Annotated in this window: 50 protein-coding genes and 2 pseudogenes (2 of these 52 running past the window's edge); 23 read left to right on the forward strand and 29 right to left on the reverse strand. The window is 71.0% G+C overall.

The window, feature by feature from the left end:
* The 3 genes from ACWCRD_RS16865 to ACWCRD_RS16875 form a co-directional block, all read right to left on the reverse strand.
* Window positions 1-1,184: the 5' portion of a wax ester/triacylglycerol synthase family O-acyltransferase gene (locus ACWCRD_RS16865; protein ID WP_450966563.1), read on the reverse strand. 151 nt of this gene lie to the left of the window's left edge; 1,184 of the gene's 1,335 nt are visible here — the first part of the coding sequence; it begins with the start codon at window positions 1,182-1,184; the stop codon falls past the left edge of the window.
* Between the two features lie 143 nt (window positions 1,185-1,327).
* Entirely contained in the window at window positions 1,328-3,658 is a 2,331-nt protein-coding gene (locus ACWCRD_RS16870; protein WP_450966564.1) for a GH92 family glycosyl hydrolase, read from the reverse strand.
* Between the two features lie 19 nt (window positions 3,659-3,677).
* Complete coding sequence (locus tag ACWCRD_RS16875) at window positions 3,678-6,290, reverse strand: PA14 domain-containing protein (protein WP_450966565.1); 2,613 nt, start codon at window positions 6,288-6,290, stop codon at window positions 3,678-3,680.
* A gap of 160 nt (window positions 6,291-6,450) precedes the next feature.
* On the opposite strand from ACWCRD_RS16875, the gene ACWCRD_RS16880 reads away from it, so the two are divergent.
* Window positions 6,451-6,837: a hypothetical protein gene (locus ACWCRD_RS16880; RefSeq protein WP_450966566.1), complete on the forward strand. Its 387-nt coding sequence runs from the start codon at window positions 6,451-6,453 to the stop codon at window positions 6,835-6,837.
* A gap of 12 nt (window positions 6,838-6,849) precedes the next feature.
* Here ACWCRD_RS16880 and glgC read toward each other — a convergent pair whose 3' ends face one another.
* The 3 genes from glgC to ACWCRD_RS16895 form a co-directional block, all read right to left on the reverse strand.
* Entirely contained in the window at window positions 6,850-8,070 is a 1,221-nt protein-coding gene (glgC, locus tag ACWCRD_RS16885) for a glucose-1-phosphate adenylyltransferase (RefSeq protein ID WP_450966567.1), read from the reverse strand.
* Window positions 8,071-8,149: 79 nt separating this feature from the next.
* Window positions 8,150-9,301: a glycogen synthase gene (glgA, locus tag ACWCRD_RS16890; protein ID WP_450966644.1), complete on the reverse strand. Its 1,152-nt coding sequence runs from the start codon at window positions 9,299-9,301 to the stop codon at window positions 8,150-8,152.
* 38 nt (window positions 9,302-9,339) lie between these two features.
* Window positions 9,340-10,095: a (2Fe-2S)-binding protein gene (locus tag ACWCRD_RS16895; RefSeq protein ID WP_450966568.1), complete on the reverse strand. Its 756-nt coding sequence runs from the start codon at window positions 10,093-10,095 to the stop codon at window positions 9,340-9,342.
* 210 nt (window positions 10,096-10,305) lie between these two features.
* Here ACWCRD_RS16895 and ACWCRD_RS16900 point away from each other — a divergent pair, with 210 nt between their 5' ends.
* Window positions 10,306-11,409: a DMT family transporter gene (locus tag ACWCRD_RS16900; RefSeq protein WP_450966569.1), complete on the forward strand. Its 1,104-nt coding sequence runs from the start codon at window positions 10,306-10,308 to the stop codon at window positions 11,407-11,409.
* On the opposite strand, the gene ACWCRD_RS16905 is transcribed toward ACWCRD_RS16900, so the two are convergent.
* On the reverse strand, window positions 11,399-12,532 hold the full coding sequence (locus ACWCRD_RS16905; protein WP_450966570.1) for a transglycosylase family protein: 1,134 nt from the start codon (window positions 12,530-12,532) through the stop codon (window positions 11,399-11,401). The genes ACWCRD_RS16900 and ACWCRD_RS16905 overlap by 11 nt on opposite strands.
* 278 nt (window positions 12,533-12,810) lie before the next feature.
* On the opposite strand from ACWCRD_RS16905, the gene gndA reads away from it, so the two are divergent.
* Window positions 12,811-14,250 (forward strand): NADP-dependent phosphogluconate dehydrogenase, encoded by a 1,440-nt coding sequence (gene gndA / locus ACWCRD_RS16910; protein ID WP_450966571.1) that lies wholly within the window; start codon window positions 12,811-12,813, stop codon window positions 14,248-14,250.
* Between the two features lie 467 nt (window positions 14,251-14,717).
* Here the strand turns inward: gndA and ACWCRD_RS16915 are convergent, their stop codons facing one another.
* Genes ACWCRD_RS16915 through panD form a run of 3 tightly spaced genes read right to left on the reverse strand, consistent with a single transcriptional unit; the run spans window position 14,718 to window position 16,198 of the window.
* Window positions 14,718-15,350 carry an aspartate/glutamate racemase family protein gene (locus tag ACWCRD_RS16915; RefSeq protein WP_450966572.1) on the reverse strand — a complete coding sequence of 211 codons (633 nt, stop codon included), beginning with the start codon at window positions 15,348-15,350 and terminating at the stop codon, window positions 14,718-14,720.
* A gap of 39 nt (window positions 15,351-15,389) precedes the next feature.
* Complete coding sequence (locus tag ACWCRD_RS16920) at window positions 15,390-15,743, reverse strand: GNAT family N-acetyltransferase (RefSeq protein WP_450966573.1); 354 nt, start codon at window positions 15,741-15,743, stop codon at window positions 15,390-15,392.
* Between the two features lie 35 nt (window positions 15,744-15,778).
* Window positions 15,779-16,198, reverse strand: coding sequence for an aspartate 1-decarboxylase (gene panD, locus ACWCRD_RS16925; protein ID WP_099932992.1), 420 nt, complete (start codon window positions 16,196-16,198; stop codon window positions 15,779-15,781).
* Window positions 16,199-16,578: 380 nt separating this feature from the next.
* Between panD and ACWCRD_RS16930 the strand changes: the two are divergent.
* Window positions 16,579-16,905: pseudogene (locus ACWCRD_RS16930) on the forward strand (metallophosphoesterase); the annotation flags it as partial.
* Between the two features lie 191 nt (window positions 16,906-17,096).
* On the opposite strand, the gene ACWCRD_RS16935 reads toward ACWCRD_RS16930, so the two are convergent.
* Entirely contained in the window at window positions 17,097-18,314 is a 1,218-nt protein-coding gene (locus tag ACWCRD_RS16935) for an acyl-CoA dehydrogenase family protein (protein WP_450966574.1), read from the reverse strand.
* Between the two features lie 119 nt (window positions 18,315-18,433).
* On the opposite strand from ACWCRD_RS16935, the gene ACWCRD_RS16940 reads away from it, so the two are divergent.
* The 6 genes from ACWCRD_RS16940 to ACWCRD_RS16965 all read left to right on the forward strand — a co-directional run bounded on the left by ACWCRD_RS16940 (window position 18,434) and on the right by ACWCRD_RS16965 (window position 25,265).
* Window positions 18,434-19,222 carry an enoyl-CoA hydratase/isomerase family protein gene (locus tag ACWCRD_RS16940; RefSeq protein WP_450966575.1) on the forward strand — a complete coding sequence of 263 codons (789 nt, stop codon included), beginning with the start codon at window positions 18,434-18,436 and terminating at the stop codon, window positions 19,220-19,222.
* A gap of 71 nt (window positions 19,223-19,293) precedes the next feature.
* Window positions 19,294-19,929 carry a hypothetical protein gene (locus ACWCRD_RS16945; RefSeq protein ID WP_450966576.1) on the forward strand — a complete coding sequence of 212 codons (636 nt, stop codon included), beginning with the start codon at window positions 19,294-19,296 and terminating at the stop codon, window positions 19,927-19,929.
* The gene (locus ACWCRD_RS16950) at window positions 19,926-22,529 is read left to right on the forward strand and encodes a putative PEP-binding protein (protein WP_450966577.1); all 2,604 of its coding nucleotides are present in this window, start codon (window positions 19,926-19,928) and stop codon (window positions 22,527-22,529) included. The genes ACWCRD_RS16945 and ACWCRD_RS16950 overlap by 4 nt, the downstream gene beginning before the upstream one ends.
* Window positions 22,526-23,650 carry an acyl-CoA dehydrogenase family protein gene (locus ACWCRD_RS16955; protein ID WP_450966578.1) on the forward strand — a complete coding sequence of 375 codons (1,125 nt, stop codon included), beginning with the start codon at window positions 22,526-22,528 and terminating at the stop codon, window positions 23,648-23,650. The genes ACWCRD_RS16950 and ACWCRD_RS16955 overlap by 4 nt, the downstream gene beginning before the upstream one ends.
* 20 nt (window positions 23,651-23,670) lie before the next feature.
* Window positions 23,671-24,114 (forward strand): Zn-ribbon domain-containing OB-fold protein, encoded by a 444-nt coding sequence (locus tag ACWCRD_RS16960; protein WP_450966579.1) that lies wholly within the window; start codon window positions 23,671-23,673, stop codon window positions 24,112-24,114.
* Entirely contained in the window at window positions 24,111-25,265 is a 1,155-nt protein-coding gene (locus tag ACWCRD_RS16965; RefSeq protein ID WP_450966580.1) for a thiolase family protein, read from the forward strand. The genes ACWCRD_RS16960 and ACWCRD_RS16965 overlap by 4 nt, the downstream gene beginning before the upstream one ends.
* A gap of 170 nt (window positions 25,266-25,435) precedes the next feature.
* Here the strand turns inward: ACWCRD_RS16965 and ACWCRD_RS16970 are convergent, their stop codons facing one another.
* A complete protein-coding gene (locus ACWCRD_RS16970; RefSeq protein ID WP_450966581.1) occupies window positions 25,436-26,116 on the reverse strand; it encodes a TetR/AcrR family transcriptional regulator in 681 nt (226 codons plus the stop codon).
* Window positions 26,117-26,258: 142 nt separating this feature from the next.
* On the opposite strand from ACWCRD_RS16970, the gene ACWCRD_RS16975 reads away from it, so the two are divergent.
* Window positions 26,259-26,864 carry a TetR/AcrR family transcriptional regulator gene (locus ACWCRD_RS16975; RefSeq protein WP_450966582.1) on the forward strand — a complete coding sequence of 202 codons (606 nt, stop codon included), beginning with the start codon at window positions 26,259-26,261 and terminating at the stop codon, window positions 26,862-26,864.
* Window positions 26,865-26,872: 8 nt separating this feature from the next.
* On the opposite strand, the gene ACWCRD_RS16980 is transcribed toward ACWCRD_RS16975, so the two are convergent.
* From ACWCRD_RS16980 to ACWCRD_RS16995, 4 genes are all read right to left on the reverse strand, one after another.
* Window positions 26,873-28,273 (reverse strand): 2-oxo acid dehydrogenase subunit E2, encoded by a 1,401-nt coding sequence (locus ACWCRD_RS16980; protein ID WP_450966583.1) that lies wholly within the window; start codon window positions 28,271-28,273, stop codon window positions 26,873-26,875.
* 5 nt (window positions 28,274-28,278) lie between these two features.
* On the reverse strand, window positions 28,279-29,292 hold the full coding sequence (locus ACWCRD_RS16985; protein ID WP_450966584.1) for an alpha-ketoacid dehydrogenase subunit beta: 1,014 nt from the start codon (window positions 29,290-29,292) through the stop codon (window positions 28,279-28,281).
* A 5-nt stretch (window positions 29,293-29,297) separates the two neighbouring features.
* The gene (locus ACWCRD_RS16990) at window positions 29,298-30,302 is read right to left on the reverse strand and encodes a thiamine pyrophosphate-dependent dehydrogenase E1 component subunit alpha (RefSeq protein WP_450966585.1); all 1,005 of its coding nucleotides are present in this window, start codon (window positions 30,300-30,302) and stop codon (window positions 29,298-29,300) included.
* 97 nt (window positions 30,303-30,399) lie between these two features.
* Window positions 30,400-30,861, reverse strand: coding sequence for a VOC family protein (locus tag ACWCRD_RS16995; protein WP_450966586.1), 462 nt, complete (start codon window positions 30,859-30,861; stop codon window positions 30,400-30,402).
* Window positions 30,862-31,010: 149 nt separating this feature from the next.
* Between ACWCRD_RS16995 and ACWCRD_RS17000 the strand changes: the two genes are divergently transcribed.
* The 4 genes from ACWCRD_RS17000 (at window position 31,011) to ACWCRD_RS17015 (ending at window position 35,270) form a co-directional block, all read left to right on the forward strand.
* Window positions 31,011-32,294 carry an aromatic ring-hydroxylating oxygenase subunit alpha gene (locus ACWCRD_RS17000; protein ID WP_450966587.1) on the forward strand — a complete coding sequence of 428 codons (1,284 nt, stop codon included), beginning with the start codon at window positions 31,011-31,013 and terminating at the stop codon, window positions 32,292-32,294.
* Window positions 32,295-32,323: 29 nt separating this feature from the next.
* Entirely contained in the window at window positions 32,324-33,115 is a 792-nt protein-coding gene (locus tag ACWCRD_RS17005) for an SDR family NAD(P)-dependent oxidoreductase (RefSeq protein ID WP_450966588.1), read from the forward strand.
* Window positions 33,116-33,146: 31 nt separating this feature from the next.
* Window positions 33,147-34,883, forward strand: a complete 1,737-nt coding sequence (locus ACWCRD_RS17010) for a PEP-utilizing enzyme (RefSeq protein ID WP_450966589.1) — start codon at window positions 33,147-33,149, stop codon at window positions 34,881-34,883.
* 72 nt (window positions 34,884-34,955) lie between these two features.
* Window positions 34,956-35,270 (forward strand): putative quinol monooxygenase, encoded by a 315-nt coding sequence (locus ACWCRD_RS17015; protein ID WP_450966590.1) that lies wholly within the window; start codon window positions 34,956-34,958, stop codon window positions 35,268-35,270.
* A gap of 48 nt (window positions 35,271-35,318) precedes the next feature.
* On the opposite strand, the gene ACWCRD_RS17020 is transcribed toward ACWCRD_RS17015, so the two are convergent.
* From ACWCRD_RS17020 to ACWCRD_RS17035, 4 genes are read right to left on the reverse strand one after another with little or no spacing between them, the layout of a single operon-like run.
* Window positions 35,319-36,344 (reverse strand): NADP-dependent oxidoreductase, encoded by a 1,026-nt coding sequence (locus ACWCRD_RS17020; RefSeq protein ID WP_450966591.1) that lies wholly within the window; start codon window positions 36,342-36,344, stop codon window positions 35,319-35,321.
* A 4-nt stretch (window positions 36,345-36,348) separates the two neighbouring features.
* The gene (locus ACWCRD_RS17025; protein WP_450966592.1) at window positions 36,349-36,564 is read right to left on the reverse strand and encodes a transposase; all 216 of its coding nucleotides are present in this window, start codon (window positions 36,562-36,564) and stop codon (window positions 36,349-36,351) included.
* A gap of 7 nt (window positions 36,565-36,571) precedes the next feature.
* Window positions 36,572-36,898 (reverse strand): 2Fe-2S iron-sulfur cluster-binding protein, encoded by a 327-nt coding sequence (locus ACWCRD_RS17030; protein ID WP_450966593.1) that lies wholly within the window; start codon window positions 36,896-36,898, stop codon window positions 36,572-36,574.
* Entirely contained in the window at window positions 36,883-38,289 is a 1,407-nt protein-coding gene (locus ACWCRD_RS17035) for an aromatic ring-hydroxylating oxygenase subunit alpha (RefSeq protein ID WP_450966594.1), read from the reverse strand. Before ACWCRD_RS17035 ends, ACWCRD_RS17030 begins: the two co-directional genes overlap by 16 nt.
* Before the next feature lie 288 nt (window positions 38,290-38,577).
* Between ACWCRD_RS17035 and ACWCRD_RS17040 the strand changes: the two genes are divergently transcribed.
* Entirely contained in the window at window positions 38,578-39,621 is a 1,044-nt protein-coding gene (locus tag ACWCRD_RS17040; RefSeq protein ID WP_450966595.1) for an NAD(P)-dependent alcohol dehydrogenase, read from the forward strand.
* A gap of 35 nt (window positions 39,622-39,656) precedes the next feature.
* Here the strand turns inward: ACWCRD_RS17040 and ACWCRD_RS17045 are convergent, their stop codons facing one another.
* Genes ACWCRD_RS17045 through ACWCRD_RS17055 form a run of 3 tightly spaced genes read right to left on the reverse strand, consistent with a single transcriptional unit; the run spans window position 39,657 to window position 42,503 of the window.
* Complete coding sequence (locus tag ACWCRD_RS17045) at window positions 39,657-40,454, reverse strand: ThuA domain-containing protein (protein WP_450966596.1); 798 nt, start codon at window positions 40,452-40,454, stop codon at window positions 39,657-39,659.
* Between the two features lie 3 nt (window positions 40,455-40,457).
* Window positions 40,458-41,222 carry an SDR family NAD(P)-dependent oxidoreductase gene (locus ACWCRD_RS17050; RefSeq protein WP_450966597.1) on the reverse strand — a complete coding sequence of 255 codons (765 nt, stop codon included), beginning with the start codon at window positions 41,220-41,222 and terminating at the stop codon, window positions 40,458-40,460.
* Window positions 41,223-41,264: 42 nt separating this feature from the next.
* Window positions 41,265-42,503: an acyl-CoA dehydrogenase family protein gene (locus ACWCRD_RS17055; protein WP_450966598.1), complete on the reverse strand. Its 1,239-nt coding sequence runs from the start codon at window positions 42,501-42,503 to the stop codon at window positions 41,265-41,267.
* 193 nt (window positions 42,504-42,696) lie between these two features.
* Between ACWCRD_RS17055 and ACWCRD_RS17060 the strand changes: the two genes are divergently transcribed.
* The 6 genes from ACWCRD_RS17060 to ACWCRD_RS17085 all read left to right on the forward strand — a co-directional run bounded on the left by ACWCRD_RS17060 (window position 42,697) and on the right by ACWCRD_RS17085 (window position 48,443).
* Window positions 42,697-44,232, forward strand: coding sequence for an AMP-binding protein (locus ACWCRD_RS17060; protein WP_450966599.1), 1,536 nt, complete (start codon window positions 42,697-42,699; stop codon window positions 44,230-44,232).
* Between the two features lie 59 nt (window positions 44,233-44,291).
* Window positions 44,292-44,903: a histidine phosphatase family protein gene (locus ACWCRD_RS17065; protein ID WP_450966600.1), complete on the forward strand. Its 612-nt coding sequence runs from the start codon at window positions 44,292-44,294 to the stop codon at window positions 44,901-44,903.
* Window positions 44,904-44,933: 30 nt separating this feature from the next.
* Window positions 44,934-46,136, forward strand: a complete 1,203-nt coding sequence (locus ACWCRD_RS17070; RefSeq protein WP_450966601.1) for an acetyl-CoA C-acyltransferase — start codon at window positions 44,934-44,936, stop codon at window positions 46,134-46,136.
* A 6-nt stretch (window positions 46,137-46,142) separates the two neighbouring features.
* Window positions 46,143-47,114, forward strand: coding sequence for a PDR/VanB family oxidoreductase (locus ACWCRD_RS17075; protein WP_450966602.1), 972 nt, complete (start codon window positions 46,143-46,145; stop codon window positions 47,112-47,114).
* A 47-nt stretch (window positions 47,115-47,161) separates the two neighbouring features.
* Window positions 47,162-48,022 (forward strand): 3-hydroxybutyryl-CoA dehydrogenase, encoded by an 861-nt coding sequence (locus ACWCRD_RS17080; protein WP_450966603.1) that lies wholly within the window; start codon window positions 47,162-47,164, stop codon window positions 48,020-48,022.
* 214 nt (window positions 48,023-48,236) lie between these two features.
* Window positions 48,237-48,443 carry a hypothetical protein gene (locus ACWCRD_RS17085; protein WP_450966604.1) on the forward strand — a complete coding sequence of 69 codons (207 nt, stop codon included), beginning with the start codon at window positions 48,237-48,239 and terminating at the stop codon, window positions 48,441-48,443.
* A gap of 32 nt (window positions 48,444-48,475) precedes the next feature.
* Here the strand turns inward: ACWCRD_RS17085 and ACWCRD_RS17090 are convergent, their stop codons facing one another.
* The 4 genes and pseudogenes from ACWCRD_RS17090 to ACWCRD_RS17105 form a co-directional block, all read right to left on the reverse strand.
* The gene (locus tag ACWCRD_RS17090) at window positions 48,476-49,243 is read right to left on the reverse strand and encodes an N-acetyltransferase (RefSeq protein ID WP_450966605.1); all 768 of its coding nucleotides are present in this window, start codon (window positions 49,241-49,243) and stop codon (window positions 48,476-48,478) included.
* Between the two features lie 100 nt (window positions 49,244-49,343).
* Window positions 49,344-49,589, reverse strand: coding sequence for a DUF7919 family protein (locus ACWCRD_RS17095; RefSeq protein ID WP_450966606.1), 246 nt, complete (start codon window positions 49,587-49,589; stop codon window positions 49,344-49,346).
* A 217-nt stretch (window positions 49,590-49,806) separates the two neighbouring features.
* Window positions 49,807-50,667 carry a hypothetical protein gene (locus ACWCRD_RS17100; protein ID WP_450966607.1) on the reverse strand — a complete coding sequence of 287 codons (861 nt, stop codon included), beginning with the start codon at window positions 50,665-50,667 and terminating at the stop codon, window positions 49,807-49,809.
* 256 nt (window positions 50,668-50,923) lie between these two features.
* Window positions 50,924-51,874: pseudogene (locus ACWCRD_RS17105) on the reverse strand (glycoside hydrolase family 16 protein); the annotation flags it as partial.
* A gap of 476 nt (window positions 51,875-52,350) precedes the next feature.
* Here ACWCRD_RS17105 and ACWCRD_RS17110 point away from each other — a divergent pair.
* Window positions 52,351-53,778: a Tat pathway signal sequence domain protein gene (locus tag ACWCRD_RS17110; RefSeq protein ID WP_450966608.1), complete on the forward strand. Its 1,428-nt coding sequence runs from the start codon at window positions 52,351-52,353 to the stop codon at window positions 53,776-53,778.
* Between the two features lie 806 nt (window positions 53,779-54,584).
* On the opposite strand, the gene ACWCRD_RS17115 is transcribed toward ACWCRD_RS17110, so the two are convergent.
* Window positions 54,585-55,634: a LacI family DNA-binding transcriptional regulator gene (locus tag ACWCRD_RS17115; protein ID WP_450966609.1), complete on the reverse strand. Its 1,050-nt coding sequence runs from the start codon at window positions 55,632-55,634 to the stop codon at window positions 54,585-54,587.
* 156 nt (window positions 55,635-55,790) lie between these two features.
* Window positions 55,791-56,365: the 3' portion of a GH1 family beta-glucosidase gene (locus ACWCRD_RS17120; protein ID WP_450966610.1), read on the reverse strand. 829 nt of this gene lie beyond the right edge of the window; the window shows 575 of its 1,404 coding nt (coding positions 830-1,404); the start codon falls outside the window, past its right edge; its stop codon occupies window positions 55,791-55,793.

Here is a 56,365-nt window from a genome sequence, read left to right on the forward strand (position 1 = left end):
CGGGCCAGCGGGGCGAACGGGAAAACCTGCGTGACCGGGTTGCCGCCGAGCTTCAGGCCAAGGCTGGGCAGCGGCACGCTGGTGACCAGGATGTCGAACCAGAGCCGGGCGGCCTGGCTGACCAGCGGTCCGCCGAGCCGGTGGCCGAGCGCCGGCACATGGTCGGCGAGCAGGGCGACGGCGCCCGCGCCCCGGTTGGGGCCGGCGTCCTTGTTGCGGTCCATGGCGGAGCGGACCGTGTCGAGGCGGCCGAGCGGGTCGGGGTCGTCGACGGGAAGCCGTATCACGTAGCCGGAGAGCCGGTTGCCCTGTGGGCTGGCGGTGCGCGGGCGGCGCTTGGAGACGGGGATCAGGGCGCGTGGCCTGACCCCGTCGCTGCCGTCGCCGCGCTCGTCGAGCCAGCGGCGCAGGGCGCCCGCGACCAGCGCGATCAGGACGTCGTTGACGGTGCCGCCCTGGGCCTTGCGGATGCGGTGCACATCGTCCAGGTCGAGGACCACGCCCGCGGTGCGGCGGGTGCCGGTGGCCTCGGCGGTGAACGCGGGCGAGGAGCGCACCCCCAGGCTGGACACGGCCAGCGAGGCTCCGATGTCGAGGGCGCGCCCCACGTCGGACAGGGTGCCCCGGACCAGCCCGGGCAGCTTGCGCACGTCGGGCAGCAGGCCGGGCCTGGGCTCCGCGGGGCGGGGCTTCCGCTCCGGCATGTCCATCGGGTCCAGGATGGCGGCAGCCAGGGTCAGCGCGCGCAGACCGTCGGCCAGGGCGTGGTGGAACTTGAACAGCACCGCGAAGGACACCCCGTCCTCCCCCGGCAGCACATGCGCCTCCCACGGCGGCCGGCCGCGCTCCAGTGAGCGCTCCATGAGCCGGCCGGCCTCGGCGTGGAAGTCCGCGGTCGGCGCGTGCAGCCGCACATGGTGGAGCGGATCGAAGCCGGGGTCGGGCTCACGGGTGGCGCTGCCGAAGGACAGCAGCCGCAGCGGAGACGGCTGCCATATGTCCCGGATGCGCATCCGCAGCCCGGGTACGGCCGCGGCCCGCGCGGCGAGCAGGTCGGCGGCGTGGGCGCCCGCGGTGGGCGAGTGCGCCGAGAAGATCCCCAGCGCGCCCAGGTGCATGGGGTGTTCCGCGGACTCGATGTTCCAGAACGCCAGGTCGAGAGGAGCGAGCAGGTCAGAAGTCAATGGCTTGCCTCGCGTCGACGAAGGGTGAACCAGCAGTCAACCCCCCACAAGCGATTACGGTCAAGTACGATCAAGCTACGCACAGTTAACAGCAGATTAAGTCCCGCCTCTCCGTGAGAGGCGGGACTCAAGAGACACTGAGGTCACCTCAGCGCAGGTGGTGCCGCCTTCGCCGATGTTCCCCACTCAGACGGGCGCGAGCCGACCGTGAAGTCGAGCGCGCGCAGGGAGCGCAGGGAACCGGTCGTCAGGTATGTGCGGTCGTAGGCCCTCCCGTCCGTGCGGGCCGACTGGATGTACCGCTCGGCGGCGGAGGTGCCGGGCGCGGTGATCGTCAGGGCGCGGCGCGGGAAGTAGCGGCGGTCGAGCGTCAGGTCGACCCGGTCGAAGACCGGCGTGGACAGTCCCCAGGTGTCGTAGCCGGGCTGCACCGGGAAGATCCCGATCGACGACAGCACGTTCCAGGCGGACATCGTGCCCAGGTCGTCGTTGCCGGTCATGCCGGTGGGACCGTCCGTGAACAGGGTCAGCGCCGCGTGCACGACGTCGGTCGTCTTCCACGGCTCACCGGTCGAGAGGTAGGTGTACGGGGCGATGAGGTCGGGCTCGTTCTGCGGGTTGTACTTGTCGGCGTTGTAGTAGTCGTACGGGCCGTTGACCCACACCTCGCGGGCGGTCTTCGCCGGGTCGGCCAGCAGCCGGTCGTAGGCGAAGAACGAGTCGAGCCGGTCGTTCGCGGCCTGCTCGCCGCCGATCAGGGAGACCATGCCCGGCAGGTCCTGCGGGACCAGCCACTGGTACTGCCAGGACGTGCCCTCGTGGAAGCCCTCGCTCCGCGCCGGGTCGGCCGGCCCGGTGAAGGCGCCGGAGGCGTCGCGGGCGCGGAAGAAGCCGGTCGAGGGGTCGAAGAGGTTGCGGTAGCTCTGCGCCCGCGCGGCATACCGGTCGGCGTCCGCCGTGTGCCCGAGACCCCGGGCCATCTGCGCGAGCATCGCATCCGACAGGGCGTACTCCAGGGTCGCCGAGGCGCCGTGGTCGTAGTCCGAGTCGCCCGGCTTCACATGCGGGCGGCCCTTGATGTACGGGGCGAAGCCCTCCGCGATGTACTCCTTGTTCGCCTCACGGCCCACCGCCGGCGAGTCCGCGGGCGGCACCCCGTCGGCGTTCTGCTTCAGCGCCCGGTAGGCCCGCTCCGCGTATCCTTCGGCCCCCTTGAGCAGGCCCTGCTGGTAGGCGTTGGTGAGGAACGGGGTGACCGGGTCGCCGGTCATGATGTTCGTCTCGACGGTGCCGTAGCCCCACTTGGGCAGCCAGCCGCTCTCCTCGGAGATCCTGATCACCGAGATCGCCATGTCGCGGGCCTCGCGGGGCGCGAGCAGGGACAGCAGCTGGGACTGGGTGCGGTAGGTGTCCCACAGGGACCAGTTCTGGTAGTAGGTGAAGCCGTCGGTGCGGTGGATCCTCTGGTCCCAGCCGGTGTAGCGGCCGTCGGCGTCGCTGCCGATGTTCGGGGCCAGGAACGAGCGGTACAGCGCCGAGTAGAAGGTCCGGCGCAGGCTGTCCGCGCCGCCCTTCACCCGTACGTCGTCGAGGCGGTCCTCCCACGCCTGCTGCGCCGCGTGGCGTACGGCGTCGAAGGAACGCCCGCCCTCCGCGCGGAGGTTGGCTGCGGCGCCGTGCGCGTCGACGTAGGACAGGGCGGTGGTCGCCTCGACCGTGCGGTCCTTGGTGGCGTCGAAGCGGACGTACGCCCCGCCGGGCCCGCTCTTCGAGCCCGCGGTCACGGTCGAGCCGTCCCAGGTGCCGTACGCGCTGAAGGGGCGGTCGAAACGGGTGATCGTGTAGACGGTGTACGGCTTGGTGTCCTGGCAGAAGCCGCGGCCGGTGATGGCGGTGCGCACGGTGCGGCTGTCCAGGATCTCGACCTTGGTGGAGACCGTGGTGTGCAGCGACTGGGCCGCGTTCAGCAGGACGTTGGCCTTGTCGGTGGCCGGGAAGGTGTAGCGCTGTACGCCGGTGCGCGCCGTGGCGGAGAGTTCGGCCCCGATGCCGGTCTTCAGGCCGACCCGGTAGTAGCCGGGGCTCGCGGCCTCGTCGTCATGGCTGAACTCGGCGGCGTACTTGGCGTAGTCCGTCTGCGTGACGTCACCCGTGGTCGGCAGCACCGGCAGATCCCCGCCGAGCCCGCAGCCGACGCCCGACAGATGGACCAGGGAGAAGCCGCGGATGTGGTTCTGGGAGTAGTCGTAGCCGGTGTTGTGGCCGGTGTCCGGGGAGAGCTGCACCATGCCGAAGGGGACGGCGGCGCCGGGATAGGTGTTGCCCTCGTTCTCGGTTCCGATGAACGGGTTGACGAGATCGGTGAGTTGACCGTGGTTCGGCTGGGTGGCCTGTGCGGTGGCGGGTGCGGTGAACAGCGCGGAGGCTGCCAGCGCACCTGCCGTGCACAGGCGCAGGCGCCGTGTCCATCTCATGTCGGAGGTCCTCCGGGGTTCAGGGGGTCGGGCAGCCTGCGGGAGTCGCCTGGGAAGCGTCGCGGATCATGGCCTGCTGGGCCGTGCGCACACGCTGGACGTCCCGCTTGAGCACCTTGCGGTCGTGCGTCAGCAGGCCGTTGAGCTCGCCCTCGACGTCGGAGATCTGGGTGTAGACCGCACCGTTGCTCCCCTTGCAGGCCAGGGCGTGCACCTCGGCGAGTTCGGCCAGATAGTCGTCGGTGTAGGACGCCGGGTCGACGTCGACGTACGACTGCTGCACGGACCAGGCGTGTCCCGGCACCGCGAGGCCGAGGCCGCCGTACTCGCCGCTGACCAGGGCGCGTCGGCCGTCGGGGTGCGATGGCAGGGCGGGGCTGGGGTAGCCGTGCTCGTCCATGATGTCGCCGGTCCCGCCGTCGGCCCCGAGGTTGAGCCCGGACATGGAGTTGACCAGCCGGGTCGGATCCCAGGCCTTCGTCTGGTCGGCGATGCGGGCCTCGTCGTACTGGCCCCAGCCCTCGTTGAAGGTGACCCACATGACGACCGACGGGCTGCTGATGTGCTCGTCGATCATCTGCTTCAGCTCCCGCTCGTACTCGGCGCGGGCGGCCGGGCTCGGGTCCGCCCCGGCGGTCATCGCGGGCATGTCCTGCCACACCATCAGGCCCAGCCGGTCAGCCCAGCAGAACCAGCGGTCGGGCTCGACCCTGATGTGCTTGCGCACGGCGTTGAAGCCGAGCTGCTTGTGGACCCTCAGGTCGTGGGCGAGGGCCTCGTCGGTGGGTGCGGTGTACAGGCCGTCGGGCCAGAAGCCCTGGTCGAGGGCGGCCATCATGAAGACCGGTTTGCCGTTGAGGAGGGTGCGCGGGACGCCGTTCACCTTCTCGACGGCGATCGAGCGCATCCCGAAGTAGCTGCCGACGCGGTCGGCGCCGACGGTGACCTTCAGGTCGTAGAGGAACGGGTCGTCGGGCGACCACAGGTGCGGATCGCGGAGGGCCAGGGTGAGGGCGGCGCCGGTTCGGCCGCGGGCCGTGGCGACCTCGCGCTTTCCGTCGTACGCGGTCGCCGTGATCGGGACGCCGTCGCGAACTCCCTTTGCCTCGACGGTGAGTTGGCTCTTGGCTACGTCGGGGGTCAGCTTGAGGGAGTCGACGTGATCGGTCGCCACCGGCTCCATCCACACCGTCTGCCAGATGCCCGAGGTGGGCGTGTACCAGATGCCGCCGGGATCCAGGCGCTGCTTGCCGAGTGGCGGGTTCTCGCCGGTGGCGGCGTCGGTGGGGTCGTAGACGCCGACGATCAGTTCCTGGGTGCGGCCAGGCTTGAGGCCATCGGTGATGTCGGCGCTGAACTTGTCGTATCCGCCCTGGTGTTGGGCCACCTCGGTGCCGTTGACGTACACCTCGGCCCGCCAGTCGACGGCGCCGAAGTTGAGCCGCAGCCGCTTTGCGGAGCCGATGCGCCAGTCGGCGGGGACGGTGAAGGTGCGGCGGTACCACATGCGGTCCTCGTGCCGCTCGAGTCCGGAGAGCTGGGACTCCACGGGGTACGGGACGAGGATGCGCTCGGCGAGGGTCCTGCCGACGGGCGGCTTCTCCCCGGCCGTGGCGGCGGCGAACTGCCAGCGGCCGTTGAGGTTGCGCCAGGCGGGGCGGGTCAGCTGCGGGCGCGGATATTCCGGGAGGGCGTTGTCCGGGCCCACCTGGTCGGCCCACCGCGTGCGAAGTTCGTACGTGGAGCGGTTCGGGCCGCTGCTCCAGAACTCCTTGACAACGTTGCCGTCAGCGGCGGTGAGGCCGCCGTTTCCGTCGTAGCGGACGTCGGCGGTGCCGCGTGCGGTGGCGGTCTTGTTGCCGACGACGGGTTCCTTCAGGGCGACGAGCAGCGCCCTCGGGTCGGCGGGGTCCAGCCGGGCGGACGCCAGGGGCCACTGGGCGCCGCCGATCACCGCTTCGAGGTGGCCGGTCAGGCCGGCCGGGGGTGCGGCGAGGCGCTGGGGGAAGTCGAGCTTGAGGGTGCGGCCTGTGCCGGTGACCGTTGCGGCGGTGGCGCCGTCGTAGGCCCATCCGTCGGGGAGGCGGAGGGCCGACTGCGGGACGGGCTCCTTGCTGCCGCCGGGCCGGGTCCAGCGCAGATGGAGGTTGGAGCCGCCGTAGTGCTCGAAGTACTCGTCCTTGATGTCGTAGGCCTTGCCCGCGGTCAACTCGACGGGCGCACCGGTCTGTTCGCGGTCCCAGTCGTCCACCCAGTGGTCGATGACGAGCTTCCCGTCGATCCACAGCCGGAAGCCGTTGTCGCCGATGATCGAGAAGGTGTGGGGGCCGGTCTTCTCCGGCACGATCTTTCCGGTCCAGCGGACGCTGACGTCGTCCGACTGGCCGGTGGTGAAGGCGAGGCGAGGCTCGAGGTTGTCGAAGTCGAGGTTCGGGTCGAATACGGTGGCCTTGAGGCGGTCGAAGTCGAAGGCGCCGGGGGCGGACTGGGTGTAGTACTCGCCCTTCAGGCCGTGGATCTCCATGGAATCCTCGGCCGCGGCGGTCGCGGTGGGGGCGGCGGCGAGTCCGGCGGCGCCGAGGGCCGCTGCGAGCACTAAGGCGAGTCTGTCTCTGAGGCGTCGGAAGTGCACGGAACCTCCCATAACAACGTTGTCATGGACAGCAGTTGGCATGACAACACGGATTCCGGACTCCGTCCAGGGACATGACAAGCCCCACCGGATGCCGTTCGTCCGACGGGCGCGGAGGATTGACACAAGAGCCCACCTCGGCGGAGAGAAGGCGACGAAGATGTCGAAGGTATCCAGGGAGACGGCCAGCCAGGGCGGTGACTTCGGAATCGTTCTCGACCGGTCCGAGGAGTTGGACGACTACACGGTGGACTTCGTCACGTTCCGCGAGAACGTCGATCACACTCCCCTGCTCAAGGGGCTGCCCGACGACCGGTGCCAGTGCCCGCACTGGGGCTATGTCTTCAAGGGGCAGCTGACCTTCCACTACGCGGACCACGACGAGGTCTACGAGGCGGGCGACGCCTACTACACACCGCCCGGCCACGTCCCCGTGCGCACCGCGCCCGGCACCGAAGCCCTGCAGTTCAGCCCGACCCGTGAGGTGCGACCCACCAGCGAGGCCATCATGAAGAACTTCCGGGCGATGCAGGAGGCCTCCGGCTGACCGTCCCGCCGGCTACGAGACGATCTGCCCCTTCCCGAGCGCGATCACCCCGCCCTTGGACACGGTGTACAGCTCCGCGTCCCGCTCCGGGTTGACGCCGATCGTCGCGCCCGGCGGTACTTCGACGTTCTTGTCCAGCACCGCCCCGCGCACGACCGCGCCCCGCCCTATGTGGACGTTGTCGTGCAGCACCGAGCCCTGGACGACGGCGCCCGGGTCGACCCTGACGCCGGGCGACAGGATGGAGCGGGTGACCTGGCCGCGGATGAGGCAGCCGGCGCTGATGATGGACTCGCTGGCCATGCCGCCCGCGTTGAAACGGGCCGGGGAGAGCTGGTTGGAGTGGGTGTAGATCGGCCACTGCCGGTTGTAGAGGTTGAAGGCTGGCCGCTCGGCGATCAGGTCCATGTGGGCGTCGTAGTACGCGTCGAGCGTGCCGACGTCGCGCCAGTAGCCGCGGTCGCGGTTGGTCTCGCCGGGCACGTGGTTGGCGCTGAAGTCGTACAGCTGGGCCTCGCCGCGCTCGGTGAGCGCGGGCAGGATCGAGCCGCCCATGTCGTGCACGGAGTTCTCGTCGTCGGCGTCCCGCTGCAGCGCCTCGATCAGCGCCTTGGTGGTGAAGATGTAATTGCCCATGGAGGCGAAGATCGTCTCCGGGTCGTCCGCGAGACCGGGCGGGTCGACGGGCTTCTCCAGGAAGCGCTCGACCGTCAGGCCGTCCGAGCCCGGAGTGATCACACCGAACTGCGAGGACTCGGCACGCGGCACACGGATGCCCGCGACCGTGACGCCCGCGCCGCTCTCGATGTGCTGGGCGAGCATCTGCCGCGGGTCCATGCGGTAGACGTGGTCGGCGCCGAACACCACGACGTACTCGGGTCCTTCGTCGTGCACCAGGTTCAGCGACTGCAGCAGCGCGTCGGCGCTGCCCAGGTACCAGCGCGGGCCGAGCCGCTGCTGGGCCGGGACCGGGGTGACGTAGTTGCCGAGCAGGCTGGACATCCGCCAGGTGGTGGTGATGTGCCGGTCAAGCGAGTGCGACTTGTACTGCGTCAGCACACAGATGCGCAGGATGTCGCCGTTGACGAGGTTGGACAGCACGAAGTCGACGAGGCGGTACGTACCGCCGAAGGTGACCGCTGGTTTCGCGCGGTCCGCAGTCAGGGGCATGAGGCGTTTGCCTTCTCCGCCCGCCAGTACGATCCCGAGCACCGAAGGTCCGCCACGACGCATGGCCGCTCCCCTCACCGTGGTTGATCCATGCCTGCCCCTGAGCAGCGCCCAGTAAGCCTGTTCGAGGAACCCGGCCGTTCTATTCCTGTTTGAGGATCTCCTCGTAAAGACGGACCGTACGGCGGGCGACGGCGTCCCAGCCGAACTCCCCCACCGCGCGCTCCCGGCCGGCCTCGCCCATCCGCCCGGCGGTTTCCGGGTCTGCGATCACCTGATCCAGCGCCCGCGCGAGGCCCGCCTCGAAGTCGTCGTCCACGTCGACGAGCAGGCCGGTCTTGCCGTCGTCCACGACCTCGGGGATGCCGCCGACCCGGGAGGCCACGACGGGTGTCCCGCAGGCCATCGCCTCCAGGTTGACGATCCCGAGGGGTTCGTACACCGAAGGGCACACGAACGCGGCGGCATGCGTGAGGAGTTGGATCACCTCGGGGCGCGGCAGCATCTGCGGGATCCAGTGCACGTGCTCGCGGACCCGGCTGAGCTCCTGGTAGAGGTCGCGGAACTCCCGGTCGATCTCCGGCGTGTCGGGCGCCCCGGCGCACAGCACGACCTGCACGCCCGGGTCGATGTCCCGCACCGCGCGCAGCAGATGGGGCACACCCTTCTGGCGGGTGATGCGGCCGACGAACAGGATGTACGGGCGGCCGGTGTCCAGGCCGATGCGGTCGAGCACGTCGGTGCCGTGGTCGGGCCGGTACAGCGCGGTGTCGATGCCGTTGTGCACGACCTGCACCTTTGCCGCGTCCAGGGCCGGATAGCAGGTGAGGATGTCCTCGCGCATGGCGCCGGAGACGGCGATCACGGCGTCGGCGCTCTCGATCGCGGTGCGCTCGGCCCAGCTGGAGAGGGCGTATCCGCCGCCGAGTTGCTCGGCCTTCCAGGGGCGCAGCGGCTCAAGGGAGTGCGCGGTCATGACATGCGGTATGCCGTACAGGAGCTTGCCGAAGTGGCCGGCGAGGTTGGCGTACCAGGTGTGGGAGTGCACCAGTTCGCGGCCTTCGAGGCCGGCGGCCATCGCGAGGTCCACGGAGAAGGTGCGCAGCGCGTCGTTGGCGATGTCCAGGGCGGCCCAGGGGCGGTGGCGTACGACGCCCACTCCGCGGCCCTCGCCCCAGCTGTGCACCTCGAGGTCGACCAGGGAATTCAACTCCCGGGCGAGGAACTCGACATGGACGCCGGCGCCGCCGTACACATCCGGCGGGTACTCCCGGGTCAGCAGTCCGACTCGCACCCGCAACCCCCAGCTCTCGGCGACCGGTTCCCTCATGGTCACCCAGATGCGCCGTGCGCGGAAGAGCGCGGCGGTCGTGTGAAGCAACAGTCACCGCATACGCCCCCGCCGGGCACACGGTAGTAGAGGCAGCAGCTGCGGCGCCGGAAGGAGGTGCCGGTGAGGGTGCCGGTGTCCGACAGGAGAGGGTGGACGAGGAGTTCCGCGGCGAGGGTACGGGTGCGGGCGGCGGCCTCGGTACGGCCGTGCCGTGCCGCCCACTGCTCCAGTTGCCGGGCGGCGCCCGCCAGCGCGGAGGCCGCGTTGCCCCACAGCAGGCCGGGGGCGATCCGGTGGCGCGCCCGCAGGGCCGTCGCCAGCGGGGCGAGGTGGCCGTGCAGGACGACGTCCGCGAGGGTCACGGAGTCCGCGGACAGGGGGCGGACCTGGGTGAGCCACAGGTCGTCGGGGGCGGAGGCGTCGGGGTCCCAGTGCAGCAGCCCCGGATCCAGGTCGGGCACGCGGCCGTACAGCGCGGCGCAGCCGAGCGTCACCGACCACAGCCGGGCCGCCAGCCCCTGCTGGGCCACCGAGGCAGCGATCCGCAATTCGGGGGCGCGGAGAACATGTGCAACCTTTTCAAGCCGGAAAGTAATAGCATTTCCGTACATATCGAAAGACCGGTTCTCGTACGCGTCGGCGAGCGTCGGCAGTGGCGTGCCTGGCGCTCTGCCCGTCCGCAGTGCGAAGAAGTCGCCCAGCGGTCCGAGGGCGGCAAGATCCTGATCGAGGTCCACGAAGAGCAGTAGTACCAAGCTCCCTAGGGGTTCCCACTGGGGGGTGTCCACCCCGTGTCGCCCACCCTGGGGAGGACGGCGCCCGATTCGTACTCCATCGGCAGTAGGACCCATTGCCTGCTCTGGGACGACGACGGGAACAGATCGACAAGGCATCGTGTTCGCTATGAAGGCCGACCGTTCGCCGCGCAGGGCTCCGCGCCCCCGCCACACGCAGAGGAGCAACTCATGAGTGCCCTCGCGTTGTCCGTCCTCCTCTCGCTCGTCTCCGCCGTCGCCTACGCCGGCGGGGCGATCGTGCAGGAGTACGTGGCGGTGTCCTCGCCCGTTCAGGAGTACGCGCCGCTGCGCCGGCCGACCTGGTGGGCGGCGGTGGCGCTCAACGGCCTCGGCGGACTGCTGCACGTGGTGGCACTGGCCTACGGCCCGCTGAGCCTGGTACAGCCGCTGGGCGCACTGACCATAGTGTTCGCGCTGCCCATGGCGGCACTCTTCGTGGGCCGCAGGGCCGGGGCGACCGCCTGGCGGGGCGCGATCATGGCGACCGTGGGCCTCGCCGGTCTGCTGGCCCTGGTCGGCTCCTCCGCGGCGCAGTCCCTGGACACGGCCCAGCGGGTCGCCGTCGCCGTGGTCTCCGGCAGCGTTGTCGTGGCTCTGATGATCGCGGGCCGGGCCGCCCACCGGCACCCGGCGGTGCGCAGCATGCTGCTCGCGACCGCGTCCGGCATCGCCTTCGGCATGTCCTCGGTGTTCACGAAGACCGTCGCGGTCGACTGGACCGCCGGCGTCTCCGCGGCCGACATCCCCGTCCTGGCCGTGATCGGCGTCTTCGCCACGGCCGGCATGCTGCTCTCCCAGGCCTCCTACCGCGGCGCCGGACTCGCCGCCCCGCTGGCCACGCTGACCGTCGTGAACCCGGTGGTGGCGGCCGCGGTCGGCATCACGATGTTCGGCGAAACCTTCCGCTACGGCAGCACGGGCACCGCGCTCGCCCTGAGCTGCGGCGTGGTCGCGGCCGGCGGCCTGATCCTGCTGACGACGGAGCGCCTCGCCCGCACCCCCGCCGAGACCGCACCGCAGCCCGCCACCGAGCCGATCCCCGTCACGGAGTCCGTCGAGGACCTGCTCGCCGCGATCCCCGAGCAGCCGGTGGTCGCAATCCGCGAGGAGATCCTCGTGCCCGCCCAGGTCGGCCCCACCGTCCTCGCGGTGGCCTACGACGACGAACGGCCCCCGGACCCCGCCCGCTACCGCTTCTACGGCCCCTTCTACGGCGGCTCGTACGTCCCGTCGCCGGACGCCGACCGGCACCGGGAACGCGTCAAATCCTGACGCCACCGGCCCTGAGATACGCGAGAGGGTCGATGTCGGTACCGAATTCGGGCCCCGTCCGCACCTCGAAGTGCAGATGCGGGCCCGTTGCGTTGCCCGTCGAACCGGAGCGCCCTATCCGCTGCCCGCAGCCCACGCCCTGCCCAGCCTTCACGGAGATCGCCGAGAGATGACCGTACTGGCTGTAGCGGCCGTCGGCGTGCCGGATCACCACCTGGTAGCCGTAGGAGCCGCCCCAGCCGGCGGAGACGACCCGGCCCGCGGCGACCGCCTTCACCGTCGTGCCGGTGGGCACGGGGAAGTCGACACCGGTGTGGTAGCCCTTCGACCAGGAGGCCCCGGCCTCGTGGTACGGGGTGCCGATCGGGCCGCTCACCGGAGCGATGAGGGAATGGCTGGTAGTGGCCTTCTCCTCGGTGGCAGAAGAGGCCTTCTCCACCGAGGACTTGGAGCCGGCGTGGTGCGTGGCCTGGGCCTTCGCCCGCAGGTTCAGCCGCTGCCCGGGAAGGATCAGGTCGGGATCGGCACCGATGGTCTTCCGGTTCGCGGCGTACAGCCGCTGCCAGCCGCCCCGGACGTGCTCGGTCTCGGCGATCCGGGAGAGGGAGTCACCGCGGACCACCGTGTACATCTCGGCCGTACCGGCCCGGGACTGGGGCGTGGAGTGCGGCTTCACGTCCTCGACGGAGGTCTTCACGGGGGTCTGCTTGGCGGCGGAGGCCGGGTGGACGTCCGGGCTGCCACCGCCCCGCGTCAGCCCCGCCTGCTGTGAACACACCGGCCAGGCGTGCGGCCCCTGCCCCTCCAGGACCTTCTCCGCCACGGCGATCTGCTGGTCCTTGGTGGCCAGGTCGGCGCGGAGCGCGTACTTCCCGCCGCCGTAGGACTCCCAGGTGGACTGGGTGAACTGCAGCCCGCCGTAGAAGCCGTTGCCGGTGTTGATGCTCCAGTTGTTCGTCGACTCGCAGGCGGCGACCTTGTTCCAGGTGGACACGTCGGCCGCGTGGGCGGTGCCGGTGCCGATCAGCGGGATCGCCATGCCGGCGCCGCCGACCGTGACGGTGAGTGAGGCGCGGTTGATCCTGTTCGGCTGATACCGGCGGTGCCGGCCGCGTACGGCCATGGAGTTCCCCCTCGACATATGCCAGAAGGGCCAAAAGTAAGCGCCCCGAACAGGCCATGACAAGACGGCAATCGGCCGCCCTGCCCCTCAAACAACCAGCGATGCACACCAGTTGCAGAACCGGTGAGGCGGCTGGGGCCCGTCGTGCGTATCTGCTTGCGAAAAGTCGGCCACCCCGGACATGCGCTCGGCGTACCGGCACGTCAGGATGGTCGTCGGGGCGATACTGACGTGCACGACCGGCACCACCGATACCGGATCCTTTAGGAGCCAACCGAATGAGCAACTCAGCCCAGATCGGCGTCACGGGACTCGCGGTCATGGGCCGCAATCTCGCCCGTAACTTCGCGCGCAACGGCTACACGGTCGCCCTGCACAACCGCACAGTGGCGCGTACGAACGCCCTGGTCGAGGAGTTCGGGCACGAGGGCGACTTCATCGCGGCGGAGACCGCCAAGGAGTTCGTGGCGGCGCTGGAGCGGCCGCGGCGCCTGGTCATCATGGTCAAGGCGGGCGACCCGACCGACGCGGTGATCCAGGAGTTCGCCCCGCTCCTTGAGCCCGGCGACATGATCATCGACGGTGGCAACGCGCACTTCGCGGACACCCGGCGCCGGGAGCGCGAACTGCGCGAGCAGGGCATCCACTTCGTCGGCATGGGCGTCTCCGGCGGCGAGGAGGGCGCGCTCAACGGGCCGAGCATCATGCCGGGCGGCCCGAAGGAGTCGTACGACTCGCTCGGCCCGATGCTGGAGAAGATCTCCGCGAAGGCGAAGGACGGCGCACCCTGTGTGACGCACGTCGGTCCCGACGGCGCCGGGCACTTCGTGAAGATGGTCCACAACGGCATCGAGTACGCCGACATGCAGCTGATCGGCGAGGCGTACCAGCTGCTGCGCGATGTGGCCGGATACTCCCCCGCCCAGATCGCGGACATCTTCCGCACCTGGAACACCGGCCGCCTGGACTCGTACCTGATCGAGATCACCGCCGAGGTGCTGTCCCATGTGGACGCGGCGACCGGCAAGCCGTTCGTGGACGTGGTGGTGGACCAGGCCGAGCAGAAGGGCACCGGCCGCTGGACCGTCCAGATCGCCCTCGACCTGGGCGTTCCGGTGTCGGGCATCGCGGAGGCGGTCTTCGCCCGCTCCCTGTCGGGTCACGCGGCGCTGCGCGAGGCCTCGCGCGGGCTGGCCGGTCCGAAGGCCTCCCCGCTGTCCGAGTCGGAGGCGGGGGCGTTCGCGGACCGCGTGGAGCAGGCCCTCTACGCCTCGAAGATCGTGTCGTACACGCAGGGCTTCCACGAGATCGCGGCCGCCCGCGAGGAGTACGACTGGGACATCGACCTGGGCGCGGTCTCCGCGATCTGGCGCGGCGGCTGCATCATCCGCGCGGCCTTCCTGGACCGCATCCGCTCCGCGTACGACACCCGGGCCGACCTGCCGAGCCTGCTGTCCGACGAGACGTTCGCACAGGAGATCGCGGACGCCCAGGACGACTGGCGCGAGGTCATCGTCGCGGCCACCCGCCAGGGCGTCCCGACCCCCGGCTTCGCCGCGGCCCTCGCCTACTACGACGCCCTGCGCGCGGAGCGGCTGCCGGCCGCGCTGACGCAGGGCCAGCGTGACTTCTTCGGCGCGCACACGTACCGGCGCACGGACCAGGACGGCTCGTTCCACACGCTGTGGGGCGGGGACCGGTCGGAGGTCGACGCATAGCGGTCAGCTGTACGAGGCGGCGGGCGGCCCGAGCGGCCGCCCGCCGTCTTTTTCTGCCCTAGCCGCTTCAGCCGTACGTCCGTCGAGCGGTTCAGGTCAGCGGTGGCCCCGGCTCCGGGTTCGGCACCGGCTCCGGTCCCGGGGGGATCGGCGACGGGTCCGGTGGCGCGGGTGGTGTGGGCTCCGGGCCCGGAGGCGCGGGCGGGCTGGGCTCCGGGCCGGGCGGTGCCGGTGGGGTGGGCTCCGGGCCGGGCGGCGGCTGGGGGTTGGGGACCGGCGACGGGTACGGGTCCGGCGGCTGCGGGCCCGGACCGGGCGTGGGACGCGGTGGTACGGGGTCGGGGTGCGGATCGGTCATGGTGTCCTCCGGCCAGTCGGTCGAGGTCGGCTCTGGACTACTGCCCCGCGTACCCGACGGCCGCCTTCGCACTCACCCTCCCGCAGGACGGCACGCCGCCCAGGCGGGCCTACCCGACGCGCACCGCCCGGGCGCCCGCAGCAAGGCCGGGACGCGGGCTGGACAGCACCGGGACCGCCGTGGTCGTCAGCTGCTGGGCCGGGGCCATGGAACCCTGGGCGAGGACGATCGCGTCGGCGCCGGTGATCGCGTCGGCCGCGGCCGCCACGAGACGGGCGCAGCCCTCGGCGTCACCCGCCGCGAAGCGGTCCCAGGCACCCTCGACGAGCCGCGTCCGCACCTCCACGGGACGTCCGGCGCGACGGGCCTCCTCCTCGATCAGGGTTACCGTCGGCCCCAAGGTGCTCTCCACGCTGGCGAGCACGACGATCCGCGGACCGGCGGCCACCGCGGCGGCCGCCATCGGACGGTCGCTGCGCAGCACCGGCACGCCGGGGGTGGCCGCCTCCGCGATGCCGCCGATGGTCGAGCAGGTGCACAGGACGGCCCGCGCACCCTCGGCGACCGCCTCGTCCAGCGCGGCCCGCACCTCGTCCGCCACCGCCTCGGGCCCCTCGCGGCGGGCCCGGGCCAGCAGCTCCTCGTCGACGAAGTGCCGCAGTTCCAGGCCTTCGTGATCCTCGTCGCGCAGGGCCTCGAAGACGGGGATGTGCGCGGGCGAGGTGTGCAGAAGGGCGAGCATGCGGGCGGCAGGCCTTTGCGGGAAGGGATACGGGCGGGTTCAGAAGCGACCGGGGTGCGCCACCAGCCACTCCTTCGCCGCCCGCAGCAGCGCCCGGTCGGCGGCCGGGGCCTCGTCGGGGTGGCGTTCGGCCCACTTGGTGACGTACGGGCACAGCGGGGCGACGACGACGCCCTCGCGCCCGGCGATGGCGTACAGCTCACGCGCCAGCGAACCCGCGATGCCCTTCCCCTCGTGGGCCGGTTCCACGATCGTGTGGACGGGGACCAGGGCGCGCGCGGGCGATTCGAGGACGAAGTACTCGATGTGGCCGACGACTTCGCCGTCCGTACCGTCGCCGAGGGCCTCCAAGCGGCCCGCCGCCCGGTCGTCCCGGATCTCGATGTCGCTCATGGGCACGCTCCTGGTGCGAGGGGTCCGAGTGTGGATCAGGCCGGTACGGCCTGCGGGCTGCGCTCCTGGTCCGAGCCCGGTACCGGCTCGGACGGGTCGGCGCCCAGGGCCACGATGCGGTTGTCGCGGTCCACGTGCACGACGCGGGGCTCCAGCGCCCGCGCCTCGGCGTCGGTCACCTGAGCGTAGCTGATGATGATCACCAGGTCGCCGGGGTGGACGAGATGGGCGGCGGCCCCGTTGATCCCGATCACACCGGAACCGCGCTCACCCTCGATGACGTACGTCTCCAGGCGGGCCCCGTTGGTGATGTCGACGATGTGCACGAGCTCGCCGGGCAGCAGGTCGGCGGCGTCGAGGAGATCGGCGTCGATCGTCACCGATCCCACGTAGTGCAGGTCGGCCTGGGTGACGGTGGCGCGGTGGATCTTGGACTTGAACAGAGTACGCAGCACTTTGGACTCCTGGAGGACGGCTCCCTGCCTGCTTTATGCAGGTCAAGGGCGGCATTCACTCTACACGGGCACGCGTCGAAGTCGATGATTGTGAGGAACATCGCTTCTCATTGGTGACAGCTCTCCTGCCTGGGCTTCGGCGCTAACCAGTGCCCTCACGCGGACGATCTACGCCGACGCTCCAACTCGCTGATCCGGACCATCGCGTACCCACCCGCCGGACTGACAGCTTCGCCTCGAGGTCCCCATCGGACCGCACCTGCTGAAGATGAGGGGCACACTCACCAACAGCCGTACGGATCGTGTCACCTTCATGTATGGGTCACTGACCAGCGACGGGTTGATCTGCCGCCGTCCCGTGATCATCCAGACCAAAGCACGCCCACCTCGCCGGAGCCTTGGACGGCACTGACCCCGAGCTGCCCGTCCTGCTCCTGGCTCACCAGCCCAAGTTCATCGATCGCGCCGCGGCCGCGGGTATCGACCTCCAACTCTCCGGCCACACCCACGGCGGCCGGATCTGGCCCTCCCACCACCTGGTCCGCCTCGACCAGCCCGCCCTCGCCGGCCTCAGCCGGCACGGCGCCCGCACCCTTCTCTACACCGGCCGCGGCACCGGATTCTGGGGCCCACCGTTCCGCGTCTTCGTCCCCAGCGAGATCACCCTGCTCGCACTCCGCTCTCCGCATCTGCCCACCTCGCCGTAGCAGAGGGACGGCGCCTTCTACGCCCGCTTCGCCGCCAAGGACGACCTCTGCACCGAGGACGCGATGGCCGTCGTGGACGAGATCGCCGCCCGGCTGGAACCTGGCGATCCGAAATCCGCCCGCGGTAGGGGCATCTTGCTCTTCGTGGTGGCGTGCTTCGCCGGCTCCTGAATCTACCGGCAGCCAGGCCTCTAAGCGGGGGTACCGCCCGTGAACTGCTGTCGGTACGGCCTCACCGCGCGGCGGGCTATGGCGAAACGGTGCGTCTCCGACGGGCCGTCGTAGATACGGAAGGGCCGTACCTCCCGGAAGAGACGGGCCAGTGGGGCGTCGGCGGCCGAGACGCCGAGGGCTCCGCAGATCTGGACCGCCCGGTCGACGACCCGGTTCACCGCCTCCGCCACGAAGGTCTTGGACACCGAGGAGAGCTGTGAGGCCGCGGCTGAGCCGGTGTCCAACTCCCAGGCCGTACGCAAGATCAGGGCGCGGCTCGCCTCGATGTCGATCTCGGAGTCGGCCAGCATCTGCTGGACCATGCCGAGGTCTGCGAGCGCCGAGCCGAAGGCCATCCGGCTCCCGGCCCGCTCCAGCGCGATGTCCTGGGCGCGGCGGGCCGCTCCCAGCCAGCGCATGCAGTGGGTCAGCCGGGCGGGACCGAGCCGTATCTGGGCGCCCTCGAAGCCGCGGTCCAGCGTTCCCAGCACCTGCCCCTCCCCCACCACGCATCCGTCGAAGACGATCTCGCTGTGCCCGGCGAAGAGCGACTCGTCGAGGGTCTCGATCGTCCTGACGAGGCGCATGCCGGGGGTGTCGGCGTCCACCAGGAACATGGTGGCGCCGCCCGGGTCGCCGGGGTCGCCGGAGGTGCGGGCCATGACGATGGTGAAGCCGGAGCCCTGGGCGCCGGTGATGAACCACTTGCGCCCGTCTATACGCCAGCCACCGGGCACCCGGGTGGCGGTGGTGCGCAGCAGGCGGGGATCGGAACCCGCTCCCGGAGCCGGTTCCGTCATCGCGAAGCAGGACCGTGTCTCGCCCGCGGCGAGCGGACGCAGATACGTCTGCTTCTGGTCTTCGGTGGCCACCTTCTCCAGCAGGTGCATGTTGCCCTCGTCCGGGGCCGCGCAGTTCAGCGCCAGCGGTCCGAGCAGCGAGTAACCCGCCGCCTCGAACACCGCGGCCTGGCCGCGCAGGTCGAGCCCGTGGCCGCCCCAGCGCTTCGGTACGTGCGGGGCAAACACACCCGCGTCACGGGCGGCTTTCTGCAGCCTCTCCCGCAGCGCCTCGGGGGCGTCGTGCACGGACCCGCCGCACTCGCGCTCGGCCGGGACGACCACCTCGCGCACGAACTCCGCCGTGTCTTCGGCCAGTTGGGCGACAGCCGGATCTACATCGAACTGGATGGGCACGGGACCTCCCGCCGACGGGCGCACGGGCATCCACAGCCGTCGCCTCCTAGAAACTGTATAGCGTGTTTAGTATCTTGCCCGGAAGTCCCCGGCGACGGGAAGACGACGGGAGAGTCACCATGAGCCCGACCGCGAGCACCGGCCCGGTCCGCACGGTCCGCCATCCCGACGGTTTCGTCGAGCTGAGGCTGGACGATCCAGGCCGCGGGAACGCCCTGGATCTCAGAACGGCCGAGGCACTTCGGGACACGGCCCTGGAGGTGGCCGCGGACCCGGGGGGCGCGGTACTGCTGCGGACGACGGGCGGCAGTTTCTGCGTGGGCGGTGACCTGCGCGCGTTCGCCGGCCGCGGCCCGGAGACCGGCGCCTATGTGCTCTCCGTGGCGAGCGCCGCACATGCCGCGATACAGGTTCTGTACGAGCTGCCGGTGCCGTTGGTGACCGCTGTGCGCGGAGCGGCCGCGGGCGGCGGGATCGGCCTCGCCCTCGTGGGCGACATCGTCCTGGCGGCCCGGTCCGCGCGGTTCCGGCTCGCGTACACGGCGATCGGACTCACCCCGGACTGCGGGGCGTCATGGTTCCTGCCACGCCTGGTGGGCCCCCGCAGGGCGGCGGAACTGATCCTCACCAATCCGGTCCTGACCGGCGACGACGCCGAACGGTGGGGTTTGGCCTCCCGTTCCGTGCCCGACGCGGAACTGGACGACACGGCCCACCGGACCGCCACCGACCTGGCCGCCGGTGCCGGTGACGCACTCCGTGCCGCAAAGGCGCTGCTGCGCCTCGGCACCGGTGACGATCTGCGCCGCCACCTCGCCGAAGAGGCGCGGTCCATCGCCACCCTCGCGGGCGGCCGGGACGCGCAGGACCGCATCACGTCGTTCCTCTCGGCAAAAAGTGTTTCTTGAGTACCTCTTCACTAACCAACCTGCCGAGGCGTAACCTCCGGGCAACACAGAACCGAGCAAGAGGTGTGGCGATGCAATCTGCTGCCGTGGACCTTCCGGACGCGTCCTCCGACGAGCCCCTCACCGAAGCCGTCGTCGATCTCGTTCTGCGTGGCATGTGGCGCGGCCGTCCGGACTCCGAGTACCGGCCGTTGGTCGGCGCCGGGCTGGCGACGGTGAAGGGGCCGGTGGTGCTGCCGACCGAGGTGGCCAAGGCCGCCGTCGCGCAGTTGCTGCGGGTTCCCGCCGGCTCCGAGCAGGAGGAGCGGATCACCGCGGCGTACGAGGCGTTCCTGCCGGTCAACCGGAAGATCCGGGACGTGTGCACGGCATGGCAGTGCCGCCCGGACGGCACCGCCAACGACCATTCCGACGACGTCTACGACGCCGGGGTGCGCGAGTCGCTCGAGGACGTGCACGAGGCCATCCAGCCCGTGCTGCGCCGGCTGGACCGGGTGCTCGCGGGCAGTGGGCGGTACCTGACGGACCTGGAGGACGCCCTCGACCGCTTCGACGACGGTGCGCCTCAGTGGCTGGCCTCGCCGCTGTGCGACTCGTACCACACCGTATGGATGCGACTGCACCAGGAGCTGCTGCTCGTGCTGGGCATCAGCCGCGCCGAGGACGAGGCCCGTGAAGAGGATCTCGTCACCAGGGGGCGCGGGTGAGCGTCACCGATCGCGAGGCGGGCCTGCCCGCACCGTCCGAGGCGCCCCTCACTCCATCCGGTAGCCCCGGGCCTCCCGGTCGGCTCCTGGTTCCGTACGGGCAGGGACGCATCCGGGGCCTGGACGCCGACGAGCTCGGCGCCCACGGCGCCGCGATGGACGGGCTGGTGGCCCTCGGTCTGCCGGTCGTGCCGGGGCTCACCGTGCCCGCCGCCTCCGCCGCGTCGCTGTGCGAACCCGCGACCGCCGAAGCCGCCGTGGACCTCGTCGAACAGCTCTCGGGACGGCGGATCGGGGACACCGTCCGGCCGCTGCTGCTGCGCCTGTCCGCGAGCGCGCCGACCGAGATCGCCGGCCTGCCGCCCGACCTGGCCTGCCTCGGCGTGGCCCCGGGCACTGCGGACGCCCTGTGCGCCGTCATCGGGCAAGCGGACGCCTTGTACGAGGTGTGGGCCGCCACCGTACGCGTGATCGCCGAACACGCCCTGGACGTTCCCGGTGCGCTGCTCGACGACGCCCTCCTGGACACCCCGGAGCCGCGGGCACGGGTCGAGGTGCTGCTGTCCCTGGTGGCGGCGCACGGCTCCCGTGCCTTCCCCGACGACCCGGCGCAGCAACTGGCGCTTGCCGCCCGTGCCCTGCTCGCCCGGTGGGACTCGCCGCGTGCGCGAAGGTCCCGCCGGGCCCAGCGACTCCCCGCCGACCTGGCCCTCGCCCTGCATGTGCAGGCCCTGCGCATCGGCCCGGCGGACCATTCCGGCTACGGCACGGCGGTCAGCCGCGATCCCGAGACCGGGCGTCTGTCCCCGCAGGGCTCCTTCTTCCGCGGGGTGCGCCGCAGTTCCCCGCCGCCGCATTCCGGTGAACCACTGGACCGGCTCGCGGGCGGCACCGCACTGCTGGAGCACTCCCTGCTCACCCTGGAGCGGCACCTGCGCGCGCCGGTGTCGGTCGACTTCGAGGTACGCGACGACGAGATATCCCTGCTCACCGCCTCCGCCCAACTCCGCCCGCCACTGCGGGCCTCGGTGTGTCTGGCCGCAGACCTCGCCCGGGACGGGGCGCTCGGTCATGAGGAGGCCGTCCGTCGGGTCACCCCCGCGCAGGTACAGGAACTGCTCCACCCCCAACTGCGGCTCACCGGTGGCGAGGAACTCCTCGTGAGGGGCCTGCCCGCGTCGCCGGGAGCGGCGACCGGGACGGTGGTGCTCTCCAGTGAGAGGGCTCTCGAACTGGCCGCGGACGGCACCCGGGTCGTGCTGGTGGCTGCCGAGACGACCCCGGCGGACGTGCCCGGGATGCTGGCCTCCGTCGCCGTGCTGACCGGCAGCGGCGGGATCGCCTCGCACGCCGCCGTGGTCGCGCGGGGCGCAGGCAAGCCCGCTGTGTGCGGCGCCGAGGGGCTGCGCGTGGACCGGGCCGCGGGGACGGCCCGGTTCGGGGAGCGCATGGTGCGCGAAGGCGACCCGGTCTCGCTGGACGGCCGGACCGGCGCCGTCTACGCGGGCACACTGAGCGTCAGCGTGGCCGGACCGCCGCCCGAGCTGTCCACCCTGCTCACCTGGGCGGACGACATACGCCGACTGGGCGTGCGGGTCAACGCCGACACCGCCGCCGAGGTGGAGACGGCCCTCGCGCTGGGCGCGGAGGGTGTCGGACTGTGCCGTACGGAGCACCAGTTCCTCGGCGAGCGGCTGCCGCTGATCCGCCGGGTGCTCCTGGCGGCCGACCCGACCGCCCGGGACGGGGCCCTGGTGGCGCTGGAGCGCGCCCAGCACGAGGACTTCACCGCGCTGCTGGCCGCCGTGGGCAACCGCCCGGTGACCGTGCGCCTCCTGGACGCCCCGCTGCACGAATTTCTGCCCGCCCCCGGCGAGGCACTGGACGCGGCCGAGGAACAGCAGGCCGCCGCACTGCGCGAGGCGAACCCGATGCTCGGACTGCGCGGGGTGCGGCTGGCGCTGCTGCACGAGCGGCTCTACCCGGCGCAGGCCGAGGCGCTGTTCACCGCGTGGGCCGATGTCGCCGCCACCGGGGTCCGGCCCGAGCTGGAGGTCATGATCCCGCTGGTCAGCCTGCCGGAGGAACTGGCCGCCGCGGCCGCGTACGTACGCGGTGCCGCCGACGCGGTCGCGGAACGCACCGGGGTGGCGGTCCCCTACCGGCTCGGCACGATGATCGAGACCCCGCGCGCCGCGCTGCTGGCCGGGGAACTCGCCGAGCACGCCGAGTTCTTCTCCTTCGGCACCAACGACCTCACCCAGCTCACCTACGGCTTCTCCCGGGACGACGTCGAACGCCAGGTGCTCACCTCGTACCAGGAACGCGGGTTCCTGACCGCGAGCCCGTTCGCCCGGCTCGACCCGCACGGGGTGGGTGCCCTGGTGGCCCTGGCGGCCGAGCGGGCCCGGAGCGTACGGACCGGCATCAAGCTGGGCGTGTGCGGCGAGCACGGCGGCGACCCGGAGTCGATCGCGCTCTGCGACGACCTCGGTCTCGACTACGTCTCGTGTTCCGCGCACCGCGTGCCGGTGGCCCGGATGGCGGCGGCGCACAGCGCGCTGCGCGCACGCGACCACACCGGCGGGAGCACACGATGACGAGCACCGTGACCGAGACCGACGGCACAGCCCTGTCGGACACCGAACTGGAGGACCTCCGCGAGACCGTCCGCGCGGTGTGCGCGGACGCCGGCGGCACCGCCGCGGTACGCCGGCTGTCCGAGGAGGCCCCCGGCATCGACGCCGGGTTGTGGGACACCCTCGGTCGGCAGGTCGGCCTCGCGGCGCTCGGCCTGCCCGGGTCGGCGGGAGGGATCGGCGGACTCGCCGCGATCGCCGCCGTCTGCGAGGAGTTGGGCCGGACCCTGGCACCGGTACCACTGCTGTCCTCCACCGTGCTGGCCGGGCAGGTGCTGGCCGGCTGCGGCACGGCCGGCAAGGCACTGGGCAGGCTGGCGGAGGGCGCCGTACACGCCCTGGCCGTGGTCGCACCGGACGGGACATGGCGGGCCGACGCCGTGCCCGTGGCCGTGTCCTGGCAGGGCAGCGTCCCCGTCGTGGAGGGCACCGCGCCGTTCGTCCTCGACGGCGCCGACGCCGAGACACTCGTGGTGGCCGCGACCGGCGCCGACGGCGTGGACCTCTTCCTGGCCGATCCGCGGGAACCGGGGGTCACGGTACGCCGGGTGCCGACGCTGGACCTCAGCCGAGGTCAGGCGATGGTCACCTTCGACGGCGCACGGGTCCGGGCACTGACCGCCGGCGGCGAGGGAGCGGAGGTCGTCTCCCGCGCACTGGACGTGGCCCTGGTGGCCCTGGCGGCCGAGCAACTGGGCGGAGCCCAGGCCGCCTTGGACATGACGGTGGCCCATGTGCGCGACCGCACCCAGTTCGGCAGGGCGATCGGCGGCTTCCAGGCGGTCAAGCACGCCTGCGCCGACATGCTGCTCCAGGTCGAGGCCGCACGGTCGGCCGTGGCCCGCGCGGTCCGGACGGACGGCTCACCTCGGGCGCTGGCCGAGGCGGCGGCGGTTGCACAGGCGTGGTGCGGCGAGGCGTTCGTCTCCGTCGCCGCCGAGTGCGTGCAGCTCCACGGCGGAATGGGCTTCACCTGGGAACACGACGCGCACCTGTACTTCCGGCGCGCGCAGTCAGACGCGGTGCTGCTGGGCGGCTCCGCACATCACCGGGAACGGCTGGCCGCCCTGCTGGGCTGGTGACATGGAGGGAGGGCGGGAACATGACCACCAGGCTCATCGACGAGTCCCTGTTCGAGAACCCGGACGACCGTGAGTACGACGACGGGGACACGCCGCGTCTTGTGGGCGCCCGCTGCTCCGCGTGCCACACCGTCGTCTTCCCCCGGCAGGACTCGTGCCCCAGGTGCGCGGGGCGGGCGATGTCCGAGCAGGTGCTGCCGGTCAGGGGGCTGGTGTGGTCGTGGACGCTGCAGGCGTTCTGGCCGAAACCGCCGTACCGGCCGCCGGCCGACGGCTTCCGCCCGTACCACCTGGGCTACGTGGACCTCGGTGAGGTGCTGGTCGAAGCGCGGCTGGCGGTGCCCCGCGAGGAGATCCGGATCGGTCTGCCGGTCCGGCTCACCCTGGTGCCCGCGTACCGGCACGACGACGGGACCGAGGTCGTCACCTTCGCGTTCCGTCCGGAGCGGGACGGAGAGCTGTGAACCGGCCCGAGGACGTGTACGTGGTCGGATGCGGGATGCATCCCTTCGGCCGCGACGAGAGCGTCACGGGTATGGACATGGCCGAGCGAGCGGTGCGCGCGGCGCTGGCCGACGCGGGTGTCGCCTGGGAGGACATCGGCTACGCGGCCGGCGGCTCCGACGTGTCCGGCAAGCCCGACACCCTGGTGGGCCGTCTGGGCCTGACCGGAGTGCCCTTCGTCAACGTGCAGAACGGCTGCGCGACCGGTGCCTCAACCGTCCTCGCGGTGGCCAACGCGTTGCGCGCGGGCGAGGCCTCCCTGGGACTGGCGGTGGGCTTCGACAAGCATGAACGGGGCGCGTTCCACGTCTCCGCAGCCCGCTACGGCCTCGGCGACTGGTACGCCGAGAGCGGCATGATGCTGACCACCCAGTTCTTCGCGCTGAAGACCCAGCGGTACCTGTACGAGCACGGAATGTCCGAGCGGGCGCTGGCGATGGTGGCCGAGCGTGCCTTCCGCAACGGCGCCCTGCACCCCCTGGCATGGCGGCGCAAACCGCTCACGCAGCGGGAGATCCTGGACGCCGCCGAGGTCAGTCCGCCGCTCACCCAGTACATGTTCTGTTCGCCCGGACAGGGCGCGGCGGCCCTGGTCCTGGCGCTCGGCGACCGGGCGTTCGATCTGTGCGAACGGCCGGTAAGGCTGGCGTCGTTGGCCTTCAGGACGCGGCGGTTCGGTTCGTTCGAGGTGTTCTCTCCGTGGCTGCCGCCGGGCCCCCACCGCAGCCCCAGCGTCGACGCCGCCGAGGCGGCCTTCCGCACGGCGGGCGTACGGCCCGCGGACGTGCAGGTCGCGCAGCTTCAGGACACGGACAGCGGCTCGGAGCTGGTCCACCTCGCGGAGACCGGACTGTGCGGCCACGGCGAGCAGGAGGAGCTGCTGGCCGCCGGTGCCACCGATCCCACGGGCCGGATACCGGTCAACACCGACGGCGGTTGTCTGGCCGGCGGGGAGCCCGTGGGCGCCTCCGGACTGCGTCAGTTCCACGAGGTCGTACGGCAGTTGCAGGGCCGGGCACCCGGCGCGCAAGTGCCGGGTGCTCCCCGGGTGGGCTTCACGCATGTCTACGGGGCGCCCGGGATCAGCGCCTGCTCGGTCCTGACGGTGTGAGAGGCGGCGGGCGAGCGAGCGGCCGCCGAGGAGGCGTGCCGCACGGTCGGCCCGATGGCCCTGCCGCTGGTCCTCAGTGTGACCTGCGCGAAGAGCGTCGTCGCAGTGGTCCGGGAGGCCGGGAGCCGACCGGCCGGGATCGACGTCCTGGTGACGCCCGGTGCCCCCTCTCAGGCCCGTGACGTGGCCTTCTTGGCCGGCCTCTGCTGCCCCGCCGGTGTCTCCTCGGCGGCCACGATGCGCAGCGCCAGCTCCCTGACCGCCTGCAGCACGGCCCGGGAGGGCAGCCGGGACAGCGGTCCTCCCTCTGCCCGCAAGGCGGTGACCAGCATCGTCGTACTGATCAGCGTGCGGACCGCGAGCGCCTGTCCCGCGTGCCGGGCCTTGGCCGCGCGGGGGCTGCGCGTGCTGCCCTCAGGCAGGTAGTCGTAGCCACGCTGGATGTGGCGCTGCTCGAACTCGTCCCGCAGGACCTTCACGCTGCCGTTGGCGGAGGCGACCTGGACCTGGTAGAGGCGGGCCTCGTCGGGGTTCTTCTCCACCCATTCCCATACGGCGTCGATGACGCGGACCAGGCCCTCGGCGTCACCCGGCTCGGATTCCGGCCGGGCCGCCTCCACGACCGCGTTCAGCTGGTCGAAGACCCGGCGCATGGCGAGTTCGAGCAGTTCCTCCTTGCCGTCGAAGTGGTAGTAGACGGCCGTGGGAACCACCTCGGCCTCGTCCGCGATGTCCTGGATGCTCGTCTCCGCGAATCCGTTGCGGCCGAAGACCCGCACGGCGGCACCGATGATGTGCTGCCGCCGCGAGGGCCGGTGGGCGGGCTGCTTGCCGTTCTTCGTCGTGGCCATCCTGCTCCCTGCCCGCTGCCGTCGGTCCGCACCCATGATCTCTGGTACTGACCATTGTATCCAGTAACTCCCGCCCCCCGACCGCACAACTCCTGCTGCACACTGGCCTCCGACGCACTCAGGTCCCGGCATACTTGACACCATGACGACATCCGGAACCCGTGCCGCTCACCGTCCCTCGCGCAAGCAGTGGGTGATCGAGGCGGCCACCGAGTTGTTCGCCACCCAGCCGCCGGACGAGGTGACGGTGGCCGACATCGCCTCGCGCGCGGAGATGACCTCGGCCGCGGTGTACTACCACTTCTCCTCCAAGGACCAGGTCCTGGCCGAGGCCATGCGGGCGTTCGCCGCGGCGCTGCGCGAGCAGTTGCAGGCGATCACGGAGGCCCACGAGCCCGGTTCGCCCACCGGAGCGGCGATCACCGCCCTGCTGGCGTGGATGGCCGAGAACCGGTCCGCCGCCACCGTGTTCTTCGTGTCGTCGGCCGGAATGAGCCAGGAGGCGGAGGCGCTGCGCCAGGAGAGCCGTACGGAGTTGCTGGAGGAGCTGGTGCGGCTGGTCCGCAAGGCCCGCCCGTCCGTCTCCGACGCCGAGGCGGCGGTGAACGGCCTGGGCCTGCTGGCGCTGCTGGAGACCGCGGCGACCTCGCAGGTGCGGGGCGACGACGTGTACCGGTCGCTGGGGCACCGCTCGTTCGTTCGCGAGGTCGGCGATCTCGCGGAGCGGATCGCCGACCCGGCCCGCTAGACCTCGGGTCACACCAGCAGACGCAGGGGTTTGCTCAGCAACTCGCCCACCGTGCGCAGATACTCGGCGGCGGGTGCGCCGTCGACGGCACGGTGGTCGAAGGTGAGGCTCAGCGTGAGCACCCGGGTCCGCAGCGGCCGGTCGTCCACCCACTCGACGCCGTCCCTGAGCCTGCCCACGCCGAGGATCCCGACATTGCCGGGGTTGATCACCGGGGTGAAGAAGTCGACGCCGTATCCGCCGAGCGAGGTGACCGTGAAGGTCGCCCCCTCCAGCCGGGCCGGGGAGATCCGCCCCTCGCGCGCGGCCTGCGCCAGTTCCTTCGACCGGCGGGCGATGTCATGCAGCGGCAGCACCGCCGCGTCCTCGATGACAGGCACCATGAGGCCGCCCGGTACGGCCACCGCGAAGCCCAGGTGGATGCCGTCGAGCAGATGGATGCCGTCGTCCAGGACCGTCGCGTTGAGGAGCGGATGCTCACGCAGGGCCAGGGCAGCGGCCTTCAGCAGGAAGTCGCCCAGGCTCGGCACCGGCAGTTCGCCGTCGGCCCACTCCTCCTTCAGCCGCTCCCGCAGGGACACGACGGCGTCCATCCGCACCTCGTAGCCGTGCGTCAGCTGTGCCATCTCCTGGAGGCTGGCGTGCATCCTGCGGGCGATGGTGCCGCGCATCCCGGTCAGGGGGAGGACGTCGCCGGGCTGAGGAGCCGCGTTCCGGCGAGCGGGAGCAGCGGTGGCCGCGTCGAGATCGGACCGGCGGACCCGGCCGCCCGGACCCGTGCCGTTCACCTCGGACAGGTCGATGCCGCGTTCCTTCGCCAGCTTGCGCACCAGCGGGGAGGAGGGGGTGGCCTCCTGCGGGCCCGGCATGGCGGGGACCTCGGGCGGTGCCGCGAAGAACTCCTCCACGTCCTCGGAGACGATCCGGCCGCCCGGCCCGGTGCCGCGTACGACGGTGAGGTCGACGCCGACGGCCGCGGCGACCCGCCGGGCGTTCGGTGAGGACAGAAGCCTGCCACCGGTGCCGGCGGGCACGGCGCCCGCGCCCCCGCCGGGTGCGGGTACGGCCGCCGTACCCGCACCGCCGCCGCCCGGGGCTGCCATGGTGCCCGTGTCCCGGCCGGTCCCGGACCCGGCGGGCGCCGGCACACCCGTCGCCTCCGGTGGCTGTTCGCCCTCGGCCAGCAGCCAGCCGATGAGGGTCCCGGCCGGCACGGTGGCCCCGGCCTGGACCACCGGATGGAACAGGCCCCCGGCCTCCGCCTCGACGTCCACGTCGACCTTGTCGGTGGCCAGCCGCAGCAGTGCGTCGCCCTCGGCGACGGCCGCGCCGACGGGCACCAGCCATTCGTCGATCGTGCCTTCCTGCATGGTCAGGCCGATCTTCGGCAGCAGAACCTCGACCGCCATGTCGGTCACGACCTTTCGAGGAGGCGCCGGCACCCCTGGGCGATGCGGGCACGATCGGGCACGTACGCCTTCTCCAGGACCGGCGAGAAGGGCACCGGGGAGAAGGGGGCGCCGATGCGCAGGACCGGCGCGTCGAGGTAGTCGAAGACCTCGTCCTGGATCTGGGCGGCGATCTCCGCGCCGAGCCCGCCGAAGGTGACGGCCTCGTGCACCACGAGCACCCGGTTGGTGCGGCGGACGGAGGCGAACATCGTCTCGGTGTCCAGCGGCTGCACGGTACGGGGATCGATCACCTCGATCTCCACGCCCTCGGCGGCGAGTTCGCCGGCCGCCGCGAGGGCCTCCCCCACCATGCGGCCGAGAGCGATCACGGTGACGTCGGAGCCCTGCCGCGCGGTGTGCGCCTGGCCCAGGGGGATGCCGTAGATCTCCTCGGGCACTTCGCCGGTGCTGCCGAGCAGCACCTTGTTGAGCATGACGACGGTGGGGTTGTCGTCCCGGATGGCCGAGACGGTCAGGCCCTTGGCCGTGTACGCGTCGCACGGCATCACCACCTTGAGGCCGGGCACATGCGCCAGCCACGCCTCCAGGCTCTGGCTGTGCTGGGCCGCGGCGCCGAGGCCCGCTCCCGAGGCGGTGGTGATGGTGAGCGGCACCGACAGCGCGCCCCCGAACATGTACTTCATCTTCGCCGCCTGGTTGACGATCTGGTCGAGGCAGACGCCGATGAAGTCCATGAACATCAGGTCGACGACAGGGCGCAGCCCCCGGGCGGCGGCGCCCACGCCGAGGCCGACCAGGGCGGCCTCGGAGATCGGGGTGTCGATCATGCGGCGGGGGCCGAACTCGTCGAGGAGGTTGTCGAACATGCGGAACACGCCACCGTATCCGGCCACGTCCTCCCCGGCGACGAAGACGTTCTCGTCCTCGCGCATGGCCTGTGCGAGGCCCTCGTTGAAGGCCTTGACGTAGGTGAGTCTGCGCGTGGCGACGGCCGGCGCCTCGGTGGTGGTGGTCATGGCGGTCATCCCGAGTAGACGTTCAGCAGCAGGTCGGCGGGGTCGGGCAGCGGGCTCGCCTCGGCGTACGCGATGGCTTCGGCGATCTCGTCGCGCGTGCGCTGCCATACGTCGTCCAGTTCCGCGCGGGTGGCGGCGCCGTCGGCGAGGAGACGGGTCTCGATCAGGTCGATGGGGTCGCGGGCCTTCCACTCGGCGACCTCCTCGTCCGAGCGGTAGGGGTGACGCAGTCCCTTGACGCCCTGGTGGTCGAAGTAGCGGTAGGTCTTGGCCTCGATCATCATCGGGCCGGCGCCGGACCGGGCGCGTGCGACGGCGTCGGTCGCGGCGCGGTGGACGGCGACCGCGTCCATGCCGTCGACGATCACGCTGGGCATGCCGTAGGCGGCGGCCCGGTCGGCGACGTCGGTGAGCAGCATGTGGGCGGACTGCGGGGTGAATTCGGCGTAGCCGTTGTTCTCGCAGACGAAGACCACGGGCAGGCCGAGGACGGCGGCCATGTTGGCGCCCTCGTGGAAGGCGCCGATGTTGGTGGAGCCGTCGCCGAAGAAGGTCACGGCGACACTGTCCTCGCCCTTGTACCGGGCGGCGAACGCGGCGCCCACGGCGATCGGGACGCCGGCCCCGACGATGCCGTTGGCGCCGAGCATGCCGCGGGTGAGGTCGTTGATGTGCATGCTGCCGCCGCGGCCGAGGCAGGCGCCGGTGACCCGGCCGTACAGTTCGGCGTACATCGCGCGGAAGCCGACGCCCTTGGCCACGGCGTGTCCGTGGCCGCGGTGGGTGGAGGTGATCTGGTCGTCGTCGCGCAGGGCCGTCATCACGCCGGCTGCGACGGCTTCCTGGCCGACATACAGATGCAGGAAGCCGGGCAGCTTGCCGGCCTCCATGAGCTTTCCCGCCTCGGTCTCGAACAGCCGGATACGCACCATGCGTTCGTGCAGATCCCTGATGACCGCGGTACTGACCTGCGGGGATTTCTTCGACGCCGTAGACGCTCGTTGAGCCATCGTCCGCCCCTTCGCCCGAGGGAGGTTGCCAAGCAATCAGAGTTACTTGTGTCGGTCTACAGTAACCGGCATGCAGGCACCTTACTGAACAGCGTCTCTAATTACTACGCCTGTAGCCCGGGTCGTCGCCCCGCTCGTCCACCAACTCGACGACATTGCCCTCCGGATCGGCCCAGAAGCTGATGCGCCGGCCACCCGCGCGGACGACGAGCGGGTCCGACAGGGGCCGGGCGCCCGCACCCGGCAGCGCCGCCACGACCGGGTCCATGTCGTCGACATGGAAGGTGAGATACGACAGTCCCGGCCGCCCGGCGGCCCAGGGCTCCGCGCCCGCCGACACCGGCGCCGACCGGGGCAGGATCAACTTGACGCACCCTCCGGAGGGCACCCGGAGCCAGGCGACCACCAGCCCGCCGCCCAGCCCGGCCGGACGCCCGACGGACTCGGGCACACGCGAGCGGCGCTCGGCGCGACAGCCGATCACGTCACAGTAGAAGCGCTCCATCACCCCGAGGTCCCGCACCACCACACCCACCTCGAACGGCCGCGTCACGACCATCACACCCACCCCCATGGCACGCCGAGCGGCAACTTCGACACTTTCTATTGACAGACAACACTAAGTCCTGTTGCAGTTTCGGACACAACCCAGCCGTCGCGTTCCGAAGCCGGTCACCGGCTCGCGGCTGGGAGGATTGTGAGGACATCGTGGTCCAGACCAGTTCACCGGAGATTCGGGAAACAGCGACCGAGCGCAGGTCACCGGCCTCCGCCCCCTCCACCCCCGAGTACTCGTCGTGGATCAGCCAGGACCGGTCCACCGACGCCGCGTCCGTGGCGATGCGGCGGGAGGCGGCCGAACTCGTCGAGCGGGTGATGGCGCACTACCGCGCCAACACGACGCACGAGGCGGACGGCCAGTGGGCGGAACCCGTCGCCAACTACCTGGACGCCGACCGCTGGCAGCGCGAGACGGACGCCGTCCACCGGAGTGTCCCGCTGCCGCTCGCGATGTCGTGCGAGCTGCCCGGGCCGAACACCTACAAGGCGATCGACGTGCTCGGCGTTCCGGTACTGATCACCCGGGACCGGCAGGGTGCCGTGCACGCGATGATCAACGCGTGCCGGCACCGCGGCGCCCGGCTCCTCGAAGCCGGGTGCGGAGTGTCCAAGCGGCTCACCTGCCCGTACCACTCCTGGTCGTACGACCTGGCCGGAGAGCTGCGCGGCGTGTACGCGGAGAAGACCTTCGGCGAGGTACCGCGCGAGGGACGCGGTCTGGTGCGGCTTCCGGCCGGGGAGCGCGCGGGGATCGTCTTCGTCTCGCTGGACCCGGCGGCCGAGCCCGACCTGGACACCTGGCTGGGCGATCTGCAGCCGCTGCTGGAGGGCCTGCGGCTGGCGGAGTGCCACCACTACTCCACCAGCGAGCTGACCAGTCCCAACTGGAAGGTCACCCTCGACGGGTATCTGGAGACGTACCACTTCGCCTCGCTGCACCCGAAGACGGTGTTCGAGACGAACCTCTCGAACATGATGGTCCACGACACCTGGGGCCCCCACCAGCGCATCGCACCGGCCCTGCGCCCCATCGCGCAGGCGAGCGAGCTGCCGCCGGACGAGCGGGACCCCGGGGACTGTGTCGGGCCCATCTACTGGCTCTTCCCGGGACTCGCGATCGCCGGCGGCTGGCGCCAGAAGATCGCCGTCTCCCTGGTGCTCCCCCGCACGGCGACCGAGTCGGTCACCCAGCAGATCATCCTGCTGCGGGAACCGGCGGTCACCGAGGCGGAACGCCAGGCCGCCGACCGGTTCGGCGCCTGGTTCCACGAGGTGGTCCGCGACGAGGACTACGCGACGACGTACGGAGTCCAGCAGGGGCTCAAGGCCCTGGCCGCAGCGGGAACCGAGTTCGTCTTCGGGCGCAACGAGCCCGGCCTCCAGCACTTCCACCGCACCGTTCACCAGCACCTGGACGAAGCCGCCAGGTGACCGACCCACAACAAGCGCAGGAGAACACCATGGTGGCTACGGGCAGCCTCGACGGTCGTGTCGCGGTGATCACGGGCAGCACACGCAGCATCGGCCGCGCCATCGCCGAGGCCTTCCTGGCCGACGGCGCCAGGGTCGTCGTCAGCGGCCGCAGCGAGATCAAGGGCAAGCAGGCCCTGGAGGAGCTGGACGCCGGGGACCGGGCCGTCTTCCACCCCTGTGACGCAAGCAGGCAGGAGGACATCGAGTCCCTCGCCGACTTCGCCGCCGAGAGGTTCGGCCGGCTCGACATCTGGGTCAACAACGCGGGCGGCACCCAGGGCTTCGCCCCCGTTCACGAGCTCAGCGACGAGGCCTGGAACCACGCGCTGGCCTTCAACCTCAACGCCTACTTCTACGGCACCCGCCGGGCACTGCCGAAGATGCTCGCGGGCGGCTGGGGCCGGATCATCAACATCTCCTCGGTGGAGGGCAAGCAGGCCAACAAGCCGGCGATCAGCCACTACATCACCAACAAGCACGCCATCCACGGACTGACGAAGGCGACCGCCTTCGAGTACGGCACCCAGGGCATCACCTGCAACGCCATCTGTCCCGGCGCCGTCGACACCGACCTGATGCGGGCCGCCGGACCGGCCGCCGCCGAGGCCGAGGGCATCAGCTACGAGGAATGGCTCAGCCGCTTCGCCGAGCACGCCGCCACCAAGAAGATCACCACGGTGCAGCAGATCGCGGCTGTCGCCTCGCTGCTGGCGAGCGAGGCAGGGGCGGGTATCACCGGCACGCTGATCAGCGTCGACGGTGGGACAGCGCAGTGGTAGGGGCGGGCACAAAGGGCGGGAGACCTCGGTCATGAAGAGCTGGATCACAGACTGGCAGCGCAGTGAGCGGCTGCCGCACTACACCCGGGCCAACGCGGGCGAGACCCTGCCGGACCCCGCCAGCCCGCTGGGCTGGACCCTGGTCTGGGGGCGCGGTCTGCAGGGCTGGCGGCGCGGCTTCGTCGGGTTCGGCGTCTACCGCGAGGAGGAGGTGGCCGGTCCCCGGCCGCCGTTCGTCGGCATGTTCGGCGGCCACTTCTATCTCAACCTCTCCCACATGCGGCTGTTCGGCATACGGATGGGCCAGACGGCGGACCAGATCGACGCGGCCTTCGTCGGCCAGCGCTCCGACACTCCGGTGTACGTGGCGCATCCCGACGACCAGGACGAGGAGCTGACCGGCAAGGCGGGCGCCACACTTCAACGGATGCTCGGCCAGACCGGCTTCCCGGAGGCCGACGCCGACCAGGAGCGGCTGCGCGCCCTGCGCCGCTCACGTCCCGACCTGACGCGGCTGTCCGAGGCCGAACTGGTCGCCCGCGCACGGTCGTTGCTGGACGAGGTGGAGACGACCTTCCAGCGGCACGTCGAGTCGTCGCTGCCCGCGTCCGTCGGGCCGGCGATCCTCGGCCCGCTGTGCGCGAGCGTGGACCGCCCCGGCGCCCTGCTCGACCTGATCGGCGGTCTCGGCGACGTGGACTCCGCCTCTCCCTCGACCGGGCTGTGGACGCTGTCCCGCCAGGTGGCGGCCTCGGCCGAGCTGACCGCCCTGTTCGACCGGGGTCCGGCCGCGGTGGAGCGGGCCCTCGAGACCGCGACCGGGGATGTGAAGGCGTTCCGTGACTCCTTCGAGGAGTTCCTGGCGGAGTCCGGCGACCGCGGCCCCAACGAGTGGGACATCCACGCACTGTCCTGGGAGGCGGCGCCCGTCCAGGCGCTGGCCCTGGTCGACCGGATCCGGCACAGCCCCGACGACGCCTCCCCCGCCGCCCGCCAGAAGCGGCTGACGGAAGGGCGCGAGCGGACGGCGCGGGAGATCCGGGCCGCGCTGCCCGAGGAGACGCAGCCCATGTTCGACGCCGGCATGCACGCCTCCCAGGTGTGGATACCGGCCCGCGAGCGCACCAAGGCGAACTGCGTCACCGTCGTCAACGAGATCCGTATGGCCGTACGGGAGCTCGGACGCCGCGGCGTCGACGCGGGGCTGTTCGCCCGGCCCGAGGACGTGATGATGCTGCTGGACACCGAACTCGACGACTATGTCGCCGCCCCGGAGTCCTTCGGCGCGGTGATCGCCCAGCGGCTCGAGGAGTACGCGGATCTGTACGAGCTGGAGCCGCCGTTCTTCGTCGCCGACGACGCCCAGACCGAGGTCGACACCTGGACGCGGCGCGCCGAGGAACGGACCCCGGCGGCCGTCGAGGGCGATGTCCTCGCCGGCGTGGGCGGTAGCCACGGCACATACACCGGCAGGGTGCGGGTGGTCACCGACCCGGCCTCGTGCGAGGCGCTGGAGCCCGGTGAGGTGCTGGTCGCGCCGATCACGGATGCGGCCTGGACGCCGCTGTTCCTGGTCGCCGGAGCGGCCGTTGTGGATGTGGGCGCGCTCAACAGCCACGCCGTGGTGGTCTGCCGTGAACTGGGCATCCCCGCCGTGATCTCCGTCGAGAACGGGACGAGGCGACTGCGGGACGGCATGGTGATCACGGTGGACGGCGACAAGGGCACGGTCACCGTGGACAGCGTGCCGGCCGCACTCGGCCTCTGAGGAACGCGTGGGCCCGCCGCTCCCCCTGACGGGACGGCGGGCCCACACCCATGACCACGAAGGGAACACGCCATGGCAGAGGAAGTCATCGTCGCGGGCTGGATGGACTACGGACCCGGCGACCGCGCCGCGATACTGAAGGCCCTGACCGAACTGGGGCGGCAAACCCGCGAGGCGGAACCCGGCTGCCTGGACTACGCCATGACCCCCGACCCCGGCGACGAGCGGCGCATCCGCGTGTTCGAGCACTGGGCCTCCCAACAGGCCCTCGACGAGCACTTCGCCACCCCGCACATCAAGGAGTTCCGCGCGGCCGTGGCGGGGCTGACCCGGGTCGGGGTCTCCCTGACGGCCCACACGGTCGCCGCGTCACGCCCCATGCGCTGAAAACGGCGCCCCCTCGCCGGGGGGCGCCGTTCTCCGGCGTTCCACGCGTCAGTCTCCCAGCCGCACCAGCATCTTGCCGACATTGCCGCCGCCGAGCAGGGACAACAGCGCCCCCGCGGCGTTCTCCAGGCCGTCCACGACCGTCTCACGCGCGGTGATCCGGCCCTCGGCGAGCCAGCCCGCGACCCGCTGCTCGAACTCCGGCCGAAGGTCGTCGTGGTCGCGGACGATGAAACCGGACAGCGTCAGCCGCTTGAGGACCGCCTGGACCAGATGGTTGATGTCCACGGTCCGTCGCTCGCCGCCGAACTGCGACATCATGCCGCACAGGGCGACCCTGCCACCGGTCCGCAGCGCGTGCAGGGCCGCCGCGAGCTGCTCACCGCCGACGTTGTCGAAGTACACGTCGATACCCTCGGGTGCCATCCGGGCCAGCGCGTTGCGCACCGGCTCGGCACGGTAGTCCGCGGCGGCGTCGTAGCCGAACTCCTCGACCAGCAGGGCGCACTTGCCGGGGCCGCCGGCGGTCCCGACGACGCGGTCCGCGCCCAGCAGCCGCGCGAACTGGCCGGCGGCGGTGCCGACGGCGCCTGCCGCTGCCGAGACGAAGACGGTGTCGCCCGGGCGCAGCTCCGCGATCCGGGTCAGGCCCACGTACGCGGTGAAGCCGGTCTGGCCGAGCAGCCCCAACCAGGTGGGCAGCGGGGCCAGGCGCGGATCGATGCGCGCCGCCCCGTCGGTGTCCGTCCCGTTCAGTACGACCCGATCCCGCCAGCCCAGCTGGTGACGTACGAAGGCGCCCGGCGGAACAGCGGGACAGCGGCTCTCCTCGACGACACCGAGGGCCCGCCCGTCCAGGGGTGATCCGGGGGCGAAGTTGTGCGTGTAGTGCTTCTCGGTGGTCTCCAGCCGTCCACGCATGGACGGGTCGACGCTCATGTAGAGGTTGCGGACGAGGACCTGTCCCTCGCCGAGAGAAGGCAGAGGGCGTTCCTCGACGGCGAAGTCACCTGGGACCGGTTCCTTCACAGGCCGGCGTTTCAGACAGACCACCCGGGTGGTGCGCGGGGACACGGCGTCACCCCTCCTGCTCAGGCGCCGTGCGCCGCTGGGCGAGCCGGCCGACCCAGCCGGCCAGCTGGAGGTCGGCGTGGCGCAGTTCGCCCGACTGCCACCGGGCCCGGAAGTCGAAGACGCCCCGCGCCCCGGTCTTCGGGTCGGTCACCTCGACCAGTCCGTCCTCGGTGAGCCGGTACACATGCCCGGTCAGCGGGTGGATCACTTGCTTGGACATGGGGGCCTCACTCCTGCACTCGGCGGCGCACGCCGCGCTTGGTCACGGTCACCGGGCCCTCGACCCGGAGCCGGCAGGCGAGCCGGGTCAGGCCGTCCACCGGCCTGCGCAGGGCCTCGATGCCCTCGCGTTCCAACGGGCCCACCGGGGAACAGTTCTCGACGCCCTCCACCACCTCGACGAAGCAGGTGCGGCAGGTGCCCTTGCCGCCGCAGACGGTGGGCCAGCGGTAGCCGAGCCGCTGAGCGGCGGTGAACAGGTCCTCGCCGTCGAGCACTTCCAGCTCGGCGCCCAGGGGTGCGACCGACACCCGGTGGGTCACCTGTCCATCCACTCGTCGAGCGTCCGGTTGAAGTGGCGGATGCGGCTCTCCTGGTAGTTGGCGAGCGTGATGCCCGGCTTGCGCATCGCCTTCAGGCCCTGCTGGACGTAGGGCAGGTTCTCGCAGTCCTGGTCGAAGACGGGCCCCAGCACACCGAGTTCGGGGATGTCGGCGAAGAGCATGTCCTCGGGTACCCAGCGGATCTTCGCCGGGGGCGGCATCTCGCCGGGCCGCTTCGGGGAGGACATGAAGATGATCTCGGCGGTGCAGGAGTCGGGGTCCAGGCCGTTGGGCCGGAACCGGTAGATGATGTTGGACTTGGCGCCGCCCCAGGGGTTGAAGTTGGGGAACAGCAAGTAGTTGATGGCGTCCAGCAGTTCGGTGTCCGGGGTCTGTGAGAAGTCCTGGGTCGAGGTGGCCGCCAGCTGCTCGCGCATCCGCTCCGCGAGGACCTTGCGGGCCGTGCCGCCGGGCGGGATCGCCGGCAGTTCGTCACCCTCCTGTCGTACCAGGTCACGGCCCTGGGCGGCCGCGTAGAAGGCGCGCGAGTCGTAGAAGGTCTCCAGGACGTCCTCCTCCGTGACGGAGTCCGCCACGTGCGGGCTGGGCGCGCCCTGGATGTTGATCATCCGGTTCCAGTTCGGCTGGTCCGCCATCACGTCGTACTGCGAGTTGGCGTCGGCGAGCCACGGCAGCATCTGCGGGTGTGTGGCGATCACATGGAAGGACTCGATGAACGCGTCCTGTGCGACCTTCCAGTTGCACGGCAGCACCTTGGCGATGTGCAGCGACTTGTAGCGGTTCTCCAGCGGCCAGATGTAGTAGTCGTCGAAGGTGCCGCGGTAGCTGTCGAAGGACTCCGCGTACGGGTCCATGTTGATGAAGACGAAGCCGCGCCAGGTGGCGACCCGGGCCTCGGGAAGGGCGAACTTCTCCGGGGTGACGTGCGGGAAGTCCCAGGCGCAGGGCGGGGTCTGCATCGTGCCGTCGAGGTTCCAGGCGAAGCCGTGGAAGGAGCAGCGGAACTCGCTCACATTGCCGCCGCCGGTGCGCAGTTTGCGTCCTCGGTGCAGGCACACGTTGACGAAGGCCCGGATCTCGTCGGGGGCCGTACGCACGACGATGAGCGAGTCGTCGCCGATCTCGTAGACCTCGTGGTCGCCGACCTCGGGGATCTCGCTCTCCAGACAGGCGAACTGCCACACGCGCCGCCAGACCTGGCGCATTTCACGTTCGGCCCACTCACGAGAGGTGAAACGGGCGGTGTCGATGTCCTCGCTGCCGAGGGGGTCGTTCCGCTCGAACCTCAGGGCGGGCGGGACAGGGCGGCTGTCCTGGTCGAGGTAGTCCTGGACGCTGGGCCCGGGGCACCGCGCGGTACCCAGCTCCGACGTTTCGTCCATCATCTCTCCTCCGGCAGAAACTTTAGATTGAGTGTAGTTATGGGTTGCCGTGCGGAGCAACAGTCTCGACCGTGAAGAGAGGCGACATTCTCCGAGGTCAGCAGGGAATGGGCCAGGGAGCGCCGGATTTTCTCGACGCTTCCCCTCCCCAGGGCCGCCGAGGCGTGTCACACTCCGACCCACTTGAGACTGTAGTTCCTCATAAGTTTCTCCAATCCGGGGCGGTCTTGGGCCATCCCGGTGCCAGGAGGGCGACGCCCTGCCCGCCATCGACAAGGAGGCCGGAGAGTGAAGGCTGTGCAGTACCGGAGGGTCGGACACGCCCCCGAGCTCGTCGAGGTTCCCGTGCCCCAACCGGGGCCGGGACAAGTGCTGTTGAAGGTGACCGCGGCGGGGCTGTGCCACTCCGACCTGGCGGTCATGGGGTGGCCCGAGGAGCAGTTCCCCTATCCGCTGCCGATGACGCTCGGCCATGAGGGTGTCGGCACCGTCGCGGCCCTGGGCAGCGGTGTCACCGCGGTGGCGGAAGGCGACGAGGTGGCGGTGTACGGCCCCTGGGGCTGTGGACAGTGCCCCAAGTGCGCGGTGGGCAAGGAGAACTGCTGCCCGCACGCCGCCGGACTCGGCATCCTGCCCCCGGGACTCGGCCGTCCCGGTGCGCTCGCCGAGTACATGCTGGTGGACTCGCCCCGCCATCTGGTGCCGTTGAACGGACTGGACCCGGTCCAGGCCGCCCCGCTCACCGACGCGGGGCTGACGCCCTATCACGCCATCAGGAAGTCACTGCCCAAGCTGGTTCCGGGCAGCACGGTGGTGGTGATCGGAGTCGGCGGCCTGGGTCACCTGGCAGTGCAGTTGCTCCGCGCTCTGACACCGGCCACCGTGGTCGCCCTCGACGTCAGCAAGGACAAGCTGGAGCTGGCCCACACGGTGGGCGCCCACGCGACGCTGCTCTCCGACGATGCGGCGGCCGCACGAGTGCGGGAGCTCACCGGCGGGACGGGAGCGGAGGTGGTCCTGGACTTCGTCGGCGCCGAGGCAACGCTCGCCATTGCCGCGGCGGCGGTGGCCGTGGAGGGCGATGTGACCATCGTCGGCCTCGGCGGAGGCACCCTGGCGGTCGGCTTCGGAGGCGGGCTGCCGTTCGAGGTCTCCGCCTCCTTCCCCTACTGGGGCAGTCGCCGGGAACTCATGGAGGTGGTCGAGCTGGCACGACAGGGCCTGGTCTCCTCGCACGTCGAGACCTTCACCCTCGACAAGGCACCTGTGGCCTACGAGCGTCTGCACGCCGGTGACATCAATGGCCGCGCGGTGGTACTGCCGCACGCGTGAGCCGTCCCCACGCAGGGCCGGCGCCCGAGCCCGACTCAGGCGCCGGCCCGCTCCTGCGCCGGGCTCCGGCCGGCCACCGTCCGTTCCACGCAACGCCGGAGCACCGTCAGGAACTCCGGCGTCTCCCAGGGACCACGGTCCACGCGCCCGGTGTCGTCCACGCCCAGGTCCTGCATGTCGTAACGGCCCCGGCAGTGACCGAGGGTGAAGTAGCAGACCTCGCCGAGACCGTACCGCTTGAGGTACAGCACCGGTCGGGGCGCGCTGTCGAGGGCCGCCGTGTCGCCCTCGGCGAAGCCACGGCAGGGCCCCGTGTACTCGGCGTGCAGCAGCACGTCCAACTCCCCGTGCAGCTCGCAGACGTACAGCTCGTCGGTGACCGTGAACGAGCCGATCCCGGCGACCAGCGGATGGCCGGGATCGGTCACGTGCACCTCGTACGGTGCGATCGGCGGGTGGGCCAGGAACTGGCTGCCGAGTACCTGGGCGAGTTCCCCGAGGAGGCGTGGGGTCGTGAACTCCCGCGCGCCGCCGTGCGTCGGCGGCTCGATCACCGCGTTGGTGCCGTGCAGGGCGAGCCAGCGACCGCCCCGCTCGACCCACCGGGCGAGCGCGGCCCCCTGCGCCGGGTCAGGCCGGACGTCGCAGGTGTAGGTGACCAACAGGTCGGCCCGGTCGAGGGCTTCTGCGCAGTCGTAGTCCTGGTGGACGGTGGTGCGCACCCTGGGATGCTCACCGAGCAGTTCCAGCAGCCGGAGCCGCGCGTGGTCGAAGTCGTGCCAGCGTCCGCCGCAGACCAGTACGGCGTCCAGGCGGCCCGCGGGGCCCGCCACGGCTCAGTACTGGACGCGGGTCAGCAGCCCGCCGTCCACCACGAGGTTGACACCCACGCAGAAGGAGCCGGTCCGGCCGAGCAGGAACGCCACCGCCGCGGCCACGTCCTCCGCGGTGCCGTAGCGGCCGATCGGAAGCCTGGCGAGCACGTCCTCGTAGACCTCCGGACGGCTGGTGCGGATGGTCTCCCAGGCGCCGCCGGGGAAGTCGATCGGGCCGGGCGAGACGGTGTTGACGCGGATGCCCTTCGGTGCGAGGGCGTGGGCGAGGGCGGAGGCGTGCTGGACGACGGCCGCCTTGAGCGCGGAGTAGGAGTTCGCTCCGGCCGGGCGCGCGGTGTCGGAGGCGTTGGTGGTGCCGATGGCCACGACGGCGGCCCGGTCGGAGGCCTCCAGATGGGGCAGGGCGGCCTCGACGAGTCCCGCGAACGGGATCAGGTCGCCCCGCAGGCTGGCCTCCCAGGACTCGGGGCCTTTCACATTGCCCGCCGAGACATTGGACACCAGCAGGTCCAGGCCGCCGAGTGCGCCGGCCGCCCGCTCCACGAAGCCGGCGAGGGCGGCCGGGTCGGTGACGTCGACCGCTTCCTCGAACACGGTGACGCCCTCGGCGCGCAGTTCGGCGGCGGCCTTGGCCAGTCCTTCCTCACCCCGGGCGCACAGGGCCAGCGCGCAGCCCTCCGCGGCCAGTTGCGCGGCGACCGCCCGGCCTATGCCCCGGCTCGCACCGGTCACCAGCGCCTTGGCGCCCGTCAGTCCCAGATCCATCGATGTCACTCCTTCGTGATTGCCGAAGCGAGGCGTGGTGCCTCAGTTGCCGGGAAGTTGCGAGAACGGCACCCGGTCCACGCGCGGCTCGGGCGGCAGCTTGAGCACCCGTTCGCCGATCAGGTTGCGCTGGATCTGGTCCGTGCCTCCGGCCAGCCGGTAGCCGGGGGCGCCGAGGAGATGTTCGGTCCAGGCGAAGGTGCCGGGCTCGCCGGTGTCGGCGCTGATGCGCGCCCCCATCAGCTCGGCGGCGAGCTGCCCGGTGCGGGTGAGCAGTTCGGAGGCCATGAGTTTGGTCAACGACGCCTCCGGGCCCGGCCGGCCGCCGGCCGCGCTGGTTCTGGCGACGCGTTCGACGGTGGCCGTGCGCAGGGCGGCGCGGACGTAAAGGTCGGCGAGGCGTTGGCGGACCAGCGGGTCCTCGGTGCGGCCCAGGGAGCGGGCGAGGGCGAGGACGTCGGTGAAGGTGCCGCCCTTGCGGCGGTTGCCGCTGCCGGAGGCGGTGCGTTCGAAGGCGAGGGTGGCGGTGGCGACCTCCCAGCCCTGGCCCGGTCGTCCGATCCGGAGCCGGTCGGGGACGCGTACGCCGCTGAGGAAGACCTCGTTGAAGGAGGCGCCGCCGCTCATCTGCCGGATGGGGCGCACCTCCACTCCGGGGGCGTCCATCGGCACCAGGAAGGCGGTGATGCCGGCCTGTTTGACGACATCCGGGTCGGTGCGGGCGAGCAGCAGACCGTAGTCGGCGAACTGGGCGCCGGAGGTCCACACCTTCTGACCGTCGATCACCCACTCCTCACCCTCCTGCCGGGCGCGGGTGCGCAGCGCCGCGAGGTCCGATCCGGCGCCGGGCTCACTGAAGAGCTGGCAGGCCAGCAGATCGGTCCGCAGGAAGGCGCGGGCGTGCTCGCGGCGCTGCCCGGCGGTTCCGAACAGGGAGACGGCCATCGCGACCAGGCGCACGGTGACGCTGATCAGCTCGGTGGCCGGCGGGACCTCGAAGGCCGCTTCCTCCTCGGCGAAGGCCGCCACGTGGGCGGCGGTCAGGCCGGCCCCTCCCTTGTCCGCGGGGAGGGTCAGCGCCTGGTAGCCGGCGTCGAACCGGGCTCGCTGGTAGGCGCGGCAGCGCTCCAGCAGCAGGCGTTCCTCGTTCTCCGGAAGGTTGTGGAACACGGCGAGGTCGGCGGACCGGGTGGCGGAGTCCGGCGCCCGTGCCGGTTCCAGCACGGTGGCCAGCCACTGCCGGACCTGCCTGCGCCATGCGTCCGGATCCGGCTCGGACATGGCTCCTCCTCATTCACTTACCAGATGATGGCTTGAGTAACGAGATGCGGGCAGTGCGCCCCCACCCGCAGAAACAGGTGGGAATGACTCCGCGCAGGATCAGAGTGTTCCGCACTTTCTTGATAAACGCTACAGTCTCAGCATCTCCTCTCCCTCTGAAAGCGGGAGAGGCCCAGGAGCCGCCGGAGGAGCCATGTCGCTGCTGCCACTCGACCGTCGCGCCCAGGAGTCACCCGAGGTGCCCGCCCTGGCGGACGACCTGGACGTCCTGTCCTGGTCCCGTCTCGCCGACCAGGTGGCGCGGGCGGCGGCCCGGCTGCTGGAGTTCGCGCCGGGCCCCGAGGACCGGATCGCCGTCCTCGGCGACAACGCGATCGCGACGCTGGTGGCCCATCTGGCCGGACTGCGCGCCGGAGTGGGGACCGTCGCCACGTCCCGCAGCCTCACCTCGGGCGAGCTCGTCGAGCAGATCATCGACGCGGGCGTGACCGGGATCGTCGCCGGACCCGTCGGCGCGGGTGCCGCGCTCGACGCGGCCCGGGAACTGGGCCTGCCGGTGGTGGTCCACGGAACCCCGGCGGTCGGCCACGCCTTCGACTGGGACCGGTGGCTGGCCGCCGCTCCCGTCGGCCACACCCTCCCCGTGGGCCGACCCGCCCGGCCCCCGCTCGTCTACACCTCCGGAACCACCGGACGGGCACGCGGCACCGAGGTGCGCTGGGTCAGCGACCCGGTCGCCGACAGCGCCGCGTACCTCGCCGCGATGTCCGCCCGGCCCGGATTCCCTCCGGGACCCCACTTGGTGTGCGGTCCCCTGCAGCACAACGCCCCGCTGACCTCACTGCGGCACCTGGCGGCCGGTCAGCCGGTGGTCGTCCTCGGCAGATACGACGCGGAGACGTTCCTGAGCCGGGTGCAGCAGTGGCGGGTCTCCTCGACGGTGATGGTGCCCACCCACTTCCAACGGCTGCTCGCCCTCCCGGAGGAGGTCCGCGCCCGGTACGACGTCTCCAGCCTGCGGCAGGTCTCCCACACCGGCTCCGCGTGTCCGCCGGACGTCAAGCGAGCCATGATCGAGTGGTTCGGTCCCGTGCTGACCGAGTCGTACGGCGCCAGCGAAGCGGGCACCGTGGCGCGCATCAGCAGCGTGGAGTGGCTGGCGCACCCCGGCTCGGTCGGACGCGTCCGGCCCCCCTTCGAGGTCCTGGTCACGGATGACGACGGCCGGCAACTGCCGCCCGGCGAACCAGGACTGCTGGCCTTCCGAGCCCCGGAGAACCAGGGCGTCCGCTATCACGCGGACCCGGACAAGACCAAGGCCGCCTACGTCTCCCCCGGCGTCTTCACACTCGGCGACATCGGCTACGTCGACGCGGACGGCTACCTCTTCATCACCGACCGGGCCGCGGACGTCGTGGTCTCCGGCGGGGTCAACCTCTACCCGGCCGAGAGCGAGGCGGTGCTGCGACAGCACCCCGCGGTCGCCGAGGTCGCGGTCATCGGCGTGCCCGACCCGGACTTCGGCGAGTCCCTGCGGGCCCTGGTCGTGGCGGCGGACGAACCGCCGACCGACGAACTGGACCGGTTCTGCCGTGAGCGCCTTGCCGCCTACAAGTGCCCGAAGTCGTACGAGTTCGTCCCCGAACTCCTGCGCAACGCGATGGGCAAGCTCGACAAACGCGCGATGCGCCGCCCGTACTGGGCCTCGGAACGGACCATCTCGGGCTGAGCCCGCTCACCTCCGTGCCCGCTCACCCGTGTGCCTGCTCATCCCTGTGAAGGATCACCATGACCGAACTCCTCCTCGTCCGGCACGGCCTCCCGCTGGCCGGTGTGTTCGATCCGGGGCTGGCCCCGGAGGGCACCGCCCAGGCCGAGCATCTCGCCGCCTGGCTCGGACACGAGGACCTCGACGCCCTGTACGTCAGCCCCTACCGCCGGGCCCGGGAGACCGCCGCGCCCCTGGAACGGATCACCGGCATGACCGCCACCGTCCTCGACGACCTGCGCGAATGGGACACGGACATGTCCCAGCCCTACACGCCACCCGAGCAGATCGGCGCCGACGATCCCCGGGCGGCGGCACTCGCCGAGGGACGCTTCGAGGACTTCGTGCCCGACCTGGACCGGGACGCCTTTCGGGCACGTGCCGTACGGGCCATGGCCACCATTTTCGACGCCCATCCCGGCGGGCGGGTCGCGGCCGTGTGCCACGGCGGCATCACCAACACCTACCTGGCGACGGTGCTGGGCCTGTCCACCATGTTCTGGTTCCACCCCGACTACACGTCCGTCAGCCGGGTGCGGCGCATGCCCGGCGGCCGCACCGTCCTGCACTCGGTCAACGAGACGGCCCATCTGATCGCCGCCCGTGCCGTGGACGCCGGCACGGCCGCCTGACTCCGTCCCACACCCCAGGAGGTCCCGGCCATGCCCGGATCCGTCATCGTCGCCGGTGCCAGGACGCCCATCGGCAAACTGCTGGGCGCCCTCAGCGCCCTGTCCGTGGTCGACCTCGGTGCGCATGCCATCCGCGCGGCCCTTGCCGCCGTACACCTGGAGCCGGCAGCCGTGGAAGCCGTCGTCATGGGCCATGTCGTCCAGGCCGGAGCCGGCCCCAACCCGGCACGGCAGGCCGCGGTCCAGGCCGGCATCCCCTTCTCCGTGCCCGCGAGCACCGTCAACAAGCTCTGCCCGTCCGGACTGCACGCCATCGCCCTGGCCGACCTGATGATCTCCTCGGGCCGTCACGAAGTGGTCGTGGCGGGCGGCATGGAGTCCATGTCGAACGCCCCGCACCTGCTGCGCGGCGCCCGCACCGGCTGGAAGTACGGTTCGGCAGCCGCGGAGGACGCCCTCGACCGCGATGCCCTCGTCTGCGCCTTCGACGGCATCTCCATGGGCGCGGCGACCGAGCGCTACCAACGGCCGTTCGACCTGACCCGCGAGGAACAGGACGACTACAGCGCGCTCTCCCATCAAAGGGCCGCCCACGCCCAGGAGTCGGGTGTGTTGTCCGCGGAGATCTCCCCCGTCACCGTGACCGGGCGCCTGGGCGAGACTGTGGTCGCCGACGACGAGGGCATACGGCAGGGGACCACCGGTGAGAGCCTGGGGCGCCTGAAGGCGGCCTTCTCCGACGCCGGCACCATCACCCCCGGCAACGCCTCACAGCTCTCCGACGGGGCCGCGGCCGTCGTCGTGATGAGCGCCGAGCTCGCTCGGCGGGAGGGCCTGACGCCGCTCGCCGAGATCGGTGCCTACGGCACCGTCGCGGGCCCCGACCCCTCGCTGCTGATCCAGCCGGCCGGCGCGATCCTCGACGCGCTCTCCCGGGACGGCCGGCTGAAGGTCGCCGACCTGGATCTGTTCGAGATCAACGAGGCGTTCGCCTCGGTGGCCCTGGCCTCCGTCCGGGAACTGGACATCCCCCTGGACAAGGTGAACGTCAACGGCGGAGCGATTGCGCTCGGGCACCCGGTCGGCATGACCGGCGCCCGGCTGGTGCTGACCCTCGCGGCCGAACTGCGCCGGCGCGGGGGCGGCAGCGGAGCGGCCGCCCTGTGCGGGGGCGGCGGCCAGGGCGACGCGCTACTGCTGCACGTGCCGACACCGGCCCGAACCCGGAGCTGAACCATCATGAACGACCAACTGACTTCGGTCGACGCCACTCTCACCGTCGAGACCCGCACACGGGCCGCGGACGACGTCGTCTCCCTCACCCTGCGCCGTCCGGACGGGGGCGCGCTGCCCGCCTGGACGCCGGGCGCCCACATCGACGTACTCCTGAACGGCAACGACGGCGACGAGCTGATCCGTCAGTACTCCCTGTGCGGGCACCCCGCCGACCGCGAGGCCTGGCAGATCGCCGTGCTGCGTGAGCCGGAAGGGCGAGGCGGTTCCGCATACGTCCACGATCACCTGCACGAAGGCGCCAAGGTGCGGGTCCGCGGACCGCGGAACAACTTCCCGCTGCGGCCCGCCGCACGCCATCTCTTCATCGCAGGCGGTGTCGGTATCACGCCCGTCCTGCCCATGGTCGAGGCAGCCGAGGCCTCGGGAGCCGACTGGCGTCTGCTGTACGGCGGCCGCACCCGGACCTCCATGGCCTTCCTGGACCGCCTCGCCCCGCACGGGGACCGGGTACTCGTCCGTCCGCAGGACCAGTACGGCCTGCTGGACCTCGCCACGTTCCTCGGCGTGCCCGAGGAAGGCGCCTTGGTCCACGCATGCGGTCCCGAACCGCTGCTGCGGGCAGTGCAGGAGCAGTGCGCGACCTGGCCGCCCGGCACGCTGGGCGTCGAACGCTTCGCCCCGGTGCCAACGGCCGAAACCGGCCCTGCCGATGCCTTCGAGCTGGAGCTCGCCCGTTCCGGCCTCACCCTCACCGTGGCTCCGGACCGTTCGGTGCTCGAAACCGTGGAGGAGGCCGGCGTCGCGGTCGACTTCTCCTGCCGGGAAGGCGCCTGCGGCACCTGCGAGACCGACGTGCTCGACGGCACACCCGACCACCGCGACTCGCTGCTGTCCGAGGACGAACGAGCCGCCGGCGACACCATGCTCATCTGCGTCTCCCGCTCGTGCAGCCCCCGTCTCGTCCTCGATCTATGACAGTGGTCACCCCCGATCGGACAACGACTCAACGGAAGGGACCTCGGATGGACTCCGTCACGCGTCTTGGCGTCGTCGGCTGCGGCCTCATGGGCTCCGGCATCGCCGAAGTCGCCGCCCGCAGCGGCATCGACGTCCTCGTCGCCGAGGCCACGCACGAAGCGATCGGGGCAGGCCGCCGCCGGCTCACCGCTTCCCTCGACCGAGCCCTGAGAAGTCACAAACTCAGCGAGGAACAGCGAGACCAGGCCCTCGCCAGGATGTCCTTCACCCATGACCTCACCGACATGGCGGACCGTCAGTTCGTCATCGAGGCGGTCGCCGAGAACCGCGACATCAAGACCGATGTCCTGCGCACCCTGGACAAGGCGGTCGAGGACCCGGCGGCGGTCCTGGCCACCAACACCTCCTCGATCCCCGTCGTCGATCTCGCCGTCGTCACCGCACGGCCGGCCCGGGTCATCGGCATGCACTTCTTCAACCCCGTGCCCGTGCAGAGGCTGGTCGAGCTCATTCCCGCCCTCACCACCGACGCCGACACCGTGCGCCGCACCCGCGGTCTGGCGGAGCAGTTGGGCAGACAGGCCATCCAGGCGCCCGACCGTTCCGGCTTCGTCGTCAACGCCCTCCTCGTGCCCTATCTGCTCGGCGCGGTGCGGATGGTGGAGTCCGGCTCGGCACGGCCGGAGGACATCGACCGGGGCATGGAACTCGGATGCGCCCATCCCATGGGGCCGTTGCGCCTGCTCGACCTCATCGGCCTCGACACCGCGCAGGCCGTGGCCGAGTCGATGTACGAGGAGTTCAAGGAGCCGTTGTACGCGCCGCCCGCCCTTCTTCGCCGCATGGTCGCCGCGGGCCACCTCGGCCGCAAGAGCGGCCGCGGCTTCCACATTTACGACACCTGAACCTGAGCCGGCCGGCTGCGGCGGGGGTCCCGGTCGCCGGCTGCAAGGACCAGCGGTGCTCTGGCGGTCGGCGGCCGTGGAGCACGTTCCCGCCCTCAGTTGCACAGCTTCAGACCCCGGCAGGTCAACGCACCCTTCCACGCGGCTTCAGGGGCAACTGCGGAAGCTCTGGCGCGGGCAGCGGCGCCCCGTCGTAGCTCTTCGGTGAATTCGCATGATCGTCGCAAGGTTGCAGGCTCCTCCGGAGGAGGCGGTGACGCTGATGCGCGCGGCCGGCCTGGAGCCGCTGGAGCCCTGTCCCGGGACCGACACCCCTTGGCGGTGCCGCTGCACAACCTGCGGCACGATCGCCAATCCCGCCCGCGCCACCCAGCTCCTGCGTGCCCCGCTCGTTTTGACGAACCTCGAAGTCACCCGGTGAACTTGCGGCTTGCCTCGCCAGGCAGTGTGTGGTCAGGCGGTGGACGCCGTCACATCGTGTCGTACCCATACGTTGGGCTCGACATAGACGGCTTTGTCACCTGCGGTGTCACAGTGCACCGGAACGAGGGCGCCTGGTACGTCGATGTCACCGTCGCTGTTGAAGGGCAGCCCGGTCCACTGCCGCCACTGGGCCAGCGAGCCGCTGACCGTCATCGATGCCGGGGCGATCCTTTGGATGCTGCCGCCGACCTTGACGTGTACTCGGAGCCAGGGATCGGTCGGAAATCCGTCCTCGCCCTGTCGGCTGACGTAGTCGGTCATGGTGACGCGCGGTTCGAGATGCTTGGCTGTGGGACGGACCGGGGCCAACAGCACATTGTGGCCCTGCCGGCCGACGGCGTCCCGCAGGGCGGCCAACATCCTGTAGGACAGGCCACGGCCGAGGTATTCGGTGTCCACCGTGATCTCCAGCGCACTGACGGTTGTCGGTGCATGCCCATGGCGCTGGTCTCGGAACGCCCAGACGAGTACCTGGTCCCAGCCCTTTTCCGGCATCTCCTCACGGCCGTCGAGGTCGGCGCTGAACGGCACACACAGCCCACGGGCAACGACGCGGTCACCATCCGTTGCCACCACGCAGTAGTGGGGGAAGTCTTCGGCCACCCGGCCCAGCAAGGCTTCCCCAACCGGATCGTGCGGTATGAAGGCCGGCCACGTCTCAGCGATCTCGTAGATACGGGAAAGCAACGACGGACGCTCGGCGAGAGGGGTGATCACGATGCTGTCTATCTCTGTCACGGCGGGGACCCTGCCATGGAACATCCCTCCTGGCCAGCGGATTTACCCCGTCGCACCCGAGGCCGCCGACCAAGGACGAAAACAGCGGCCGCATGACGGTCTACTCCTCAAACAGTCGCACACCACCAGCGTGAGCACCCCGAGAACCGGCCACACCAGCCCTTCGACCTGCCTCTTCAAGTTGGCGGAGGCTCAGTGTCTCCGCTCGGGAATCCCAGCCCAGAGGTTCGTCGACAGACGCCAAGGCTTCCTGGAAATTGGAAGGTGGCGTATATCCGTGGCGCTTCCCGTAGTGAAGGATGAGCAGCGGAGCGGAGAACAGCGCAGAGCCCTCGGTGGAGTACACGCACCACTGTGGCCAAGCGCGCCCTGTCTTGGACCTTGAAATGAATCCCGTCGCCTGTGGGGCCCTGAGCCGGCGAGTCTCCAATTCCAGATCATGTCCGTCGCGCCTCCGGCTCTCCTCAGGCTGTGCATTGCCGCGGCCGGCTGGGAGGTGGCGCGGAAACTCCGGCCACCACGGAAGATCAGCACCGCAAGGTGTGCGGGCGGGTCCGCCCCGCTCACGCCGATAAGGGGGGTGTCGCGTCGGCGGCGTGCGACCAGAGCCCGTCGGCTGGCCGGCGGTGGGTGGCGTGTCCCAGCCCCCAGGAGCTGTGGGAAGCGCCAGGGGCGCGACTCGCCTGCGACCATCCGCGGGCAGGGCGGGAGCCGAGATAGACCCGCGCCCCCCAGACGAGGACCGCTTCGGCGATCAGTACGCCGAGGCGGTCCCCGGAGTGGTCGAGTTGCTCGGCCGCATGCCGGCAGTGGTCGCAACCGGTGAGGTGATGCTGCAGATCGGGCACCAGGTGGGTGCCGCCGCGTTGGACGGAGACGTCCAGCAGCCGGCTGAACCGCAGACACGTCTGATGCGTGGCGAGCTCGCGGTGCGCCTCGACGCACGCCTCCCGGAAGCGGACACGGGCGGATTCCAGCTGGACTTCAGTCGTCTCCGGGGGCAGGCCGAGAAGCACGGCCGGTACCTCCAAGCCCTCCGCCTCCACCTCGATGTGCCACAGCAGGCAGCGAGCACGCTCCTGCAACCGATGGAAGGCACGGTTGATCAGCCGGCGGTCGGCCGGGACGGACAGCCGGGCCGCGGCCGAAAGACCACGCGGGCGCAGAGCCGGACGGAGCGCGGAACGACGCCTTTCATCCTCGGCCCACTCCTCGACGATGCGTTGCACAGTGAGGAGCAGCCCGGGTCGCCAGGCGGTCCTGGGCCCGGGCCACCGCAGCGCGTCCAGGAAAGCCCGGGTGAACGCGGATGCCGTCAGGACGCCCGCGGCCCGATCGGACACCGTCCACAACTCGGCGTACTCGAAGACCGGCTGCCAGTGACGGGCCAGCAATTCCTCGATGGACCAGTGTGCAAGCGTCATGCCCGCGGTTTTTTTCAACTCCCCCGAGAGCGCCTCGTCCGAGAGATCGAAACGATGGCCGAAGTGGGGGTGGTTCGGTTGCGGCGGATTGCTCACCGCGTTTTCCTTCCCCGCTGTGTCACGCGCGGCGGCCACGCGAGATTTTGCTGCTGTCCGCTCCGACTGCCACCGGACTCTTCCGAAGTCCCCCGCCGTCCACGGCAGTCTCCGGTCGGGCCGGAAATTGAGGGGCTACCCGCGATCAGCCCTACTGACTGCTGCCCTTCGAGCTGTAGACGGATACGTAGTCCACGAGCATCGGCACGCCGGACTTGGTGGCCGAGGTGGGTGTCGTACCTGCGGCGGCCGCGTTGGGGAAGGCGCCGCCCATGGCGACGTTCAGCAGGATGAAATGGCTGTGCCCGGTGGCGGCGTCCCACGTCTTGGCGTCCACTTGGGAGGCGTTGACGGAGTGGTACTGCACGCCGTCGACGTACCAGCGCAGCTCCTGCGGGGAGGTGCTGCGGTCCCACTCGAAGGCGTAGGTGTGGAAGTTGCCCGCGCAGGCCGTGTCGGGACATTCGCGGCCGGCGCCGATGCCGATGTTCTCGTTGCAGGGGCCACCGGGGCTGATGCCGCAGTGAAGGGTGCCGGAGACCTTGTTGGCGCCGTTGGCGTTCTCCATGATGTCGAACTCGCCGATGCCCGGCCAGTTCGTGTAGACATCGCGGAAGGGCGCGCCCAGCGTCCAGAAGGCGGGCCAGTAGCCCTGTGCGGCGTCGCCGGTGACCGCGGGGACCTGGATGCGGGCCTCGATGCGGAGTTTGCCGCCGGCCGGCGGTTCGAAGTCGCTGCGCTTGGTCTCGATGCGGGCAGAGGTCCAGTTGCCGTCGGCGTCCTTGATCGGAGTGATCTTCAGGTTTCCGTCGCCGTCCTGCTGGAGGTTGGCGGTGTCGGAGGTGTAGGTCTGGATCTCGCCGGTGCCCCAGTTGGCGGCGCCGCCGGGGTAGCTCGTGCCCGTGTCGATGATCCAGTTGTCGCTGGACGGCAGACTCCCCGCCGCGCCGGCGAAGTCATCGCTCCAGACCTTGGTCCAGCCGTCGGGAGTGGACGGTTCGTCGGCGCTCGCGAGGCCGTACAGGCCACCGCCGAGCAGGGCCAGCCCGCTCAGCGCACCTAGCGCCGTCTTCAGCAGTCGATGGGAACGCCTTGCGTGGTTGTGGTGCATCAAGGAATGACCTCCACGAGAAGGAACAGGAGGGAGCGGCTCCCAGAAAGGGTGTCCGTCACTGTGGCCTCTTGGTTGTTGAGGCGTCAATAGTTGCGACTGAGAGCGCTCCCAAAAACACAATTGTGTTCAACTCGTGAAGTGAAGTTGAGCAGTTGTCAGGTCCGCGGCCCGAAGCGCGACATGGAGCCGCCCGGCATTCGGTGCGCGAGATTCAGTGAAGAAGCCCTGCGGTCTGGGATTTTTCCGCCCACGAGAGCAGCCTGATGCCGCAGCTGCGCACACACTGACCGCGCGGACCAGGCGATTGATCGCGGCCGCAGACCGGACCTCAGCCACGTCTGGTTGGGACTGACAGGGCTGCAAACGGCGCGAGCCGCGCCCGGGTTGCCTTGACCGGCCCTGTTGAGGCCAGCACAATGCACCCACCCTTGAGAGCGTTCTCAAGACTGGGTGCACATCCTGAGGAGACACGCATGGCCGGTGTGGCACATCACCGTGAAGAGCTCATCACAGCGGATCAGCGAGGCCGGACGATCAGTCGTCGGACCCTCCTCGGAGCAGGGACTGCCGCCGCCTTCCTGACCGCGTTGGGCAGTGGCGCGGCCGGCGCGGCCACCGGTGGAACGGAAGCCGTCGGGCTGCGCGATGCCCGGGCGCGGGGCTATGCCTTCCTCGACGCAGCCATGGACGGCTACCCGAACGGCCGCCTGCGCCTGGCTCAGAGCTACACGGATCAGGCCGGTCTCTTCAGCACCGCGTTCACCTACGACAACGCCCTGGCCGTGCTCGCCTACCTGGCACGCCCGGGCCGCGACGCGCGGGCCAGAGCCGTGGCCCTCGGAGATGCGCTGCTGTACGCGCAGGCGCACGATCCGCAGTACGCCGACGGCAGACTGCGCCAGGCGTACAACGTGGGCCCGTACTCCTTCTACGACGGCTCCCAGCAGCCGGACGGCTTCATCCGCGCGGACGGCACCGTCAACGTCGGCACCCAGTTCGGCTTCACCGGCACCGCTGTGGGAGACATGGCGTGGGCAGGCATCGCCCTGACCGCACTGGCCGACCGCACCGGCGCGCGCCGATTCCTGACCGGTGCCGTGCGGATAGGCGAATGGGTGGAGAGCAACGCGCGCACCGACCAGCCCCTCGGCGGCTACAAGTTCGGCGTCGACGGGGCCGACCAGGAGCTTCCCTTCTCCGCCACTGAGCACAACATCGACCTGACCTGCCTGTTCGGACAGCTCGCCCGGCTCACCGGCAACCGCGTCTGGCTGCGGCGGCGCGCCCGAGCTGCCGCGTTCGTCGACGGGATGTGGAACGCCTCCGGCGGCTTCTTCTACACCGGCACCAACGACGGCACCACCATCAACACCTCCCCCGTGCCGGAGGACACCCAGACCTGGAGCTACCTGGCCCTGTGCGACCGCCGCCGCGCCGGGTCACTGGACTGGGCGTCGACCCGCCTGAAGGTGCTGGACACCGCCGACCGGCCCAACAGCACCGTCCCCGCCGGGCAGTCGTACGAGGGTGTCACCTTCAGCTCCGCGTCCCTCATCGCGAACGAGGACGTGCCCATCGCGGACTTCCAGCCCAAGCCCGACCGCAACGGCGTGTGGTTCGAGGGCACCGCCCACCTCGCCCTGGCCCTGCGCGAACGCAGTGCTCCCGGCGACGAACGGCAGGCCGGGCGCCTCATCGCCTCCATCGAACGGGCCCAGGACCAGCTCGGCCCAGGACAGACCATAGGAAGCGCCGCCCTTCCCGAGCGGTCGGGCGTGGTCTCCGCCAGCAGCCCCCTGAACACCGGATACGGCTTCGGCTACTACCCCTACCGGCACACCGGTGCCACGGCCTGGTACCTGCTCGCCGCGGCATGCGCCAACCCGTTGCGCGGGCACTGAGCGGCCAAGAAGCGATCCGCTTTCCGGTCGACCGGCTTGATCAGCCGAACACGGTCCCTGTTCAGGTGATCTCTCGGTGGTCGGGGCATGACGCCAGGGCCTGCTGGTAGCTCGGGGTTGTGATCCCAACCGAGCAGCACCAGGAGGCCCTGTGTCGCAATCTGTCGCGCTTGCGTCCGTGGAGTCCAATGCGCTGCTGAAGCCCCGCGGGGACCGAAAGCAGCGGCCGGATGACCTGCCATTCGGCCCGCGTCGAGTGGGTCAACCTGCCCTGTGACTTCCCGCCGTACCGGCGCGTGCACGTGTTCGCCCGGCGCCGGCAGGTGACGGGCCTGCTCACCCAGCTCCACGACCGGCTGCGCGGCAAGGTCCGTCAGAAGGAGGGCCGTTCGCCGGACCCGACGGCCGCCGACGTGGACTCACAGTCACTGAAGATCCACCAGCTTGAAGTCGCTGGTCGTGGGGCTGGGCACGCAGTGCGACCCGCCGGTGGGCCCCAGAAGGAGCCTTGCGGCGTGCGCGGACTCCCACCGACGGCCCGGTCGCCTCCCGGCTTGACGAGGTGTACTGCTCGTGGAAGCGGGACAGAGATGATCCGCTCGGCGCCTGCCCCTGATGTGGTCACAGCCAGGGGCTTGTGACTGGGCCGGTGGGTCAGGGTCTCCGTGGCACGGAGGCACTCTCTCCCCACCTCACATCCTTCGCAAGTGCCGGCGAGGTTGCATGGGAACCGTTCACAGGCGCCGGCTCGTCGGCGGCCAGGTGTCAAGGTGCTCGGTGGGCTGTGCGCCCCCGAGTCCGGTCGGTCAGGTGGTGGCCCGCCGGATCAGCCGGGTCGGGGTGATCACGGAGGACAGTGGGCGGCCGCCGTCCTCCTTCGGCCGCCGGTCGTCGAGGACGCGCAGCAGCAGCCGCACCATCAGCCGGCCCATCTCCTCGATCTCCTGACGGACCGTCGTGAGCGGCGGGTCGGCCTGTTCCGCGACCGATGCCATGTCGTCGAAGCCGACGACGGCGACGTCTTCCGGCACGCGGCGCCCGGCTTCCCGCAGCACGCGCAGCGCGCCGATGGCCATGAGGTCGGAGGCGACAAAGACAGCGTCCAGGTCGGGAACCCGCTCCAGCAGCTCCGTCATGGCGCGTGCGCCGCCCGCCTCGGTGAAGTCGCCCTCGACGACGTACCGGGGATCGGCATCGAGCAGGATGTCGTAGTAGCCGTCGAGCCGGTCCACCGAGGCCGTCTGGTCGAGGGGACCGGTGATCGTCGCGACGTGCCGGCGCCCCAGTGACAGCAGATGGCGTACGGCCTCGCGGGCACCGCCGCGGTTGTCCGAGTCGACGTAGAGGAGGCTCCGGTCTCCCTCCGCTCCAGGCCAGCCGGGGCGGCCGCCGAAGACGGTGGGCAGTCCCACCCGACGGATGATGCCGGGCAGCGGGTCCTCAGCATGCAGGGAGAACAGCAGGGCGGCGTCCACGTGGCCCCCGGCGAGGTAGCGGCCGATGCGGTCGTAGTCGGCCGTGTCCTCCACCAGCAGCAGCACGAGCTGAGTGTCGTGGGCGGTCAGCTCCCGGCTGATGCCGAGCAGCTGCTGCGCGAAGAAGGGATTGGCGAAGACCTTGGTCTCCGGCTCCGCGACGATGACGGCGACCGCTCCGGTACGCCGCGTGACCAGGGATCGGGCCGCCTGGTTCGGCACGTATCCCAGCTCATCCACGGCGCGGCGGACCCTCTCGACCAGGGCTTCGCGCACCCCGCTGCCCCCGTTGACGACACGGGAGACGGTGGCCCGGGACACGCCGGCCCGTTCGGCGACGGCTTCCAGGGTGGGACGGTGCGCGGAGATCTGGTCGGACAAGGAACGCTCCTCTCGGGACGGGAACAGCGTAGCTGCCCGTGAGAGGACCCGAGCAGTCCCCGACAGAGAGCGCTCTCTCCATCCTGCGGAGGAACCTCTGGTCCGGCCCACTCAGGTGAGCGTGAGACTGGAGATCGTACGGGGGTACCGAGCCGCTCAGGCATACGGCAGCCGCCCGTGTGCCACGACATCCGCATACCAGCGGGCGCTGTCCTTGGGAGTGCGGCGCTGGGTGGCGAAGTCGACGTGCACCATGCCGAAGCGCTTGCCGTAGCCGTAGGCCCACTCGAAGTTGTCCAGCAGGGACCACAGGAAGTAACCGCGGACATCCGCGCCGGCCGCCATGGCGCGGTGGACCGCCTCGAGGTGGGAGCGCAGGTAGGCGATCCGTTCCGGGTCGTGGACGTCGCCCTCGGGATTTGCGTAGTCGTCGTAGGCGGCGCCGTTCTCCGTGATGATCAGCGGAATTCCCGGAAGTTCGTTCCGTAGCCGGGTGAGCAGCTCGTAGAGGCCCTCGGCGTCCACCGGCCAGTCCATGGCGGTGCGCGCGCCGGGTGCGGGCACGAAGCGTGCGTGCTCCCGCGCGGCAGGCCAGGGCGAGGGCAGGGGGTGGGCGCCGGCGGCGACCACGGTGGGTGTGTAGTAGTTGATGCCGAGGGCGTCGATGGGACGGGAGGTGATCCCCAGGTCCCCTTCGCGGACGAAGGACCAGTCGGTGAGTGCCGCGGTGT

It is taken from the genome of Streptomyces sp. NPDC002092, from assembly GCF_053593775.1.

Bases quoted from the DNA above. Each gene is read 5' to 3' on its own strand.
- ACWCRD_RS17075 (WP_450966602.1), top strand. From the start codon at position 46,143: ATGAACGACCAACTGACTTCGGTCGACGCCACTCTCACCGTCGAGACC.
- ACWCRD_RS16945 (WP_450966576.1), top strand. From the start codon at position 19,294: ATGCAATCTGCTGCCGTGGACCTTCCGGACGCGTCCTCCGACGAGCCC.
- ACWCRD_RS16880 (WP_450966566.1), top strand. From the start codon at position 6,451: ATGTCGAAGGTATCCAGGGAGACGGCCAGCCAGGGCGGTGACTTCGGA.
- ACWCRD_RS16900 (WP_450966569.1), top strand. From the start codon at position 10,306: ATGAGTGCCCTCGCGTTGTCCGTCCTCCTCTCGCTCGTCTCCGCCGTC.
- ACWCRD_RS16905 (WP_450966570.1), bottom strand. From the start codon at position 12,532: ATGGCCGTACGCGGCCGGCACCGCCGGTATCAGCCGAACAGGATCAAC.
- ACWCRD_RS16915 (WP_450966572.1), bottom strand. From the start codon at position 15,350: ATGCTCGCCCTTCTGCACACCTCGCCCGCGCACATCCCCGTCTTCGAG.
- ACWCRD_RS17015 (WP_450966590.1), top strand. From the start codon at position 34,956: ATGGCAGAGGAAGTCATCGTCGCGGGCTGGATGGACTACGGACCCGGC.
- glgC (WP_450966567.1), bottom strand. From the start codon at position 8,070: ATGCGTCGTGGCGGACCTTCGGTGCTCGGGATCGTACTGGCGGGCGGA.
- ACWCRD_RS16985 (WP_450966584.1), bottom strand. From the start codon at position 29,292: ATGACCACCACCACCGAGGCGCCGGCCGTCGCCACGCGCAGACTCACC.
- ACWCRD_RS17100 (WP_450966607.1), bottom strand. From the start codon at position 50,667: ATGACGCTTGCACACTGGTCCATCGAGGAATTGCTGGCCCGTCACTGG.
- ACWCRD_RS16970 (WP_450966581.1), bottom strand. From the start codon at position 26,116: ATGGCCACGACGAAGAACGGCAAGCAGCCCGCCCACCGGCCCTCGCGG.
- ACWCRD_RS16920 (WP_450966573.1), bottom strand. From the start codon at position 15,743: ATGAGCGACATCGAGATCCGGGACGACCGGGCGGCGGGCCGCTTGGAG.
- ACWCRD_RS17085 (WP_450966604.1), top strand. From the start codon at position 48,237: ATGATCGTCGCAAGGTTGCAGGCTCCTCCGGAGGAGGCGGTGACGCTG.
- ACWCRD_RS16975 (WP_450966582.1), top strand. From the start codon at position 26,259: ATGACGACATCCGGAACCCGTGCCGCTCACCGTCCCTCGCGCAAGCAG.
- ACWCRD_RS17070 (WP_450966601.1), top strand. From the start codon at position 44,934: ATGCCCGGATCCGTCATCGTCGCCGGTGCCAGGACGCCCATCGGCAAA.
- ACWCRD_RS17080 (WP_450966603.1), top strand. From the start codon at position 47,162: ATGGACTCCGTCACGCGTCTTGGCGTCGTCGGCTGCGGCCTCATGGGC.
- ACWCRD_RS17050 (WP_450966597.1), bottom strand. From the start codon at position 41,222: ATGGATCTGGGACTGACGGGCGCCAAGGCGCTGGTGACCGGTGCGAGC.
- ACWCRD_RS16990 (WP_450966585.1), bottom strand. From the start codon at position 30,302: ATGGCTCAACGAGCGTCTACGGCGTCGAAGAAATCCCCGCAGGTCAGT.
- ACWCRD_RS17010 (WP_450966589.1), top strand. From the start codon at position 33,147: ATGAAGAGCTGGATCACAGACTGGCAGCGCAGTGAGCGGCTGCCGCAC.
- gndA (WP_450966571.1), top strand. From the start codon at position 12,811: ATGAGCAACTCAGCCCAGATCGGCGTCACGGGACTCGCGGTCATGGGC.
- ACWCRD_RS17060 (WP_450966599.1), top strand. From the start codon at position 42,697: ATGTCGCTGCTGCCACTCGACCGTCGCGCCCAGGAGTCACCCGAGGTG.
- ACWCRD_RS17035 (WP_450966594.1), bottom strand. From the start codon at position 38,289: ATGGACGAAACGTCGGAGCTGGGTACCGCGCGGTGCCCCGGGCCCAGC.
- ACWCRD_RS17110 (WP_450966608.1), top strand. From the start codon at position 52,351: ATGGCCGGTGTGGCACATCACCGTGAAGAGCTCATCACAGCGGATCAG.
- ACWCRD_RS16960 (WP_450966579.1), top strand. From the start codon at position 23,671: ATGACCACCAGGCTCATCGACGAGTCCCTGTTCGAGAACCCGGACGAC.
- ACWCRD_RS17025 (WP_450966592.1), bottom strand. From the start codon at position 36,564: ATGTCCAAGCAAGTGATCCACCCGCTGACCGGGCATGTGTACCGGCTC.
- ACWCRD_RS17055 (WP_450966598.1), bottom strand. From the start codon at position 42,503: ATGTCCGAGCCGGATCCGGACGCATGGCGCAGGCAGGTCCGGCAGTGG.
- ACWCRD_RS16870 (WP_450966564.1), bottom strand. From the start codon at position 3,658: ATGAGATGGACACGGCGCCTGCGCCTGTGCACGGCAGGTGCGCTGGCA.
- ACWCRD_RS16940 (WP_450966575.1), top strand. From the start codon at position 18,434: ATGAGCCCGACCGCGAGCACCGGCCCGGTCCGCACGGTCCGCCATCCC.
- ACWCRD_RS16980 (WP_450966583.1), bottom strand. From the start codon at position 28,273: ATGGCGGTCGAGGTTCTGCTGCCGAAGATCGGCCTGACCATGCAGGAA.
- ACWCRD_RS16955 (WP_450966578.1), top strand. From the start codon at position 22,526: ATGACGAGCACCGTGACCGAGACCGACGGCACAGCCCTGTCGGACACC.
- ACWCRD_RS17005 (WP_450966588.1), top strand. From the start codon at position 32,324: ATGGTGGCTACGGGCAGCCTCGACGGTCGTGTCGCGGTGATCACGGGC.
- ACWCRD_RS16995 (WP_450966586.1), bottom strand. From the start codon at position 30,861: ATGGTCGTGACGCGGCCGTTCGAGGTGGGTGTGGTGGTGCGGGACCTC.
- ACWCRD_RS17065 (WP_450966600.1), top strand. From the start codon at position 44,292: ATGACCGAACTCCTCCTCGTCCGGCACGGCCTCCCGCTGGCCGGTGTG.